At 68.3% G+C, this 57,671-nt stretch carries 47 protein-coding genes (2 of these 47 running past the window's edge); 19 read left to right on the top strand and 28 right to left on the bottom strand.

All coding sequences use genetic code 11. The annotated features are described in order from the left end of the window. From EV643_RS29735 to EV643_RS29715, 5 genes are all read right to left on the bottom strand, one after another. Positions 1 to 416, bottom strand: partial view of an efflux RND transporter periplasmic adaptor subunit gene (locus EV643_RS29735; RefSeq protein ID WP_133803468.1) — the 5' portion only. 16 nt of this gene lie to the left of the window's left edge; the window shows 416 of its 432 coding nt (coding positions 1-416); it begins with the start codon at positions 414 to 416; the stop codon falls past the left edge of the window. Next, positions 409 to 3,654 carry an efflux RND transporter permease subunit gene (locus tag EV643_RS29730; RefSeq protein ID WP_133803467.1) on the bottom strand — a complete coding sequence of 1,082 codons (3,246 nt, stop codon included), beginning with the start codon at positions 3,652 to 3,654 and terminating at the stop codon, positions 409 to 411. Before EV643_RS29730 ends, EV643_RS29735 begins: the two co-directional genes overlap by 8 nt. Before the next feature lie 182 nt (positions 3,655 to 3,836). Next, positions 3,837 to 5,288 (bottom strand): ATP-binding protein, encoded by a 1,452-nt coding sequence (locus EV643_RS29725; RefSeq protein WP_238165887.1) that lies wholly within the window; start codon positions 5,286 to 5,288, stop codon positions 3,837 to 3,839. Then, positions 5,281 to 5,970, bottom strand: a complete 690-nt coding sequence (locus tag EV643_RS29720) for a response regulator transcription factor (RefSeq protein ID WP_440589980.1) — start codon at positions 5,968 to 5,970, stop codon at positions 5,281 to 5,283. Before EV643_RS29720 ends, EV643_RS29725 begins: the two co-directional genes overlap by 8 nt. After that, positions 5,970 to 6,947, bottom strand: coding sequence for a hypothetical protein (locus EV643_RS29715; protein WP_133803466.1), 978 nt, complete (start codon positions 6,945 to 6,947; stop codon positions 5,970 to 5,972). The genes EV643_RS29720 and EV643_RS29715 overlap by 1 nt, the downstream gene beginning before the upstream one ends. A gap of 297 nt (positions 6,948 to 7,244) precedes the next feature. Here EV643_RS29715 and EV643_RS29710 point away from each other — a divergent pair, with 297 nt between their 5' ends. Genes EV643_RS29710 through EV643_RS29700 form a run of 3 tightly spaced genes read left to right on the top strand, consistent with a single transcriptional unit; the run spans position 7,245 to position 9,630 of the window. After that, a complete protein-coding gene (locus EV643_RS29710) occupies positions 7,245 to 8,201 on the top strand; it encodes an ABC transporter ATP-binding protein (protein ID WP_133803465.1) in 957 nt (318 codons plus the stop codon). After that, positions 8,198 to 9,013: an ABC transporter permease gene (locus EV643_RS29705; protein WP_133803464.1), complete on the top strand. Its 816-nt coding sequence runs from the start codon at positions 8,198 to 8,200 to the stop codon at positions 9,011 to 9,013. The genes EV643_RS29710 and EV643_RS29705 overlap by 4 nt, the downstream gene beginning before the upstream one ends. Then, a complete protein-coding gene (locus EV643_RS29700; protein WP_133803463.1) occupies positions 9,010 to 9,630 on the top strand; it encodes a hypothetical protein in 621 nt (206 codons plus the stop codon). The genes EV643_RS29705 and EV643_RS29700 overlap by 4 nt, the downstream gene beginning before the upstream one ends. A 2-nt stretch (positions 9,631 to 9,632) precedes the next feature. Here EV643_RS29700 and EV643_RS29695 read toward each other — a convergent pair whose 3' ends face one another. Next, positions 9,633 to 10,241 carry a rhomboid family intramembrane serine protease gene (locus EV643_RS29695; RefSeq protein ID WP_133803462.1) on the bottom strand — a complete coding sequence of 203 codons (609 nt, stop codon included), beginning with the start codon at positions 10,239 to 10,241 and terminating at the stop codon, positions 9,633 to 9,635. Positions 10,242 to 10,392: 151 nt separating this feature from the next. On the opposite strand from EV643_RS29695, the gene EV643_RS29690 reads away from it, so the two are divergent. Next, the gene (locus EV643_RS29690) at positions 10,393 to 11,571 is read left to right on the top strand and encodes a Cmx/CmrA family chloramphenicol efflux MFS transporter (RefSeq protein WP_133803461.1); all 1,179 of its coding nucleotides are present in this window, start codon (positions 10,393 to 10,395) and stop codon (positions 11,569 to 11,571) included. Between the two features lie 6 nt (positions 11,572 to 11,577). Here the strand turns inward: EV643_RS29690 and EV643_RS29685 are convergent, their stop codons facing one another. Next, on the bottom strand, positions 11,578 to 12,993 hold the full coding sequence (locus EV643_RS29685; protein WP_133803460.1) for an APC family permease: 1,416 nt from the start codon (positions 12,991 to 12,993) through the stop codon (positions 11,578 to 11,580). A gap of 103 nt (positions 12,994 to 13,096) precedes the next feature. Here EV643_RS29685 and EV643_RS29680 point away from each other — a divergent pair, with 103 nt between their 5' ends. Then, positions 13,097 to 14,047, top strand: coding sequence for a DUF389 domain-containing protein (locus EV643_RS29680; RefSeq protein ID WP_133803506.1), 951 nt, complete (start codon positions 13,097 to 13,099; stop codon positions 14,045 to 14,047). A 38-nt stretch (positions 14,048 to 14,085) separates the two neighbouring features. Here EV643_RS29680 and EV643_RS29675 read toward each other — a convergent pair whose 3' ends face one another. After that, positions 14,086 to 17,448: a S8 family serine peptidase gene (locus EV643_RS29675; RefSeq protein WP_133803459.1), complete on the bottom strand. Its 3,363-nt coding sequence runs from the start codon at positions 17,446 to 17,448 to the stop codon at positions 14,086 to 14,088. 87 nt (positions 17,449 to 17,535) lie between these two features. Here EV643_RS29675 and EV643_RS29670 point away from each other — a divergent pair, with 87 nt between their 5' ends. Beyond that, positions 17,536 to 18,483, top strand: a complete 948-nt coding sequence (locus EV643_RS29670; protein ID WP_133803458.1) for a helix-turn-helix domain-containing protein — start codon at positions 17,536 to 17,538, stop codon at positions 18,481 to 18,483. A gap of 36 nt (positions 18,484 to 18,519) precedes the next feature. Here the strand turns inward: EV643_RS29670 and EV643_RS29665 are convergent, their stop codons facing one another. Beyond that, complete coding sequence (locus EV643_RS29665) at positions 18,520 to 19,149, bottom strand: HNH endonuclease family protein (RefSeq protein WP_133803457.1); 630 nt, start codon at positions 19,147 to 19,149, stop codon at positions 18,520 to 18,522. A gap of 222 nt (positions 19,150 to 19,371) precedes the next feature. On the opposite strand from EV643_RS29665, the gene EV643_RS29660 reads away from it, so the two are divergent. After that, a complete protein-coding gene (locus EV643_RS29660) occupies positions 19,372 to 20,763 on the top strand; it encodes an acetamidase/formamidase family protein (protein WP_133803456.1) in 1,392 nt (463 codons plus the stop codon). 533 nt (positions 20,764 to 21,296) lie between these two features. On the opposite strand, the gene EV643_RS29655 is transcribed toward EV643_RS29660, so the two are convergent. Together EV643_RS29655 and EV643_RS29650 are read right to left on the bottom strand one after the other, a co-directional pair. Continuing rightward, positions 21,297 to 22,064 carry a YaaA family protein gene (locus tag EV643_RS29655; RefSeq protein ID WP_133803455.1) on the bottom strand — a complete coding sequence of 256 codons (768 nt, stop codon included), beginning with the start codon at positions 22,062 to 22,064 and terminating at the stop codon, positions 21,297 to 21,299. Beyond that, positions 22,061 to 23,008, bottom strand: coding sequence for an aldo/keto reductase (locus EV643_RS29650; protein ID WP_133803454.1), 948 nt, complete (start codon positions 23,006 to 23,008; stop codon positions 22,061 to 22,063). The genes EV643_RS29655 and EV643_RS29650 overlap by 4 nt, the downstream gene beginning before the upstream one ends. A 69-nt stretch (positions 23,009 to 23,077) precedes the next feature. Between EV643_RS29650 and pepN the strand changes: the two genes are divergently transcribed. Beyond that, positions 23,078 to 25,549 carry an aminopeptidase N gene (gene pepN, locus EV643_RS29645; protein ID WP_133803453.1) on the top strand — a complete coding sequence of 824 codons (2,472 nt, stop codon included), beginning with the start codon at positions 23,078 to 23,080 and terminating at the stop codon, positions 25,547 to 25,549. A gap of 187 nt (positions 25,550 to 25,736) precedes the next feature. Then, entirely contained in the window at positions 25,737 to 27,242 is a 1,506-nt protein-coding gene (gene sepH, locus EV643_RS29640) for a septation protein SepH (RefSeq protein WP_133803452.1), read from the top strand. 105 nt (positions 27,243 to 27,347) lie between these two features. On the opposite strand, the gene EV643_RS29635 is transcribed toward sepH, so the two are convergent. From EV643_RS29635 to EV643_RS29620, 4 genes are read right to left on the bottom strand one after another with little or no spacing between them, the layout of a single operon-like run. Then, a complete protein-coding gene (locus tag EV643_RS29635) occupies positions 27,348 to 28,310 on the bottom strand; it encodes an ERCC4 domain-containing protein (RefSeq protein WP_133803451.1) in 963 nt (320 codons plus the stop codon). 46 nt (positions 28,311 to 28,356) lie between these two features. Continuing rightward, on the bottom strand, positions 28,357 to 31,497 hold the full coding sequence (locus EV643_RS29630; RefSeq protein ID WP_133803450.1) for an efflux RND transporter permease subunit: 3,141 nt from the start codon (positions 31,495 to 31,497) through the stop codon (positions 28,357 to 28,359). 23 nt (positions 31,498 to 31,520) lie between these two features. Continuing rightward, positions 31,521 to 31,979, bottom strand: coding sequence for an efflux RND transporter periplasmic adaptor subunit (locus EV643_RS29625; protein ID WP_133803449.1), 459 nt, complete (start codon positions 31,977 to 31,979; stop codon positions 31,521 to 31,523). Then, positions 31,976 to 35,071, bottom strand: a complete 3,096-nt coding sequence (locus tag EV643_RS29620) for an efflux RND transporter permease subunit (RefSeq protein WP_202869809.1) — start codon at positions 35,069 to 35,071, stop codon at positions 31,976 to 31,978. The genes EV643_RS29625 and EV643_RS29620 overlap by 4 nt, the downstream gene beginning before the upstream one ends. Before the next feature lie 254 nt (positions 35,072 to 35,325). On the opposite strand from EV643_RS29620, the gene EV643_RS29615 reads away from it, so the two are divergent. From EV643_RS29615 to EV643_RS29605, 3 genes are all read left to right on the top strand, one after another. Next, positions 35,326 to 36,096 (top strand): AfsR/SARP family transcriptional regulator, encoded by a 771-nt coding sequence (locus EV643_RS29615; protein WP_133803447.1) that lies wholly within the window; start codon positions 35,326 to 35,328, stop codon positions 36,094 to 36,096. Between the two features lie 312 nt (positions 36,097 to 36,408). After that, positions 36,409 to 36,849: a hypothetical protein gene (locus tag EV643_RS29610; RefSeq protein ID WP_133803446.1), complete on the top strand. Its 441-nt coding sequence runs from the start codon at positions 36,409 to 36,411 to the stop codon at positions 36,847 to 36,849. A 100-nt stretch (positions 36,850 to 36,949) separates the two neighbouring features. Beyond that, a complete protein-coding gene (locus tag EV643_RS29605; protein ID WP_133803445.1) occupies positions 36,950 to 37,510 on the top strand; it encodes a dihydrofolate reductase family protein in 561 nt (186 codons plus the stop codon). On the opposite strand, the gene EV643_RS29600 is transcribed toward EV643_RS29605, so the two are convergent. Both EV643_RS29600 and EV643_RS29595 read right to left on the bottom strand, forming a co-directional pair. After that, the gene (locus EV643_RS29600) at positions 37,511 to 37,966 is read right to left on the bottom strand and encodes an erythromycin esterase family protein (RefSeq protein WP_238165886.1); all 456 of its coding nucleotides are present in this window, start codon (positions 37,964 to 37,966) and stop codon (positions 37,511 to 37,513) included. A 32-nt stretch (positions 37,967 to 37,998) separates the two neighbouring features. Beyond that, positions 37,999 to 38,571 carry a TetR/AcrR family transcriptional regulator gene (locus tag EV643_RS29595; protein ID WP_133803444.1) on the bottom strand — a complete coding sequence of 191 codons (573 nt, stop codon included), beginning with the start codon at positions 38,569 to 38,571 and terminating at the stop codon, positions 37,999 to 38,001. Positions 38,572 to 38,659: 88 nt separating this feature from the next. Between EV643_RS29595 and EV643_RS29590 the strand changes: the two genes are divergently transcribed. The 4 genes from EV643_RS29590 to EV643_RS29580 all read left to right on the top strand — a co-directional run bounded on the left by EV643_RS29590 (position 38,660) and on the right by EV643_RS29580 (position 44,057). Next, on the top strand, positions 38,660 to 39,025 hold the full coding sequence (locus EV643_RS29590; protein ID WP_133803443.1) for a DUF4267 domain-containing protein: 366 nt from the start codon (positions 38,660 to 38,662) through the stop codon (positions 39,023 to 39,025). A 63-nt stretch (positions 39,026 to 39,088) separates the two neighbouring features. After that, entirely contained in the window at positions 39,089 to 39,427 is a 339-nt protein-coding gene (locus EV643_RS45985; RefSeq protein WP_238165885.1) for a hypothetical protein, read from the top strand. Positions 39,428 to 39,565: 138 nt separating this feature from the next. Then, positions 39,566 to 42,955, top strand: coding sequence for a glycosyl hydrolase family 28-related protein (locus tag EV643_RS29585; RefSeq protein ID WP_238165884.1), 3,390 nt, complete (start codon positions 39,566 to 39,568; stop codon positions 42,953 to 42,955). A gap of 7 nt (positions 42,956 to 42,962) precedes the next feature. Next, the gene (locus EV643_RS29580; protein ID WP_133803442.1) at positions 42,963 to 44,057 is read left to right on the top strand and encodes a Gfo/Idh/MocA family protein; all 1,095 of its coding nucleotides are present in this window, start codon (positions 42,963 to 42,965) and stop codon (positions 44,055 to 44,057) included. 35 nt (positions 44,058 to 44,092) lie between these two features. Here the strand turns inward: EV643_RS29580 and EV643_RS29575 are convergent, their stop codons facing one another. From EV643_RS29575 to EV643_RS29540, 8 genes are all read right to left on the bottom strand, one after another. Next, positions 44,093 to 44,650, bottom strand: coding sequence for a GNAT family N-acetyltransferase (locus EV643_RS29575; RefSeq protein WP_133803441.1), 558 nt, complete (start codon positions 44,648 to 44,650; stop codon positions 44,093 to 44,095). Beyond that, entirely contained in the window at positions 44,647 to 45,921 is a 1,275-nt protein-coding gene (locus EV643_RS29570; protein ID WP_133803440.1) for an ROK family transcriptional regulator, read from the bottom strand. The genes EV643_RS29575 and EV643_RS29570 overlap by 4 nt, the downstream gene beginning before the upstream one ends. An 18-nt stretch (positions 45,922 to 45,939) precedes the next feature. Next, positions 45,940 to 47,205 carry an enolase C-terminal domain-like protein gene (locus EV643_RS29565; RefSeq protein ID WP_133803439.1) on the bottom strand — a complete coding sequence of 422 codons (1,266 nt, stop codon included), beginning with the start codon at positions 47,203 to 47,205 and terminating at the stop codon, positions 45,940 to 45,942. Further along, positions 47,206 to 48,084 (bottom strand): NAD-dependent epimerase/dehydratase family protein, encoded by an 879-nt coding sequence (locus EV643_RS29560; protein WP_133803438.1) that lies wholly within the window; start codon positions 48,082 to 48,084, stop codon positions 47,206 to 47,208. Next, on the bottom strand, positions 48,081 to 48,971 hold the full coding sequence (locus EV643_RS29555) for a carbohydrate ABC transporter permease (RefSeq protein ID WP_133803437.1): 891 nt from the start codon (positions 48,969 to 48,971) through the stop codon (positions 48,081 to 48,083). Before EV643_RS29555 ends, EV643_RS29560 begins: the two co-directional genes overlap by 4 nt. Beyond that, positions 48,968 to 49,885: a carbohydrate ABC transporter permease gene (locus EV643_RS29550; protein WP_133803436.1), complete on the bottom strand. Its 918-nt coding sequence runs from the start codon at positions 49,883 to 49,885 to the stop codon at positions 48,968 to 48,970. The genes EV643_RS29555 and EV643_RS29550 overlap by 4 nt, the downstream gene beginning before the upstream one ends. Before the next feature lie 4 nt (positions 49,886 to 49,889). Next, positions 49,890 to 51,272, bottom strand: a complete 1,383-nt coding sequence (locus EV643_RS29545; protein WP_133803435.1) for an ABC transporter substrate-binding protein — start codon at positions 51,270 to 51,272, stop codon at positions 49,890 to 49,892. A gap of 101 nt (positions 51,273 to 51,373) precedes the next feature. Next, positions 51,374 to 52,240: a dihydrodipicolinate synthase family protein gene (locus EV643_RS29540; protein WP_133803434.1), complete on the bottom strand. Its 867-nt coding sequence runs from the start codon at positions 52,238 to 52,240 to the stop codon at positions 51,374 to 51,376. A gap of 71 nt (positions 52,241 to 52,311) precedes the next feature. Here EV643_RS29540 and EV643_RS29535 point away from each other — a divergent pair, with 71 nt between their 5' ends. Together EV643_RS29535 and EV643_RS29530 are read left to right on the top strand one after the other, a co-directional pair. Then, positions 52,312 to 53,244, top strand: a complete 933-nt coding sequence (locus EV643_RS29535; protein WP_133803433.1) for a LysR family transcriptional regulator — start codon at positions 52,312 to 52,314, stop codon at positions 53,242 to 53,244. A gap of 133 nt (positions 53,245 to 53,377) precedes the next feature. Continuing rightward, entirely contained in the window at positions 53,378 to 54,199 is an 822-nt protein-coding gene (locus tag EV643_RS29530; RefSeq protein WP_202869808.1) for a phytanoyl-CoA dioxygenase family protein, read from the top strand. Here EV643_RS29530 and EV643_RS29525 read toward each other — a convergent pair. The 3 genes from EV643_RS29525 to EV643_RS29515 form a co-directional block, all read right to left on the bottom strand. Then, a complete protein-coding gene (locus EV643_RS29525; protein ID WP_133803431.1) occupies positions 54,196 to 55,350 on the bottom strand; it encodes a glycoside hydrolase family 183 protein in 1,155 nt (384 codons plus the stop codon). The two genes, EV643_RS29530 and EV643_RS29525, sit on opposite strands and share 4 nt — an antisense overlap. A gap of 365 nt (positions 55,351 to 55,715) precedes the next feature. Then, positions 55,716 to 56,564: a sulfurtransferase gene (locus tag EV643_RS29520; RefSeq protein ID WP_133803430.1), complete on the bottom strand. Its 849-nt coding sequence runs from the start codon at positions 56,562 to 56,564 to the stop codon at positions 55,716 to 55,718. Beyond that, complete coding sequence (locus EV643_RS29515; RefSeq protein ID WP_133803429.1) at positions 56,561 to 57,211, bottom strand: thymidine kinase; 651 nt, start codon at positions 57,209 to 57,211, stop codon at positions 56,561 to 56,563. Before EV643_RS29515 ends, EV643_RS29520 begins: the two co-directional genes overlap by 4 nt. 87 nt (positions 57,212 to 57,298) lie before the next feature. Here EV643_RS29515 and EV643_RS29510 point away from each other — a divergent pair, with 87 nt between their 5' ends. Continuing rightward, positions 57,299 to 57,671: the beginning of a S8 family peptidase gene (locus EV643_RS29510; RefSeq protein WP_238165883.1), read on the top strand. It continues 1,268 nt past the right edge of the window; only the first 373 of its 1,641 coding nucleotides appear in the window; the start codon lies at positions 57,299 to 57,301; the stop codon falls past the right edge of the window.

Below are 57,671 nucleotides of genomic sequence, written 5' to 3'. Positions count from 1 at the left end.
TCTTCGACGCCGTACAGCGAAGGCACGCCGACGGTGGCCACCTTGGTGCCGGCGGCCGGACCGCTCAGCAGGTAGGCGAGATCGCCGGCCTGCCGCTGGATCTTGATCTCATGCCGGATGAACACGCCCGTTTCGGGATTCGTGTAGACCCACCACTTCCCCTTCGGGTCCACGAACACCGCGGCGGACGGGACGACCAGCAGGTTCGCCGACTTCTCGACCGGCTTGGTCTCGAGGGCGATCCGCTTCAGCGCCTCCGGCTCCAGTACGATCCGCGGATGGTCGCTGCCGGCCACCTCCTCGATATGGGCGGGCTCGTGGCTGACCTTGTACTTGTCCGTGACCGTCCCGCCGCAAGCGGAGGAGACGAGCAGGACGGTGATCAGTCCCGCGGCCGCGCGACGCAACCTAGGCATCGTCCGGCCCCCGTCCCGCCCCTGCTCCTGCTTCCTTCGAGGCCGACACCGGACTCACCTCGGGGACCGGAGCCTCCTCCGGGACCGGGATCTCCTCGGGGACCGGCGGCACCGGTTCGTCGGCCCACATGTCCTGCTCGGCGATCGAGCCGAACCGCAGATACACGACCGGTACGACGTACAGGGTGACCGCCGCCGTCGTCAGCAGGCCGCCGACCAGCACGACCGCCATCGCGTGCAGGATCTCGAATCCCGGTTCACCGCCGATGACGACGATCGGCGCGAGCAGGATCATTGCCGCCAGCATCGACATCAGGCCGGGCGCCATCGCCTGCCTGGTGCCGGCGACAACGAGATCGGGACCGAACCGCATCCCGTCGTCCCGCTGCAGCCGCTGGTACCGCCGGATCAGCAGGATCACCGTCCGCGCGGCGATCCCGAGGACGCCGACCAGCCCGGCGACCGAGCCGAGGCTCAACGTCCGGCCGGTCAGGATGACCGCTGCGACGCCACCGACCAGGGCCAGCGGCAGAGCCAGGTACGCGATCAGCGCGAGCCGCCAGCTCCCGAAGGCCGCCTGCAGCAACAGGAACACCGCGATCGCCGCGGCGATCGCCAAAGCGATCAGCTGCGATCGGTCGGCCTGCTGCTCCTCATACCCGCCCAGCATCTCGGCGTGGTATTCCAGCGGGAACTGCACCTGCGCGAGCCGGGTGCTGACGTCGCCGGCGACGTCGCTGACGTCGCGCCCGGCCACGTCGGCGATCACGTCGAGGTACGGCGCGACGGCCTCGTGCCGGATCACGGTCGGGTTCGGCACGATCTCGACCTTCGCCACGTCACCGAGCCGGACATGCCCGCCGAACGGCGTGTCGATCAGTAGCTTCTCCATGTCGGCCACGTCCTGCCGGATCTCCGGCTTGCCCCAGACCACGACGTCGAACACCTTCTGCTGGTCGAACAGGTTGCCGACCGTCAGACCGCCCATCAGCGCGGTCGCGGCCCGGCGTACGTCGCCAGGTTTGACGCCGGCGGCCTGGGCCTTGGCGAGGTCGACCTGGACCTGCGCGGCGGGCTCTTCGAGGGCCCGGTCGACGTTCACCGTGGCCACTCCGTGGATCCCGGTCATCAGGTCGCGGATCTCGTTCGCCTTGCTGTTCAGCTGTTCGGGATTCTCCCCGTAGACGCGGACGACCAGATCGTCGACGGACTGGCCGAGGACGTCGGTGACGCGTTCGTCCGAGTAGGTGAGGACGTCGGTCGTCACCCCGGACAGGCCGCGGACCGTGTTCCGGATTGAGCTCAGGGTCGCGTCGTAGTCGGCGTCCGGACCGACCTTGACCCAGATCTCGCCCGAGTTGACGTTGACGACCTGGTCCGACGCGATCGCCCGGCCGACCTGGCCGCCGACGTTGACGACACCCGGTACCGAGCCGAGCTGCTGGACGGCCTGCTTGGTGATCTCTGTCATCTTCGGCAGCGACGTACCGGGCGGTGCCTCGACGTGGACCAGGACGTCGCGTTCCTTCAGCGACGGCCGTAGCGACGCGTTCAGGAAGGGCAGGGCGATCAAGCCGATCAAGGCCAGGACCCCGGCGGCGATCAGGGCTGTACGGGTGCGGGTGACCAGGCCGGGTGCCTTGCGGTCGTAGCCGCTGCCGAGCCGGCGGGTAAGCCGCGACTGCCGGGCCTTGCCACCGGACAAGAGCATCAGGGCGAGCACCGGCGTCAGCGTCACGGCGATCAGCATCGACGCACTGACGGCGAGCAGGTAGGAGAGCACCATCGGCGGCAGGAACGCGCCGCCTTCGCCGTTCAGGAAGAAGAACGGCACAGTCGCCGCGACGACGATGAGGACCGCGTAGAGGACTCCGCTGCGCATCGCCGCGGACTCACTCACGACCGCGAGAGCGGTCGACTCGCTGTCCTTCTCCCGGCGCTCACGAAGCCTGGCACCGAGGCCGTGCGCGTCGGTCATCGCGTCATGGACGATGGCGGTGAGACCGAGTACGAGCCCGGCGACGACCATGAAGTTGATCGGGGCGTCCCGCAGGTACAGCACCACGGCCGCCACGGCCAGCGGTACCGGGATCGCCACGAGGGCGACCAGCGCGCGGCGCCAGTCCCAGAAGAGCAGGATGATCAGCACCAGCAGGAGTGCTCCGCCGATCGCCAGCGCCCACTGGAGATCGTTGAAGGACGACTCGATGAAGGTCGCCGGCCGGTACAGGGACGAGTCGATCTGCAGTCCGCTGAGGCCAGGCTTCATCGCGTCCAGAGCGGCCTCGACGTCCTTGGTCACCTGGACGGTGTCGGCGCCGGGGAACTTCTCGACCACGAGCAGCTGGCATTCCGTGCCGCCCGGGCAGATGGCGTCGCCGATCAGTGGCTGGTGATTCTCGACCACCTGGGCGACCTCGCCCAAGGTCTTCGAGGTCGGCCGGCCGGCCGAACTCTCCAACGGGACCTGGGCCAGCTCTTCGGCGGTCGTGATCGTCTGCTGGTGGAAGATGTCGAGCCGTTGGTTCACCGTGTCAATGAACCCACCGGTGCCCGGGGTGGACGCCTCCAGGAAGGTCAGCGGCGACACCTCGAGCGCGTTACCGGCGGTCTCGATGACGTCGGCCAGCGTCGTTCGGTTCTGCTGCAACTGCTGGGGATCGACGAGCACCTGCAGCTGCCGGTCGCGGAATCCCCACACGGTCACGTTGGCGACACCCGGCACCGCCATCAGTCGCGGCGTGATCACCCAGCGGGCGAGCACGGACTGGTCGATCGGGGTCAGCGAGTCCGAGGAGATCTTGATCATCGACAGCCGGCTGGTGGACGACAGCGGCTGGATCATCTGCGGCAACTTCGACACCTGCGGCAACCCCGCCACGGCAGTTGCCTGGGACAATCGTTCCTGCACGACCTGGCGCGCGTCCAGCAGGTCCGTGCCCGGCTCGAACGTCATGACGACCGAGGACAGACCGGGCATCGACACCGACTCGATCTTGTCCAGGAACGGGACGCCGGCCAGCAGGTCCTGCTCCAGCGGGACGGTGACCATCTGCTCGATCTCTTCGGCCGACAGCCCCAACGCCTCGGTCTGGACCTCGACCGTCGTCGGCTTGAACTCGGGTAGCGCATCCACCCGGGACTTGCCGATCTGGACGATGCCGAGGACGATCACCCCGACCGCTACGGCGACGACCAGCCGCCGGAATCTCAGGCTCGAAGATACAATCCAACGCATGATTGTCGCGCCCCTCCCCAGCGGGAGGCAGCACCGGGGGGACGCGCACGGCAGACGATGCCGTGCACCGGATCCCCCGGACCGCACCCCCTGCCTCAATCCCACGTAGCGGTGGTACTGCCTACGTGAGCCCCTTATTCGGAGAGTAGGGCCGAGGAGAACCCACGTCAACGCGCCGGTTCTCAGGACTTTCTCAGCGACCTCCGCGCATAATCCTCACCCGCCACCGGCAGCCTGACCCGGAACCGGGCGCCGCCGAGCGGTGCGTCCCCGACCTCGACCACGCCGTCGTGCGCCTTCACGATGTCGGCGACGATGGCGAGTCCGAGTCCGGCGCCGCCGTGATCGCGATCCCGGGCGCCGTCGAGTCGGGTGAAGCGCTCGAAGATCTCCTGCCGGCGCTCGACCGGTACGCCGGGCCCGTCGTCGTCCACCGTCAGCACCGCCTCGTCACCGTCGATCGAGAGGCCGATGCGGACCTCCCGGGTGGCATGCGCGACCGCGTTGTCGACGAGGTTGCGGACGAGTTGTTCCAGCAGCAGAGCGTCGCCGGTCACCTGGACGGGCTCGACATCATGGCGGTCGACCCGCACCGGACTGCCTGTGGGTGACCGCTCCGAACCGCCGGCATCGATTCGCCCGCGAGCACCGGCGACGACGGTGTCCACGACGTCGTCGAGGTCGACCGTCGTGCGGGTCCGCCCGAGTGTGCCCGCATCGGCACGGGCCAGCAGCAACAACTGCTCCTCGAGTTGCTGCATCCGGACCGTCTCGTCGAGTAGGTCGGCGCTGATCTCGTCCCAGTCGACCGGACGATGGCTGGCCCGTGCGGTCTCGAGCTGGGTCCGCAGACTGGCGATCGGGCTGCGCAACTCGTGCGCGGTGTCGGCGACAAACCGGCGCTGGCGTTCCGCGCTGTCCTGGAGCCGGGCGAGCATCGCGTTCACCGTCCGCGCGAGCCGGCCGATCTCGTCGTACTGCGGAGGTTCGGACACCCGTCGGTCGAGGCGCCGGCCGGTGATCGCGGCGGCCTCCCGCCGGATCGTCTCCACCGGCGCGAGGGTCCGGCCGAGGACGGTCCACATCGCCACCGACAGCAGCAGGACGAAGATCGGGATCGCGGCGAGGAACACCTGGCCGACCAGGGTGACCGTCTCGTCGATCTCCTCGACCGAGACCGCGACGTACACGGTCGCCGGGCCGGACGGCGTACCGATACCGTGGGCGACTATGCGGTACGGGCCGGGGTCGCCGACCGGCAGGCTGTCGACGCTGATCTCCCGGGTGGAGCCGGGCGGCTGGCGGGGCAGCTCGAGGGCCGGTTTGCCGGCGATGTTCGCGCTGGAGACGAGGATCCTGCCGTCGGTGCCGACGACCTGCACCAGGTCCCCCTCATGGCCGATGGGGGCGAAATCCGGCAGCGCGTTCCCTGCCGCGAGTGCACCCAGGTCGCGGGCCCGGAGCCGGCTGGCGTCCATCGCCTCATCGATCATCACCGTCCGCAGCGTCACGGCGAGCGCCGCGCCGCCGACCATCAGGACCACGGCCGTCGCCGCCGCCGCGATCAGCATCATCCGCGTCCGCAACGACGGATGCCGCCGCCACCAGGATGTTCGCTCCGGTCGGTCAACCATCAGCCGTGCCCAGGAGGTAGCCGTGGCCGCGGATCGTCTCGATCGTTGCGGTGCCGAACGGCTGGTCGATCTTGCGGCGCAGATAGCCGACGTACACCTCGACGACGTTCGGCTCACGGTCGAAGTCCGCGCCCCAGACGTGATCGAGGATCTCGGCCTTGGACCGGGTCTGGCCTACGTTCCGCATCAGGTACTCCAGCAGCGAGAACTCCCGGCGGGTCAGCTCGATCTCGACCTCGCCGCGGTGGACTGTGCGCCGCGCCGGGTCGAGCTCGAGATCCCCGACCACCAGCTTCGCCGGCCGAGCCGGAGCACCACGGCGCAACAGGGCGTTCAGCCGAGCGATCAGGACGAGATACGAGAACGGCTTGCGCAGGAAGTCGTCGGCACCGAGATCGAGCCCGCGCGCTTCGGTGTCGTCGCTGTCCTTGGCGGTGAGAATCAGGATCGGAGTCCAGTTACCCTCGGCCCGCAGCCGCTTGCACACCTCGTACCCCGACAGCCCGGGCAGCATGAGGTCGAGCACGATCGCGTCGAACTGCTGCTCCTGGGCCAGCCACAACCCGGTGTCGCCGTCGTACGCCAGCTCGACGGCGAACCCGTGATCCGCCAGCCCGTGGCCGATCGCGCGCGCCAGCCGGCGCTCGTCCTCGACCACCAGGATGTGCACAGCATCTCCCATCACTTCATCGGCGCGGTCCGGCCGTAGACGTCCTTGCTGTACCCGTACGCGCGCTTCTCCAGTTTGAACGCCTCGGCCCTAGCCTGGGCGAGACCGGCCTTGCTCAGGCGCTGCACGCCGACCAGTTCCAGCGTTTCCTTGGTCGGGTCGTTGCCGTAGTACCCGACCCGCACGTTGCCGACGCCGGCCGCGTAGTACTTCAGCTGGTGCGCGCCCGGCTCTGCCGCGGACCATTCGTCGGTGATCAGCACGCCCTGGAAACAGCCTGCCTTGACGCAGGTCTTCTGGTTCGCCTTGAAGACCTTGGCCCGGTCGGACCATCCGACTGCGGGACCCCAACCCTGTGCGTAGCTGCTGCCGTCGGTCGGCGGTTGCGCCTTCATGCTGATACCGGCCTGCGCGCCCTTGACACCGTGGATCCAGGCGGGTGCCTCCACGACCTGGCCCTCCTCATACACCTCCGGGTACTCGCCGAAGCGCCAGACGTCGCCGTTGTCGGCCTGGGCGACGAACGCCAGCTCGGCCTCCTCCAGCACACCCTCTTTGAAGTCCCGCTCCCAGAGCACCACGTTGGGCACACCGTCGATGACCTTGACGAGGTCGGTGACGATGACCGTCAGCGTGTGCCCGAAGGTTTCGCCGTCCTCGATCGTCTGGCCGCTGTAGTTCAACCGGGTGCCAGGCCGCAGCGGGTACCACTTGTTGGTGACCGTCGTCGAGCGTTTGAACGCGGTCCGGTCGTACCCCGGTTGCGGGCCTGTCTCCGGTCGCTTGACCGGGGTGCTGGTCTTCTTCGTGGGCGGTGTGGTCGTCGGCGTTGTGGTCGGGCTCGCGTCCGGTCTGCTGGTCGGTGTGGCTGTTGACTGGGCCGGCGTCTGGACCCCGGTCGTGTCGCCGGACGAACAAGCGACCAAGGCCAGTGGACCGGCGAGTCCGGCTGCCAGGGCAAACGTGTATCCGATGCGTATCCTGCGCATCTGCTTTCCTCCCCCATGGCGTCCGGTCGCAGGCCGGCGGCCTGTTCCCCCGACTGGATGCCCGTGAGCAGAGTGTCGCGCGCTTGGCCCGTCTTGAGAAAGGGCCCGGAGGTTTCGCTCGGGAATCAATTTCGGCGCACCCCCTTGCCGATCGGGGATTCCCGGCGCACCCTGACCGCAAGGCGCACGGGGTATCGCGGTGCGTGATCGCGCTGCGTACGACGATCACCGCTGCGCCCGATGAGGGGGCGTGATGGGGGAATTGCGCAGTTCAGGGCCGGAGCGAGGCGATCGACTATGCCCGGCGAAGTAGCGCTTGAAGCGAGTGGCTTGCGGAAGTCGTACGGGCGGCTGGTGGCCGTGGAGTCGCTCGAGCTGCGGGTCGCGGCCGGTACGGTGCTGGGCGTTCTCGGGCCCAACGGTGCCGGCAAGACGACCGCCATCCGGATGCTGACCACGATCCTGCCGCCCGACAGTGGGTCATTCACGGTCGCCGGCGTACCGCACACCCGGCCGACCGCGATCCGCCGCCGGGTCGGGGTCCTGCCGGAGAGCGCGGGGTATCCACTCGGCCAGTCCGGCGAGGAATGGCTGCGGTACCACGCCGAGTTGTTCGGCCGGAGTCGCGCCGACGCCCGGGACACGGCCCGGAGGCTGCTCGCGGATGTCGGCCTGGCGGATCGTGGACCGGCACTCATCGCCGGTTACAGCAGGGGCATGCGGCAACGACTCGGGATCGCCCGCGCGTTGGTGAACGACCCGGACGTCGTCTTCCTCGACGAGCCGACCCTCGGCCTCGACCCGATGGGCCAGGCCCAGATGCTCGACCTGATCGGCCGGATCTCCCGCGAGCGCGGTGCGACGGTCTTCCTCAGCACCCACGTGCTGGCCGACGTCGAACAGGTCTGCGACCGTGTGGTCATTCTCAACCGCGGCAAGGTGGTTGCCGAAGGCACCGTCGCCGAGGTGGTCCGGCAGGCGGCCGCGCCACGCCACGGGCAGGTGAAGATCCCGCCCGAGCTGCTCGACCGCGCCCTGGCCGCGCTGGCCCGTACCGAGGTGCTCGCGGTGGCGAACGGCGGCGGCCGGCTGGGCGAGCTGGAACTGAGCATGCCCGCCGGGCTCGAGCTCGAAGCCGCCGCCACCCAGGCGATCAAGAGCCTGCTCGAAGCAGGCGTGCCGGTGCTCGGGTTCACCTTGGAGGGTGGGCGACTCAGCGACGCCTTCCTCGCCGTCACCGAGGAGGTCTCATGACCCTCGATGCCAAGCCAGCAGCCGCCGGGCCGGCAGCGCGAGCGGGACGCCCGTCCTGGCTGGTCGTCGCCGACCGGGAGGTCCGTGACCTCTGGCTGGGTGGACGCGCGCTGATCCTGCTGTTCGCCTACGCGGTCGTGCTCAGCGTGACCACCTATCTGACGGCCACCAACGAGGCGCTCAACTTCCTCGAACAGCGCGAGTCCGTCAGCCTCACCTTGCAGGTCGCGGTCGCGATCGGCGTCCTGCTCACCCTGCTCGCCGCCGCGGACGCGTTCAGCGGCGAGCGGGAGCGCGGCACCCTCGAATCGCTCCTGCTCGCCCCGGTCTCCCGCCGATCGCTTGCCCTCGGCAAGGGGATCGCCGCGCTGTCGATGTGGTTCGCGGCGTTCGTGATCTCGGTGCCCTACATCTGGTACCTCGCTCGCGGCGTCGGTGTGGTCCGGACCTCGTTGCTGAACGGACTCCTGGTGGGTTCTCTGCTCGCCCTGACGATGGTCGGCCTCGGCCTGCTGATCAGCATGTTCGCCGGGTCGAACCGAGTCAGCCTGTCGGTCAGCGTCTTCACCCTGCTCGCGTTGTTCGCGCCGACCCAGATGCCGACCTCGGCGCAGCGCGGCTGGTTCGGGGATCTGCTGCTGCGCGCCGACCCGTTCACCGCCGCCCTGCGCTACCTCGGCCGCGTGATCATCAACGCCCGTACCTTCGCCCAGGAAGGTCATTGGCTGATCGGGCCGGCGATCGTTGCCGGCATCGCCCTGGTGCTGGCATTCGCCGTCGCGGGACGGATCAGACTCGGAGGCCGGGAATGACCAGGTACTACGGGACTGTGGTGGCCGCGCTCGCAACCCTGGCCGCCGTCGCGCTGCCTGGCCCGACACCCTCCCCGGGCGCTCCCGGCGCACAGGGTTGGGCAATCGTCGCTGGACCGGCGCAGGTCGCGGCTGTTGACGTGGTGACGGTCGAACTGGACAAGACCCAGGCCGCGATCGGGCTCGGCCAGAATATGAAGTTCATCTCCACCGTGCGCAACCCGGGCGAGCAGGAGGTCAGCGGCGCGATCGCCCACCTCAACGTGCTAGCCGTCGACGCAGGCGTCTACGTCGACCCCGAGGACTGGTCCGGCGAGCGCACGCAGTACCTGGACCCGATCGGTGGCGGTGAGGAGGAGACGCTGGAGTGGGAGATACAGGCCGTGAACAGCGGCCGGTTCATCGTCTACGTGGCGATCACCTCGTCCGAGGCCGCCGGTGCGGTCATCGCGAGCAAGTCGCTCCGGCTCGACGTCGCCGCCGAACGCACGCTCGACGCCAGCGGCCTGGTGCCGATCGCGGCCGGCGTACCGGGTCTGCTCGTACTGCTGATGGGGCTCGTCATGGTCCGCCGCCGACGGCACCGGCCGAAGAACGGGCCGGCTGACAACGGCTGACGTCAGGTACGGCGGCTGGGGCGGTCGTCGGCCAGCACCCACGCGGCGACGACACCGCCGATCGCGCCGAACAGGTGGCCCTGCCAGGAGATCCCGTCCTGCGGCAGCAGACCGCCGAGCAGCGCGCTCCCCCAGACCAGCACGACCACCACGCCGATCAGGACCTGGCCGAGCCGCCGGTTGAAGACGCCGCGCGCGATCAGATACGCCGCATACCCGAAGACCAGACCGCTCGCGCCGATCGTGATGGTGTTCGGCGGTGAGACCAGCCAGGTGCCGAGCCCACCGAGCACCGCGGCCAGCGCGGTCACCGCGAACAACCGGGCGGCCCCGCTGACCGCGATCAGGGCGCCGAGGGTGACCAACGGCAGAGTGTTCGAGATCAGGTGGCCGAACCCGAGATGCAGGAACGGCGCCGCGACGATCCCGACCAGGCCGTCCGGCTGGCGGGCGATGATGCCGTACTGATCCAGCTCGCCGTTCAGCGCTGTGTCGACGATCTCGCTGATCCACATCAGGCCGACCAGCGCGATCAGCAGCTTGATCCCGCCGCCGATGCGGGAGGCGTCGACAGCACTACTGCTGCGCCGCGCCGGGGTCGGATAGCTCATATGTCAACGATGCCCGATCGGGCCAAATCTCCGCTTCTCGACGCGCGCCGGGTCATTATCGGGCCGACCTGTGTGACAATGTGCGATCTGTAGGTCGCTGTGCGCGATCGTTCGCTGGGCCCGTCCGCCCCGCACCCCGGAGGAACCTGTAATGCCGCTTGCCGTCTACGTGCTCGCGTCGGCGATCTTCGCCCAAGGCACGTCCGAGCTGATGCTGGCAGGCCTGCTCCCCGAACTGTCCGCCGATCTGCACGTCTCCATCCCGGCGGCCGGGCTGCTGATCTCGGCGTTCGCGGCGGGCATGCTGGTCGGCGCACCCGTGCTGGCGGTGATCACGTTGCGCTGGCCCCGTCGTACGACGCTGCTCGTGTTCATCGCCGTCTTCGCGCTCACCCACGTGATCGGCGCGCTGACGGCGGACTACGGCGTCCTGCTGGCCAGCCGGATCGTGGGAGCCTTCGTGTACGCCGGATTCTGGGCGGTGGCCGCCGTCGCCGCGATCGGGCTCGTCCCCATCGGTTCCCGCGCGAAGGCGATGAGCGTCGTCACCGGTGGGCTGACGGTCGCCACCATCATCGGCCTGCCCGCCGGCACGGTGATCGGTCAGCGCCTGGGCTGGCAGGCGGCGTTCTGGACGGTCGCTCTGTTGTCGGTGCTTTCGGCGGTCGGTATCGCGAAGACCATCCCGTCCGGGCGACCCGACCGGCCCGCCGCCGGCGACGCGCCGAGCCTGACCGATGAGTTGCGCATGATGGCGAATCGTCGGCTGTGGCTGTCCTACGCGACGACCGCGCTCGTCACGGCCGCGATCATGGTGACCTTCAGCTACCTCGCTCCCCTGCTCACCGGCGACACCGGCCTGCCCGCCGGCGCCATCCCCGCGGTGCTCGGCCTGTACGGCGTGGGGTCGCTGATCGGCATCACGCTCGGCGGACGTACTGCAGACGCGTTGCCCATCCACACCCTGGCCGTCGGGATCACCGGGATTTGTGCCCTCTCCGTGGTGCTCGCGGTGTGGGCGCAGGTCCCGATAATCGCGATCGGCACTGTGTTCCTGCTCGGCGGGTTCGGGTTCGCCACGAACCCGGCGCTCAACGCGCGGGTGTTCAGCCTGGCCGAGAACGCGCCGACGCTGGCCACCGCGATCAACTTCTCCGCCTTCAACGTCGGCATCACGATCGGGCCGTGGCTCGGTGGGCTGGCCATTGACGCCGGGACGGGCTATCCAGCGCTCGGCTGGATAGCCGCCGTCCTCGGGGTACTTGCTTTGGTCACCGTTCTGTTCGCCCTGCTCCCGGTCCGGGCGCGGCGGACGGCCAGGGTCATTTGATCGGGGTCAGTTGACCGGGCCGCTCGGGTCGATGTGGCTCGGGTCGAAGTCGGCGCGCCGGTGGAACACGTACTTGTTCAGCAGCCAGGTGATCGCCCACAGCCCGATTCCGACGACCATCAGCCAGCCGGCGATCTTGTAGTCGTCGGTGGCCCGGCCCGACAGGGGGCTGGCCAGGTAGACACACAGGATCGCGCCTAGCACCGGCAGCGCGGTCGGCGCGTGGAAGTGCTTGTGCTCCACCCGGTCGCGCCGCAGTACCAGCACCGCCACGTTGACGATCGCGAAGACGCACAGCAGCAGGAACGCCGTCGTCCCACCGAGTGCGGCGAGGTCGGCGTACCCGATCAGGAAGAACGCCAGCAGCGTGGTGAACAGGATCGCCACCCACGGCGTCCGGCGCCGGGGCAGGATGCGGCCGAGCGGGCCGGGCAGCACCTTCTCGTGCGACATGCCGTAGAGCAGCCGGCTGGCCATCAGCATGTTGATCAGCGCCGAGTTGGCCACCGCGAACATCGTGATCCAGGCGAAGAGCTTCAGCGGGAACCCAGGCGCCCCGGCCTGGACGACCTGGAGCAGCGGGGTCGAGCCCTTGTTCAGATCCTCCGGCGACACCAGCGTGACCGCTGAGATCGCGACCAGTACGTAGATGGCGCCGGTGACGCACAGGCCGATCAGCATGATCTTCGGGAAGATCCGGACCGGGTCCTTGGTCTCCTCGGCCATGTTCACCGAGTCCTCGAAGCCGACCATCGCGAAGAATGCCAGCGCGGTCGCGGCGGTGACCGCGCCGAACGCGGTGTCGCCCTCGGGTGTGTTGAACTCGGTCAGCCGGGACGTGTCACCGTCGCCGCCGGCCAGCGCCCACATACCGATCCCGATCACGATCAGCAGACCGGACAGCTCGACACAGGTCAGCACCACGTTGGCCTTGACGCTCTCGCCCACACCGCGAAGGTTGACCAGGGCAATCAACGCCATGAAGGTCAACGAGGTGATCATCAGCAGCGAGCCGCGTTCGGGATCGATCCCGGCCGCGTTGAAGAAGTTCGCCGCGAACGCCTTCGACGCGCTGGACGCCGAGGTCAGACCCGAGCACATCACCGCGAAGGTGAGCAGGAAGGTGAGGAAGTGGATCCCGAAAGCCTTGTGCGTGTAGACCGCGGCACCACCCGCCCGGGGGTACTTGGTCACCAACTCCAGGTAGGCCGTCGCGGTCAGCAGGGCCACCACGAACGCGCTCAGGAACGGCAACCAGACGGCGCCGCCCACCTCGCCCGCGACCTTGCCCGTCAGGGCATACACACCTGTGCCGAGGATGTCACCGACCACGAACAGCAACAGCAGCCCGGGCCCCATCACCCGCTTCAGTTCAGGCCGGTCATGACCCGCCGAGGTCGTCGTACTGGCGCTCTCACTCATCCTCTGCCTCCTCTGTCGCGTGGCTGCAGTCGATCACACACCCGGTGTCACCGCGCGGATCCGCAGAGTGTCGGAACCCGTGGGCTGCGAAGATAACCCGGTGATGCACCTTCGTCTCATCGTCCCATCGGATCGCACCGACCGCGTCCTGAACACGCTCGTCGCCGACCAGCGGGTGACCAGCATCGTGGCGTTACCCGGCGCCGCGCATCGCCCGAGTGGTGATGTGATCGAGTGCGATGTGACTCGCGAAGCGACCTCGGACGTCCTGTCCTGGTTGAAGAAGCAGGGACTGTACGACGAGGGGTCGGTCGCCCTGTCCCCGGTCGGCGCCACGCCGTCGCGTAACGCGAGGGAGACGGAGAAGGCGGCCCCCGGTGCTCCCGACGACGCGGTGATCTGGGACGCGGTGGTCGACCAGGCGTACAACGAGGCCAGTGGATCCTGGGCGTACTACACCTTCCTCACTCTGGCCACGATGATCGCGGCCGTTGCCGTGGTCACCGATTCCTCGATCCTGGTGGTCGGGGCGATGGTCGTCGGCCCGGAGTTCGGGGTGGTGGCCGCGCTGGCGGTCGGCCTCACGCTGCGGCGGAAGGGCCTGTGCTGGCAGTCGGTGCGACTGCTCGTGCTCGGTTTCGCCCTGGCCATCGTGCTCACCGCGATCGCCGCACTGCTCGCCCGGGCGGTCGGCTGGATCGACACCGAGAACGTCACCGCCGCCCGTCCACTGACCGGGTTCATCTGGCGGCCGGACAAGTGGTCCGCCGTGGTCGCCGTATTGGCCGGTGCCGCAGGTGTGCTGTCGCAGACGGCCGGCCGGGCGAACGCCCTCGTCGGTGTCTTCATCTCGGTCACCACCGTGCCGGCGGCCGGCGACCTCGCGTTGTCGACGGCATTGTGGGTGCCGGACCATATCGGCGGTGCGGCCGCGCAGCTCGGGATCAACCTCGCCGGGATGACCGCGGCAGGTGTCGTCACGCTGCTGCTGCAGCGTTTCATCTGGCGCCAGTACATCGTGAGGAGGAGACCGGGTGCGAGCGTTGAGGCTTGACCGGGCGTCCCCTGTCCGATCCGCCCGCACCCGGCCGTTCAGTGGATCGGAATCGCTCCGATCACGGTCTGCTCGATGCTGCCACCGGCCGCATCGGTCGCAACAGCCTTCAGCGACAACGACTTTCCGGGCAGTAGCGACCAGGGTGGGATGATGACCCGGTAGCCCGACGAAGCCGGTACGGCGATGGCCGGCTGCCAGTGGGCGCCGTCATCGGTCGAGTAGGACAGTCGGGCACCGGTCACCCGGCTCGCGGTCGATCCCCGCAGATGATCGACCAGCAGGTCGACCTGCAACGGGCGCCAAGCAGCCGCACGTCCCTCGGCGTCCACCTCCGCGTCGTAGCTCACGTCGAGCAGTGCAGGCGGTACCCCGGTCGCCTTCGTCGGGTCAGGCGGTTCCGAGGTGAAGTTCCACGTCGTCTCGGCCCGGCTCGACCTCCCGATCACCGCGGGATCAAGCGCCCAACTCTGCTCGAGCCGGAACCGTCCCGGCCCGTTGGGGATCTGGAAATAGCTCGAGCCGCCCGCAACCTCGCCGGCCAGGACGCCTTCGCGATACACGGCCAACCGGCGGCTCTGGTACGTCGACGCCGGTGGCTTGCTGTTGTGGAAGGCATCGGCGAGCCCCATGTCGACGAACAGATAGCTCTTCGTATGGGAGCCGCTGAACACCGCCGGATGCAGCACCAGCCCGAACGTCCGCTCGACCCGGGCGCCTGGTTCGAACGGCAGGTTCGCCCGATCGCACAGCCTGGTGGTCTTCGTCGTGGTCGCGGTCAGGCACTGGTTCCAGAGCGCGCCGGCGTCGGCGGTGAGCAGTTCGATCTGCTTCGCCGGGACGTTCGCCGATCGCTTGCTCACCCAGCCGACGCCGGTCTCCTTCGTCGTCCAGGCACGTTCCACGATCTGCTGGCCGGCCCCGGACACGGTGCCGAAGGTGTTCTCGACCCGCGCCATCCGGAGCACGTCCCACCGGCTCAGCCGTGGCGTCAGCGGCTGAGCGAAGCGGTCCTTCACGAGCAGCAGTTCGTACGCGGCCGGATCACCCGGGCGCACCTGGCCCACGGGTTCGAGTCGCCACCGGTTCGAGGCCTCGAAGGATCCGGAGCCGGTGAGCTTGACCGTGGGCTGGACGAATACCGTCCCAGCCGCGATCTGCTCGGCCCCGAAGAAATAGAAGTCGCTCAGTCCGCGACCGTTGCCGTGCCGCGAAATGCTCAACGCCGACTCGGCCAGCTTCGTCTGGCGACCTTCGACAGTCGGCTCCGTCAGCACTTGCGCCTTCCGCGCGTCGAGCACGTACGATGTGTCGCCGGTGAACGCGAGTTCCGCGGTACCGGTCAGGGCGAACGTCTCCGGCCGGTCGCCATCGGCGGGAGTCTCGACGGCCGAGAAGATGGTCAGCCGGCCGGGATCGAGGCGCGCCCGGGCGGCTCCGTTCGCGTCGAGCGTCAGGTTGATCGAGCCGCCGTTGGCGTAGTTGAAGACGCTCACCTGCCCACCCGCGTACGGCGTACCGGTGCGGTCGTAGGCCTTGACGGTGAGGTCGTAGCGCTCGGGTTCGTCGTACGCGCCGAAGGCCAGCCGCAATCGGTCGCCGAACGAGACACCGCCTTGCCAGAAGCCGTCGGGCAAGAGTGCGGGATCGACCGTGATGGTCGTCGACGCTGTGCCGCCGGCGGGAACGGTCACGGTTGCAGGTGTTGCGACGACTGCGTCGGCTGGTGCGTCGCCGTTGGTTGAGCTGCGTTCGGTGTCGACGACCGGCAGGGTCACTTCGGTGGTACCGGTGTTGGTCAGGGTGACGACGCGGCTGCGCGGGGCCTTGTCCGGGTAGCGGAGGTAGGCAAAGTCGAGTGACGAGACGTCGGCGGTCAGGGTATTCGTGGATGCGCGGTCCAGGTCGAGGCGTCCGCCGCCGGAAGACCAGCCTGTGTAGACGGCCGTGGTGTCGGCTGCGTTGACCAGGTCGGACTTGAGTTGCTGCCATGAGTGGGTCGGGTGCTGCTGGAGCATCAGGGCGGCGGCTCCCGTGACGATCGGGGTGGCCTGGGAGGTGCCGGTCATCGGGACGTACAGGCTCGTGTCGCGAGCACCAGCGCGGGCGCCGGCGATGCTCACGCCCGGCGCGGAAAGGTCGGGCTTGAGCCGGTACGAACCGCGCGTGGGGCCCTCGCTGGAGAAGATCGCCTGCTTGTCGGCGGCGTCCACCGCGCCGACCGTCAGCGCTGAGGCGGCGACACCGGGGCTGCCGATCGTGTACGGGTTCCAGCCGAGGTTGCCGCGGTTGCCGGCGGCCGCGACGAACAGGGTGCCGGTCTCGGCCGTCAGCCGGTCGAGCGCCTGGGCGACCAGGTCGTCGCCGTCGGAGGCGGCGGCGCTCAGGCTGAGGTTGACCAGGTCGGCACCTTGGGCGGCGGCCCATTCCATCCCGGCGATCACCCAGGACTCCTGACCGAAGCCGTTGGCCGCCAGCACCTTGCCGGAGATCAGGTCGACCGCGGGTGCGATGCCTTGCCGGGCTCCGTCGGATCCGGCGCCGCTGCCGGCGATGAGGGAGGCGACGTGGGTGCCGTGGCCGTTGTCGTCCTCGGCGCTGCCGGTGTTGGTGAAGTCGGCGGCCGTGGTGACCTTGCCGGCCAGTGCTGGGTGGCCCGTGTCCGTCCCGGTGTCGAGTACGGCGACCTTCACTCCGCGGCCGTCGAGTCCGCGCGCCCAGGCCGTTGGTGCTTTGACCTGGTTGAGGTACGGATCGGTCGGGGCGGCTGTCGAGTTTGTTGCCGAAGTGGTGACGGAAGTCGAGGCAACGCCCAGACGACGGTCGAGCCACACCTTTCCGGTTGCCGCCCGACGCGTCGTGAGCGAGTTCGTCAGGCTGCCGTCCTTGGCGGCGGTTCCAGCGCTGGCGCCGAGACTCCGCAGTGCGAGGCCGGATCGCAGCCCGACAACCCCGGCGCCTTGTGTGATCACGGGGATATCGGCCCGGTGGGCGTCGTCGTACTGCATCTCGACCAGACCGGTCACGTCGAACAACGCCGGGTCGAGCACGTCACCGACCAGCTTCGCCACCGTTGACGGGATCACGGTCACCCGGCCGGCGTCGCGGCGTACGGAGAAGGACGTGCCTTCGACGCGCGGCTCGATCCGGATCGCGGGCGCACCGGTCTCGTCCGGAGCGTCCAGCACGACGAGGTCGCCGGTGATCAGGGTGATACGCGTGCTTGATTCCTTCCCCGCCCCACCGCCCCGGTCAGGCCCTTCTCCAGCCGCCGGGACAGCGGCTGGAGAAGGGACGGCCGACGCGGCTGCCGAGGGTGTCAGGGTCAGGGGAATCAGCAGCGCGCCGGAGAGCAGGAACGACAGCAACAGGGCAACGGGGCGGGACGGGTGCGGGGACACTGTCCGTTGGTATCGAATCCAGGACGTCCCAGGCCACGAGATAGCGTGTCGTATGCCGGACTTGTCCAGAACTGGCCAGGAGGGGGCATGCTCGAATCCGTCGGAGTGGCGGCAGCGGACGAAGCGGCGTACCGGACGCTGCTGTCGATCCCCGGCTGCGGCCTGCCCGACCTCGCCAAACGCCTCGGCCGCGACGCCGACGACGTACGCGAGACCGTCAAGCGGCTGGAGGAACTCGGCCTGCTCACCAGTACGTCGGACGTGCCGCCGAGGTTGCTGCCGACCCGGCCCGACGTGGCCGTCGACGCGCTGGTCGCGGTACGCCGCGCGGAGCTCGACCGGGTTCGCGCAGAGGCCCGGGTGTTGCTGTCCGAGCTCCGCGAGCAGGAGCAGCACCGGCCGGAGAACCTGGTCGAGGTGATCGTCGGCCAAGAGGCGATCGCGGCCCGGTTCGCCCAACTGCTGAACGGGACGAAGGACACGTTGATGGTGCTCGACCGACCGCCGTATGCGGCGAAGGTCGAGCAGTCCGACAACACGGTCCGCGGCCTGTTGCGCGAAGGCGTGGCGGTTCGGGGGATCTACTCCCCCGACTCACTCGACGTACCCGGTGGGGTGGACGAGGCGTATTCCGCGGCTGATGCAGGCGAGAGTTCGCGGGTACATCCGCAGGTGCCGATGAAGCTGGCCGTGTTCGACCGGACCGCGGCGCTGCTGCCGTTGTCGGTGGATCAACTGGTCGACAGCGCGCTCGTCGTCCATCCGTGCGCGCTGCTGGACGCCTTGATCGAGATGTTCACGCTGCTGTGGGACCAGGCGGTCCCGGTGGTGCCGGCCCGGATGGATCCGCTCGACGCGCGGTTGATGACGTTGCTCGCGGCCGGGTTCAAGGACGACGCGATCGCCCGGCAGCTCACCCTCAGCAGCCGCACCGTCGGCCGCCGGGTCGCCGAGCTGATGGAGACCCTCGGCGCTCGCACGCGCTTCCAGGCCGGCATTCACGCGCAACGCCGCCGCCTGCTCGAGGACAGCTGAGGGCGTCCTCGAGCAGGCGGCAGAGCGGGGCGGAACTCAGCAGGTGCCGAGCATCTGCTGGAGTGCGGTCTTCTCGGCGGACTGCAGGGACAGGCCGTAGGTGTACTTCACCCAGATCCATTCGCGCGCGTAGATGCAGTGCACCGAGGTGTTCGGCGGCTTCCAAACGGACGGGTCGCGGTCACCCTTCGACCGGTTGCTCGACGCCGTCACCGCGATCAACTGCGCGATGGTGAGGTCGTTGGCGAACTGCTGCCGGCGCGACGTGGTCCAGCTGTTCGCACCGGACTTCCACGCCTCGGCCAGCGGCACGATGTGGTCGATGTCGATCGACGAATCGTCGGTGACCCAGACCGAGTCGTACACGCTGTACCAGCGTCCGCCGGTCGGCTCGCACTGACTGTCGACGGTCACGTTGGTGCCATCCCGCTTCAGTACTTGGTCGCGGGTGTCGCAGGTGCCGGACTGGGTGATCCAGTGCGGGAAGAGGTCGCGGCTGTACCCGGTGGTCGAGCCCTCGGTTTTGACCGTGAGCGAGTTCAGCTGCGTTTGCGCCGTACTCGCGGACGGCGGCGTCGGTGGGTAGGCCAGCGCGGGCGACGCACCCGTGATCCAGGCGGTGACCAGCGCGGCCAGGGTCAGTGAAGTGATGAGCAGTCGACGCATCTTTCAGGCCTCCGAAGGGTCGGGCGGGTCCCCCCTGAACTTGCGTATCGCTCGCACTGAAGCCTTGCCGATCCAGACGAAAGAAAACCCCACCCCGCGATGAAAGCCGCATGAACGCTGCCGTCATACCGCGTTCACAGCGCTTCACGGCGCCGAAACGCCATACCTGTATACAAACGCAAGGCCGGTATACAGGCGACACCATCCAGTGAGGAGATGCCGATGGCAAGGAACAGCTTCGGTGAGCACGCCCGTTCGATCCTCCGCTCCGGTCTTGGCCGCCGCGACTTCCTGCGCGCGACCGCGGCCGTCAGCGCCGCCGGTGCCGCGACCGCTGCTGGTGCCGTGACCGCCGCCGGTGCCGGTACCGCTGCCGGAGCGTCGGCGGCCCAGGCGGCGCGGCCGACTCTGCCGAGCGAAGTGCTCCAGCCGGGTCGTGGTCCGATCCACGGTCGCCACTACCTCGCCTCGTTGCCCGATCAGGTCCGCTGGGGATATGTGCCGTCGCTGAGCAGCAAGCCGGTTCTGACGATGCGATCCGGCGAGACGGTGACGGTCGACACCGTTTCGCACGAGGGCATCCTCGAGGACCAGGGCCGCGATCCGGCCGCGTGGTTCGGGCGGCACGGCGTCGGCCGGTCCCAGGTGCTGGACGACGCCGTACAGATCGCCAAGGAGTACGACCGGACCGCGCGCAACTTCGACGTCGACGGCCCGCATGTTGTCACCGGTCCGATCTTCGTCGCCGGCGCGGAACCGGGTGACGTGCTCAAGATCGAGATGCTGTCGATGCTCCCCCGCGTCCCGTACGGCGTGGTCTCGAGCCGGCACGGCAAGGGCGCGCTCCCCCAGTTGGCCGGCGGGACCGCGCCGGCCGGGATCACCCTCGACGAAGTGATGCCGCCGATCGAGACCGACGGCCGGGGCACCGGTGATCCGACGAAGTATGGGAATGTCTCGGTTTTCACCCCCGTACGGCGTGGTCCGCGCGGGGCGATCAATGGGGTGATGCCGCGTGGCGGGCGGGGCGAGGTGTCGTTTCCGCTCGACCCGTTCATGGGGCTGATGGGGGTCGCCTTCGCTGAGTCGTCCGACCTCACGGCACCCGCGCTGAACTCGATTCCGCCGACGCTCGGGGGCGGCAACATCGACATCAATCTGCTCGGGGTGCGGTCGACGTTCTATCTGCCGGTGTTCGCGGATGGGGCATTGTTCCATGTTGGGGATCCGCATCTGGCGATGGGGAATGGCGAGGTGGCGCTTACCGCGATGGAGGGTTCGTTGCGGGCGACGTTTCGGTTGACGGTGTGCAAGAAGGGGTCAGGGGATGCGCCGGCGGTGGCGTTCCGGTACCCGTTCGCGGAGACGCCGGACGCGTGGGTGCCGATCGGGTTGTCCGACCCGAACGGCAGCCAGGGCGGCGGTCAGGTGAACGACCTGAACATCGCGATGCGCCGGGCCGTGGTGAACGCGCTGGACTTCTTGGTGGACGAACTCGGGATGGATCGGCCGATCGCGTACGCCTACCTATCGGCCGCGGCGAACTTCGAGGTCTCCCAGGTAGTAGACCGGACAGTCGGCGTACATGGCGTGATCCCAAAGGATCATTTCTAGGTCAGCGGGGTCATTCGCTCGGCAGGCGATGCGGGTGATTCGTGGGTCGGGGGCTGGTGTGGTTGGCGTCTCCGGCTGCTTGAGGGTGCTGGTCGGGGTGGCGTGCGTCAAGTGCGCCTTCGGCGTCCCTTCGGGATCTTCGACACCTGACACACACCACCCCGACCAGGGAAAGGACGCAGCTATCGCGGAGCCGCCAGGAGGTATGGCGACCGTGTTCGGTCGGACAGTCGGTGGTGAACGGGGGGTCGGGGCCGGGTCGAGGGGAACAGTCGGCGGTAACCGGGGATCTGGCCGGGTCGGGGCCGTCGCTGGGGACCTCGGTCAAGAAGTGGGGGGCTTGAACACGTAATAGCCAGTTCACGGTCCCGGGTTGTTGTTCAAGGTCCCGGGTTCTCGCGGGCGGACGGGAATCCGGTGCCGGGGATGGTGGCCGGGGCCGGGCCGAGGCGCGCCGGTGGCGGGTTATTGGAACGGCTGCCGGGTTACTGGGTCGCTGGCAGTGGTGCGACAAGCTGCCAGCGAGTGATGTGTTAGTCGTGTTCGACGACTGTGAGGGTCCAGCCGGTGGGGGTGCGGGCTAGTTCGGCGTTCCAGCGGGCGGCGATCAGTTTGTGGAGGGATTTGGGGGTGCCGGGGTCTTTGCCGGATTCCAGGAGGTGGCGGGCGACCAGGCCGCGGGTGTGTTTGGCGTTGTGGGAGACGACGGACCGTACACCGCCGCGTTCGCGGACCACTGAGATCGCGACCCACTTGGCTGCCCGGTCGCTGGTGGGTCGCCAGGCGGCGGCGTACGTCGATGAGCGGCAGTCGACGATCACACCCTGTCCGGCGGCGTTGTCGAGGACGGTTTGGAGCGGTTCGCGCCAGACGGAGGCGAGGGGGCCGAGGCCGGGCAACGTTGTACCCATCGACAGGCGGTACGGCGGGACGCGGTCCTGCATGCGGAGTGCACCCCAGGCTGCGGAGACTACGAGTAGGCGTGCGTTCGCGCGTCGCTTGGAGCCGGCGGACAAGGTCGAGTAGCCGAGTGCGTCGTACAGGACGCCCGAGTACAACTCGGATGCGGGCACGGCCGGTTCGGTCCGCCATCGGGCGTTGCGTTCCACCTCGTCCTTCAGGGACGCGCCAACCCCCAGTACGTTGTACGCGTCGGCCGAGGCGGACACCTTCGCCAGGGTGTCGAGAACGAGTTCGCGGGTCGGGGCGAGCTCGGGGAACGACAGGTCGGTGAGCCCCACCGTGCGTCCCCGCGATCGGCCCGTCTTGCCTTCGGACGGCGGCAGCAGGATCAGTGTCACGTGAGCGTCAGCTCGTCCAGGATGGCCAGGTCCTCGGTGGTCGGCTCCCATTGGCCGGCGGCGACGTTCTGCGCGATCTGCTCTGGTGTGGTCGCGCCCGCGATCACCGAACCGACCGCGGGCTGGGCCGCGAGACCGCCGATCGCCACGTCCAGCAAGGTCACGTCCCGCTCGGCCGCGAACGTGTCCAGTGCCTCGATCTTGTCGAAGTCGGCCCGGGCCAGCCGCTCCGGCTGCGTCGCCAGCCGGGTCCCCTCGGGAGCGGCCTCGCCACGCTGGTACTTCCCGGTGAGCAGGCCGCCCGCCAGCGGGGAGTACGTCACGATCCCGATCCCGAGGTGCTCGCAGGCCGGCACCACCTCGTCCTCGATCTCCCGGTCCAGCAGGGAGTACTTGTTCTGTGCCGAGACGAAGTGCTCCAGCCCGGCGGTCCGCGCGGCCCAGTCTGCGTCGACCACCTGCCAGCCGGCGAACTGCGAGCTGCCGATGTAGCGAACCTTGCCGTCGGCAACCAGCTCGGACAGCGCGGCCAGGGTCTCCTCGATCGGCGTGATCGGGTCCGGCACGTGCAGCTGGTAGAGGTCGATCCAGTCGGTGCCGAGCCGGCGCAGGCTGGACTCGACCGCCTTCCGGATGTACCGCCGGGAGCCGCGCACGCCCCAGTCCGGGCCGTTCACCCCCTTCATGTCGCCGCCGAACTTGGTCGCGATCAACACTTCGTCGCGGCGCTTGCCGAGCGACGCGCCGAGGATCTCCTCGCTCCCGCCCCGGTCGCCGTACACGTCGGCGGTGTCGAACAGCGTGATCCCGGCGTCCACCGCGGCGTTGACGACCGCGTCCGCCTGGTCGGCGCCGATCCGGCCGCCGAAGTTGTTGCAACCCAGTCCGACCACACTCACGGTGAGGCCGGAGTCGCCCAGTTGGCGGTACTCCATCTCGGTCATGATCAAACCCTAGTGTCCGACACGGGACACTAGCGATGCCGCTGGGGTTTGCCGCATAGAGTGCGGATCATGCCGAGTCTCACCGTCGAAGGCGCCCGCACCAGGGCCGCCTCTCTGTCCGTCCACTCCTACGACGTCGACCTCGACCTGACCCAGCGCGATCGCACGTTCGGCTCCACCACCAGGATCACGTTCGCCGCCACCAGCGGGACGACCTGGCTCGATGTGAAGCCCGACGAACTGGTCTCGGTCACGCTGAACGGCGCGCCGGTAGACGTCGCCGGGCTCACCGACGGGCGATTGGAGCTCACGGGGCTGGGCGCTGAGAACGAGCTGGTCGCGGTCGCGTCGATGCTCTACTCCCACGACGGCGAGGGCCTGCACCGATCGGTCGACGCCGCCGACGGACTCGTGTACCTCTACGCGATGTCGTTCCTGGACGCGGCACCACGGATCTTCGCGTGTTTCGACCAGCCCGACCTGAAGGCGCCGTACAAGGTCACTGTCACCGCGCCGCAGGAGTGGATCGTGCTCGGCAACGGCGCCGCGACCCAGGTCTCCCCCGGTCGCTGGGAGCTGGCCGAGACCCAGCCGCTGTCGACGTACTTCGTGACGCTGGTGGCCGGGCCCTATCACCAGTTGCTGAGCGAGCATGACGGCATCCCGCTGGGGGTGGTCTCGCGGCAGTCGCTGAAGGACGCGTTGGATCGCGAGGCGGCCGACATCTTCGAGGTGAGCCGGCAGGCGTTCGACGAGTTCCACCGGCTGTTCGGGTACCGGTACCCGTTCGGCGAGTACCACCAGGCGTTCGTGCCCGAGTTCAACGCCGGCGCGATGGAGAACCCCGGATGCGTGACGTTCCGCGACTCGATGGTGTTCCGCTCGGTCGCGACCGACGGGGAACGCTCCAGCCGGGCCCGGACGATCGTGCACGAGATGGCGCACCAGTGGTTCGGCGACACGGTGACGATGAAGTGGTGGAACGACCTGTGGCTGAACGAGTCGTTCGCGGAGTACATGGCTCATCGGGTGTCGAGCGACTCGACGAAGTACACGGACAACTGGATCGACTTCGCCTTCATCCGGAAGTGGTGGGGGCTGCAGGCGGACCAGCGGTCGTCGACGCATCCGATCGCCGCGGACGCTGTAAAGGACGCGCTCGCCTCGCTGGACGACTTCGACGGCATCTCGTACGCGAAGGGTGCCGCGGTGCTCAAGCAGCTCGCGGCCTACCTCGGTGACGACGTGTTCCTGGCCGGGGTCCGGGCACACATCATCGCGAACGAGTTCGGCAACGCGACCTTCGCCGACCTGGTCGCCAAGTGGACCGAGGCCGGCGCGGTCGGGCTCGATGACTGGGCGCAGAACTGGTTGCGGACGCCGGGACTCGACACGATCAGCGTGACCCGTACTGCGACCGGGGTGCGGTTGCGTCGTACGACGCCGGCGGCGTACCCGGCGTTGCGGCCGCACAAGCTGACGGTCGGCGGGTACGACGAGTCGGGATGCGGGGTGTCGGTCCCGGTGCTGCTCGACGCCGATGAGGTCGAGGTCTCGCTGGAACCATCGGTGGCCGTGGTGATTCCGGATGCGGCCGACGACACGTGGGCGAAGATCCGGTTCGACGCGGACAGCCTTGCGCGACTGGTCGACGTACTGCCGAAGATCGAGGACGGGGTGACGCGGGCCGTCGTACTGAACAGCCTCCGGGACGCGACCGCCGACGGCGAGCTCGACCCGAAGCCGGCCTTCGAGATCCTGGTCGCCGCGTTGGCGACGGAGTCGAACGACATCGCGGTCTCGTCGATGGTCGGCTGGGCACAGCAGCGCTTGCTCGGGACGTACCTGCCGTACGAGCCGTACCGGTCGCGGCTGTCCGAGGTGCTGACTTCGCGGCTCGGGACGGTCGAGGCGGGGAGCAGTCTGCAGCTGATGGTGTTGCGCGCGGCGATCCGGCTGAGCGATGACGCGTCGCTGCTCCGCGGGTGGCTGCTGGGGAACGACGTTCCTGCGGGCGTGACGGTGGACGCGGATCTGCGGTGGCTGATCACGTTGCAGCTCTCCCGGCTCGGGGTGTTCGGCGATGCGGAGATCGACGCGGAGCTGGCCCGGGACACGTCGTCCGAGGGGGTCGTGCACGCGACCCGGTGCCGGGCCGCGCTGCCGAACGCCGAGGCCAAGGAACGTGCGTGGGCCCAGATCATGACCGAGGCGGAACTCTCGAACTACGAGCTGTACGCCGCGTGCGAGGGCTTCTTCCAGCCGACCCAGACCGAGCTGACCGCGCCGTACGTGGATCGCTTCTTCGCCGAGATCGCAGGCACCGAGAAGATCCGCTCCGGCTGGGTCGTCGCCCGGTGCGCGTCCCTCGCCTTCCCGGTCTACGACATCAACGACCGAGTAGCCCGCCTGGCCGCCGACCTGGTCGCCGACGAATCCGTGGCAGCCGGCATCCGCCGCTCAGTAGGCGACGCCGCCGACGACCTCACCCGCACCCTCAAAATCCGGGCCGCTTATCCAGTTACAGCCGGTCGTGGCTAATGTGACTGGTGTGACGACGACCGGGGCGGTGGGGTGGGGAAGGCATCAGATAACAGCCCTGCTGAGCAGGCAAGATGTGATCTTGTGACGTAACCTCCACAATGACCGCCCGGCACGGCGCGCCGGTCTTGGTCAGGCAGCACGTCCCGGGAGAGACTGTCGAGAACCGCACAGGAGAACAAAGGCAATGCGCGAGGCGAGGCTCGTTGGCCTGAGCCAGGATGGCAAGCAGCTCATCCTGGCGATGGCGGAGACGGGTGAGGAGTTCGCCATCCCGGTCGACGACCGGTTGCGTGCGGCCCTGCGCGGCGACCGTGCCCGACTCGGCCAGCTGGAGATTCAAATGGAGAGCGCGCTGCGCCCACGAGACATCCAGGCTCGTATCCGCGCCGGCGAAAGTCCCGAGGCGGTCGCTGCCGTCGCCCAGATGCCGATGGAACGCGTGATGGCGTTCGCCGGCCCGGTTCTCGCCGAGCGCGATCACGTCGCCTCTCTGGCCCAGCGCGCCTCCGTCCGCCGTCGTGGTGGCGGCGACGCCCCGACCCGCAACCTCGGCGCCTGGGTGACCGAGCGGCTCCGGATCCGTGGCGTCGACCCGGCCGCGGCCGACTGGGACGCCTGGCGGCGCGAGGACGGCCGATGGGCGGTCCGCGTCTCGTACCACGTCGCCGAGGACGACGAGAAGATCGCGATGTTCGCGTACGACGCCCCGGGGCGGTATGCGGTACCGGATGACGACGAGGCTCGCTGGCTCGTCGGCGAACAGGCCCAGGTGCTCCCGCCGCAGCAGCCCGAGCGCCGCCTCACCGCGGTCGCCGACATCGACCTGGCCCTGGCCCCCGACCACGGCGCCGACAGCTACGAAGCCGGCTTCGAAGACACCCTCAACCTCACGAGAGCCCGCCAAACCCCCCGAGAAACCTTCAACCGCGAACCCGCGACCAACCGGGAGAGCCGCGAGACCTACGGCCGCGAAAGTGCAGCCGGTCGGGACGACCGCGAGTCCTTCGGCCGCGAGCGCGCGGGCCGGGAAGAAGTTCCGAGCCGTGACGCCGACCGCGAAACCGCCCGTGGACGCGACTTCGGACGGGATGATGATCGGGGGCCGCGGCGGGTGCATTCGGTGCCGAGTCCGGACGAAGAGCCCACGCTGATCGACGTTCCGATCGAGCCCCCGTCGCCCGTGCGTCCCGCAGTACGGGCGGTCGAGCGCCCGACCCAACTGCCGGCCGAAGCAGCGTCGATCGTGCCGCCGGAAGAGCGCGCCGCCGCCCCGGACAACCCGTTCACCGAGCACCGCATCTCCCCCGCCGCCCGCACACCCGAGCAGCGGAGCCCAGCCGAACCCCGCCAAGGCACACCGCCCGTCGACCCACGTCCTGACCTCAAAACGCCGCCCCCAAAGTCGGCCGACCCCCGCCGCCCGGACCCGCAACCCCCCACTCCGCGCCCCGCCGACCCCCGCGACGCCGACCGCCGCACCGACGCGCCCGCCGAGCCTGCCGCACAGCTTCCCGTCGACGCCCCCGCACCCGTAGCAGCCGCGGTCGTCGACAACCCAGCTGCCGAAACGCCGGCCCCTGAAGCCCCGGCCACCGAGGCCGAGCCGAAGAAGAAGCCGGCCCGCCGCGGCTCCAAGCGCGCCAGCGTCCCCAGCTGGGACGAGATCATGTTCGGCAAGAAGGCCGACTGACCCAGCGGCCACGCCCGTCGTCACCAGCGCGCAGGCTCTGGTGGTCCGGGTGTTCGACTCGGCGATGATCGCCGCGGCCAGGCCTGCCGTACAAAGTTGGGGGCCTCAGCTGTCGAGGTTGGCGGCTGGGGCCGGGTGGGCCTCGTGGTAGGCGGCCACGACGTCGGCGGCGATCCGGCCCCGGTCGGCGACGGCCAGACCGCGGCCGCGGGCCCACGCGCGGATGCCGGCGAGGCTCGCGGCAGGCTCGGCGGCAGTGGTCCGGTCGGCGGTATCGGCGTGGTCGAGCTCGCGGGCGTACGCCGCGGCGAGGTACCGGTAGGTCCATTCCTCGGCGAGCTGACGGGTCTCGCAAAACACGATCGGCACGCCCGGGAAGTGAATCTGCAGCTCGGCGAGACCGTCAGCGACGACGGCCGGCCGAACCCGTTCCAGCTTGAACACCTGCGAGTAGCGGTCCTCCACCACGATCGCGGCCCGTGGCAGCGCGGCGAGCTCGCCGAGTGCGTACTTCAGCCTCCCCGATGTCAGGCTGCTGACCAGGTCAGCCAGAGACTTGCGCTCGACCGAGGCGATCAGCCGGCCGCCGTGTTCGATGCCGTAGTCACCAGCTTTCAGTGCCCGCCGTACGACGTTGGCCTGTTGGCCGGCGAACCGGTAGCCGTACCGCTCGTGGGAGTCGACGATGATCTCGAGCTCGCTGATGCCGGCGGCGCGGGCGGTCGGGGTCCGCACCCCTGGCCGAGCCTGCTTACGGGTCCGTGGCCCCTGCCAGAAGACTGCGTCGCGGCCGCGGGCAGTGGTGAACACGAGCTGCGACCGGTTCTCCCTGGCCCGGTCCAGCACCAGGTCGACAGCCGCGCCGCGACGCTCGCAGGATTTCACGGGCACGCGTTCGAGCACCTCGGCGCCCGCCGGCCACTCGGCCAGCGGATAGCAGTACACCGCCTTCGTCCGCGGCCAGGTGTCACCCGCGCGGAACACCAGCCCGTTGCCGTACGGAACCCGGATCACATACGGCAGCCGCGAGTCCGGATCCGGGTTACTCGCGATGACCAACTCGTCCACAAGCCAACATCATTCCAGTGCCGGACGCCGATCCCCCGCCCGCTCGTCAGCTCGAGGCGGTCGCAGGCGGCGCGGCAGACCTGCCTCGGCCGAACCGCAGATAGAGCGAAGGCACCACGAACAGGTTGAGCAAGGTGGACGTGACCAGTCCGCCCAGGATCACCACGGCCATCGGGTGCTCGATCTCGTGGCCGGGAATAGTGCCGGCGACCACCAACGGAACTAGCGCCAGTCCGGTGGCCAACGAAGTCATCAGAATCGGCGAGAGGCGTTCCTTCGCGCCGCGCAGGACGAGCGCGGGGCCGAATTCCTCACCCTCGTGTCTCTCCAGATGCTGGCAGTGGTTGACCATCAGGATCCCGTTGCGGGCGGCGATGCCCAGCACCGTGAAGAAGCCGATGAGCGAACCGAGATAGAGGATGCCACCGGTCGCGAGTGCCGCCAGAACTCCGCCGACCAAGGCCATCGGCAGGGTCAGCATGACGAGCATTGCCAGGCGAAGGCTCCCGAAGGCCTGCTGCAGGATCAGCAGCATCCCGATTACCGCCGCGCCGGCGAACAGCAGCAGGCGATTCTGTGCCGCCTGCGCCTCCTGGAACTCGCCGAGGATTTCTGCGTGGTAGCCGCTGGGGAACTCGACCTCTGCGAGGCGGCGCTCGATCTCGCGTGCGACTGTTCCCAGGTCACTTCCCTCGACATTCGTGGCGATGTCGATCTTCCGGGTGCCGCTCTCCCGGAGCACGAGGTTGGGCGTCGGCACGATGCGCACGTCGGCCAGCTCGCCCAGCGAGACCCGGCGGCCGTCCGGCGCGTCGAGCAGCAGGTTGCGGACGGCGTGCGGGCTGACGCGGTTCTTCGGCGTGCTCCAGACGTGCACCTCGTGGTTCTTGCCGTCCCGCCAGATGTCACCCGCCTCCTCGCTGGCGATGAACGCCGCGGCGGCCCGGCGGACGTCGCCCGGCTTGATGCCGTACCTCGAGGCGACAGCGAGGTTGACGTTCACCTCCATCTGCGGAATGTCGAGCTGCAGGTCCACCTTCTCCTCGACCGTGTGGTCGACGTCCGAGATGATCTTCAGCACCTCCTGGGCCTTCGCGCGGAGGACGCCGAAGTCGTCACCGTAGACGCGCACGACGATGGCCTCGCTCGTCCCGGTGAGCACCTCCTTGGTGCGCTCCTTCAGGTACGTCTGAACGTCGCGCTGTAGTCCGGGGTATCCGTCGACGACCCGCTGGACGGCGGCGACCGTCTTGTCGTAGTCGGCGTCGGGGTCGATGCTGATCCAGTTCTCGGCGAAGTTCATGCCGACGGGCTCGTCCGCCAGGGTGCCCTGGCCGATGTGCGCGCCGAAGTTCCGCACTCCGGGGATGGAGCGCAGTTCGTTGCTGGCCTGAGTGGTGATGCGGATCATCTCGGGATGCGACGTGCCGGGCAGGGCGACCCAGTGCATCAGGAAGTCCCGCTCCTTGAACGCCGGGAACAGGGACTGCCCCAGGAACGGCAGCGTGATGAGTCCGACCAGCAGCATGACGCCGACGGTGGCATAGGCCCGGCGCGGCCGCTTGACGATCCGCTCCAGCATCCCGACGTAGCCGCGCTGCAGCCAGCGCACCACAGGTGCCTCGCGCCGTTCGATCGCCGTCTTCGACAACAGCATCAGGGCGAGCGCGGGGGTGACCGTGAGCGCCACCAGCAGGGAGGCCAGGATCGCCAGCCCGTAGGCGAGGACGAGCGGCCGGAAGAACGCCCCCGTCAGGCCGGTGAGCAGGAACACGGGCGCGGTGGACACCAGGATGATCAGCGTCGCGTGCACGATCGGCCCGCGCACCTCGAGCGAGGCTTCGAGGACGATCGCCGCCATCGACCTGGTACTGCCCTCCTTACGGTGCTGCCGGATGCGCCGCACGATGTTCTCGATATCGATGATGGCGTCATCGACGAGCACCCCGAGGGCGATCACCATCCCGGCCAGGATCATCGTGTTGACCGTCGCCCCCATCGCGTTGAGCACCATCGCGGCAGCGATCAGGGACAGCGGGATCGTCACGATGCTGATCAGCGCGACGCGCCACTCGAACAGGAACAGCAGCAGGATCATGGCGACGAGGATGAAGCCGAGGACCATCGCCTGGCCGAGGTTCTCGATCGACTCCTCGATGAAGGTCGCCGGCCGGAAGATCTCGGTGTCGACCTTGACACCGGTCATGCCGGGCGCCATCTCGGCGAGTGCCACCTCGACCCCTCGGGTCACCTCGAGGGTGTTGCCCCACGGCAGCTTCTCGACGATGAGCATGAGGCCGAGCCCGTCATCGATGACCGCCTCGCCGTTGAGCATGGGCTGGTGGCCTCTGACGACGTCGGCGACATCCCCGATAGCCAGTGGCTCGCTGCCCTTGGGCACGTCCAGGGGCATCTTGGCCAGCTCTTCGGGAGTCAGCAGCGGCATGATGTTCTTGATCGACAGCCGCTGGTTGGGCGTGTCGATGAAGCCCCCGGTGCCGATCTCGTGACCGCTGCGGAACTTGAGCATGCCGACGTCCACAGCGTCCGCGGTCGCATTCATGACGTTGTTCAGCGACACGCCGTTGGCGTGCAGGCGATCGGGGTCGGCCTGCACCTGGAGGACAGACCATCGATCGCCCCAGATGGCCACGTTCGCCACACCGGGCACCCGCATCAGCCGTGGCCGGATCGTCCAGTAGGCGGCCAGCGACATCTCGATCAGCGACTGCTCGGACCTGTCCGCGGTGGATAACCCGATCTTCATCACTCGGCTGGTCGAGGACAGCGGCTGGATGAGGAACGGGCTGTTCGCCCAGCGCGGCAGGGTCGGACTGACGAGCTGGATCCGTTCCTGCACCGCCAGCCGGGCTCGCATGAGATCGGTCCCGGGCTTGAAGATCATCTGAATGCTGGAGAGCTGGGAGACGGATCGGGATCGCATCACGTCCAAGCCCTCGACGCCGTTGAGCGCTTGCTCCAAGGGCACGGTGATCAAAGACTCGACGTCGGTCGCGGACATACCGAGGCAGAGGGTCTGTACCTCGACCTTCGGCGGAGCGAACTCGGGGAAGACGTCGAGCGGCATCGCGCGGACCTGCAGGACGCCGAAGAACATCATCAGCGACGCCGCGACGACGACGAGGTGCCGGAACCTCAGGCTCGAACGAACCGTCCACCGCATCATCGCTCTCAGGCCCCCAACGAGTCCTACTTGGCTTTGCTGCCGACGCCGAGTTCGGTTCCGTACAACATGGCCGCGCCCACGCTGACCACGGTTGTGCCGACGGCAGGCCCGGCGGACAGCACCGCGAAATCGGGTGTGATGTCCTCGATGGTGATGCTCGCCCGGACATAGCTGTTGGTTTGACCGGTCGTGTAGACCCAGGTGGCGCCATTCGCGTCGTAGAGCACTGCCGAGGCCGGGACGACCTTCCTCGGCTTGCCGGCGACCGTCTGCTGAGTGAGCGTGGCGGTCTTGATGCCGAGCCGCTCGTTCGCCTTCTGGGACAGTGTCACGCGCTTGACCTTCGCGCCCGAGATCTCCTCGACCGTCGCAGGGATCTCCGGATCAAGAGCCGCGCCGCTCGACGTACAACCTGGCAGCACCAGGACGGCGGCGGCGATCACCGCGGTCAGAGCATTGTGTGCCTGTGTCTTGGGCATCATGACGTCTCCTCCATCGAGACCGCCCGGTCGTCGGCCGGATCGCCGCTCGAGGAACGGCCGGAAGCGAAACGCAGGTATAGGGACGGCAGCACGAACAGGACGAGGAGCGTCGTGCTCAGCAAACCGCCCATGATGATCACAGCCATCGGCTGAATCACTTCGAGGCCGGTGACGCTGCCGGCGGCCACGACCGGAACCAGGGCCAGCGCAACACCGACGGCGGTCATCACCGTCGCGCCGAACCGTTCTTCGGCCGCCCGCAGAACCACGGCCGGACCGAGCGCCTGACCTTCCTCCTCCAGGTGCTGGACGTGCCTGACCAGCAGGAGGCCGGCACGTACTGCGAAGGCGAACACGCCGAGCAGCGCCAGCAACGACAGCACTGAGATGGTGTCCTTGCGCAGTGCCGCTGCCAGCACCCCGCCCGACAGCGCGACGGGCAGCAGCAGGAAGAGCAGCAAAGCGAGGCGCCAACTGCGCAATCCAGCCTGCAGCAGGAAGAAGATCGCCATCGCGGCGGCGATGATGTGCAGCCAGGTCCGCAGGTGCGAGCTCTGTCGCTGCGCCGCATCGCCGAGCACCTCGAGGTGATGCTCCTTGGGGAAGGTGATCTGCTGGACACGGCTCTCGACATCACTCGTCACCGCGCCGAGGGAGCGTCCTCGTACTTCGGCGACGACGTCGATGTAACGGGAGACGGCGTCGTGCCTGATGTTGGTCTGGTTCGGCCGGATGCGCACCTCCGCCACATCGCCAACGCGGACCTGGTTGCCGGACGGCGTGTCGATCAGGACATTGCGAAGGCTGTCCAGGTTCTGGCGTCCCTCGGGCGTCGCCAGGACCACGACGTCGAAGACCTTCTGCTCCTCGAAGAGGTTGCCCGCGGTGATGCCGGACATCAGAGTGGCCGCGGTACGACGGACCTCGCCGGGCTTGATCCCGTGGGCGGCGGCCTTGTCGATCGAGACCTCGATCTCGACGGTCGGCTCCTTGTCCGGTGTCTGCACCCGTGGGGCGGCGATGCCGTCGATCGTCGAGATCGCCTGGACGACCTCGTCGGCCTTGGCTTCGAGGACATCGAAGTCGTTGCCGTACACCCGGACGACGACCGGTTCCGCCGTGCCCGCGCCGACCTCGTCCAGCCGCTGGTCCGGATAGGTCAGCACGTCGCGAACGAGCCCTGGATAGCCGTTCACCACGTCCCGGACGCCGGCTACGGTGGCGTCGTAGTCCGCGGCCGGATCGAGGGTGACCCAGAGCTCCCCGGACCCCACGCCCGATACCTGGTCGGAGGTGATCGCGCGGCCCATCAGGGCGCCGACGTTGCGTACTCCAGGCACGGACCGCAGCTCCGCGCTGGCCGCGGCGGTGATCCGGTTCATCTCGGGCAGGGACGCGCCCGGGATTCCCTCCCAGCGAATCAGCAGGTTCCGGTCCTTCAACGGCGGTGCCAACTGCTGGCCGCCGAGCAGCGGCAGCGGCGCGAAACCCGCCACCAGGATCAGCGCGGCGGCTACGTACGACACCGTCGGCCGGCTGACGATCCGCCTGAGCAGCGCGGCGTACCCACGCCGCAACCAGCGAGCAAGCGGCGACTCGCGCCCGACTGACGAGTCGGGCAGGAGGGCCGCCGCCAAGGCGGGTACGACGGTCAGCGCGACCAGCATGGAAGCCAGGATCGCCAGTGCGTAGCCGAGTCCGACCGGTTTGAGGAGCGCGCCGCTGGTCCCGCCGATCAACACGACCGGCACCACGGTCGCCGCGATGACCACGGTCGCCACGAGGATGGTGCCGCGCACCTCCGCGACGGCCGCAATGACCGTGGTCGCCCGAGAGACCCCCTCACGTCGCTCCGCCAGGCGGCGCCGGATGTCGTCCACGTCGGTGACCGCGTCGTGGACCACGACGGCAAGCGCGATCATCATCCCCGACAAGGCGATGAGGTTGAGCGGGCCGCCGAGCATCGAGAGGACGCCGAGAGCGACAGTGAGCGACAGGCCCAGTGCAACGATGCTGATCAGCGCGGAACGCCAGTCGAACAGGAAAGCGGCGAGCACCAGCAGGAGCAGGAGCGCCCCGATGAGGAGCGCGGTCATCAGGTTGGCCAGGGCTGCCTCGACGAAGTCCGCCGGACGGAAGATCGTGGTGTCGGTCTGCAGCCCGGCGAGGCCGGGTGCCATGTCCCGCAGGGCCTCGTCGACCGCCCGGGTCACGTCGCCGACGCTGGTGCCGGGGAACCGCTCGACGACGAGGATCGTGTTGGGCTGGTCGTCGACGACGGAGTCGCCGATCAGCGGCTGGTGGTCTTCCACCACGCTGGCGACGTCACCGAGACGCAGGCCGGTCTTCGCCGCGCCCTCCACGGCGACCTTGGCCAGATCCTGCGCGGTCTTGATGGGCTGGGTGTGCTGGATGTCGATCCGCTGGTTGGCGCTGTCCAGGAACCCTCCGGTCCCCGGTGTCGAGGCCTCGACGAAGGTCAGCGGTGACACCCACAGCGCGTTTCCGGTCGTGCTGATGACTTGGTCCAGGGTCACGCCGTGCTGCTTCAGCCGACTTGGGTCCACCTGGACCTGCAACTGGCGATCCCGGTGACCCCAGATGGCGACGTTGGCCACCCCCGGGACGCTCAGCAGCCGAGGCTGGATCGTCCAGCGAGCGAGGACGCCGATCTCGAGCGGTGAGAGGTCCTTCGATGAGAGCCCGACCAACAGCAACCGGCTCGTCGAGGAGACGGGCTGGATGACGAACGGCGGTTTCGAGGAGGCCGCGGGAAGCGCCGGGACCATGGTGAGGCGCTCCTGAACGACTTGCCTGGCGAGCATGACGTCGGTGCCGGGCTCGAACTCCATCTCGATCGACGACAAGCCCGGGATCGAGCTGGAACGCAGACGATCGAGCCACGGCAGGCCGTTGAAGAACTCCTGCTCCAGCGGGTTGGTGATCAGCTGTTCGACTTCTTCAGCGGACAGGCCGAGGGACTCGGTCTGAACCTCGACACGAGTCGTTCCGAATTCGGGCAAGGCGTCTACGCTGGTCGTGCGCAACTGGAGGATCCCACCCGCCAGCAGGAACACAGCGGCAGCGAGCACGAGGCGTTGAAATCTCAGGCTCGAGGAAACAACCCACCGCGTCATCGTCAACGACCCCCCTCCGGTGGCTGGCGATCCTGAGGATTTCCTGAGGATCGCACCCAGCGCTCATAACTAACTCACGGCGGAGTCACACCGCCGGAGGTGACGCGTAGACTGAAAATTCGGCCGGACACCGAGGAACTGGGCAGTTTCCTTGGGGGCGGTGGACGGCGGGGCGCGAGGGGTGCGCGCCTAGGGGGAGGGGACTCGCCGTGGAGATTCGGTTACTGGGCGCGGTGGAATTCTGGGTGGGGGACCGGCAGCTCGACCTCGGTCCACGCAAGCAACGCCTCGCTTTGGGCATTCTTGCGTTGAACGTCAACAAATACACCCCGGTCAGCCGCCTGGTCGATCTCACCTGGCCGGACTCGCCGCCGCGGACAGCGGAGCACGCGATTCACGTTCGCATTTCCGCTTTACGCGCCGTCCTGACTGGGGCACGAGCCGATGGCGTGGAGCTGATCACGCGCGGATCGACGTACATCTTGCGGGCGGACCCGCTGTGCGTCGACATCCATCGTTTCCGCGCTCTGGTGGCCAGCGCGCGTGCCGAGGCGCTGGACCTCGACAAGGCCGCACTGCTGCGTCGAGCACTCGACCTCTGGCGCGGAGCTCCGCTGGCCGACGTCGCGACACCGGAGATGGCGGATCAGCTGTGTCGCGGCTTGGAGGAGGCCCGGCTGGCGGCAATAGAGGAGTGCCTCGAGGTGGAGCTGCGGATCGGTCGGCACCACGAGCTCATCAGTGAGCTGACCGAGCTCGTCGCCGAGAATCCGTTCCGGCAACGCCTGACCGCCACGCTCATGCTGGCCCTGTACCGAGCAGGTCGTACACCCGATGCCCTGCGCGCGTACCAGCTGGCTCGAAGAAGGATCATCAGCGAATTCGGAATCGATACCGGAAGAGAGCTGCGTCAGCTCGAGAAGGCGATTCTCCGTACCGACCCGGCGCTCGATCCGTCCACAATGCCGACACCGCGATGAGTCGTCGGCGTGCCGTTTGTCCTGTCCCGGCTCCCGGGCTCGGTGAGCTTCGATCCGTCGAGCTCGGTGTCCTCATCCGTCGGCACCCAGGTCCCCGTAGCGAACGCAGCGGTAGCCGGATCATGGACCGCTGTCTCAGATGGCAGTCAGTATTTGGCAGTGAGCCGACTGTCTGCCATCATCTTTCGCATGCAGTTCACGCTGTGTTGTTGCTGTTGTTGTCGCTGACGCGCGCCGTCACCGGCGCACGAGGCCATGCCCATCCGGCCCGCCCGCCGACACCAGCAACCACAGGATTCTGGAACTCCAGCGATGAACCTCAACGCCTTCGCCGACCTGCTCGCGTCCCGCGGTCTGCGCCTGCTGCCCGGCTCCCACGCCGTCCCGGTCGAGCTGCTCGTTCAGTTGCCTGACGCAACCATCGCGCGCTTCACCGCCCGCGGCACCACGATCCGGCTGCGGCAGTACGCCCACACCGCCCTCACCTCGATCGTGATCAACGCCGAGTGCGGCTGCGGCGACCACCATCCGAGCACCGGCCCGGCCCGCTCCACCCTGAGCGCGTACGCCGAACCGCTGGCCGAACGCGTCCTCGACGGCGAACTCCTGTTCGGCTGGACCGCCCACGAAGCCGGCCTCCTCCGCCTGATCGACGCGGCTCCCCACTTCTTCGACCTCCTCACCACCCTCCCCGCGCCGACAGCAGCACCGGCAACCGCGCCCGCGGCCCGCACCCTCGCCGTCGTCGCCTGATCGACCATTCCGCCGGGACCTCGGCAGGCCGTAAAGATTCCGTAAGTGGTTTCGGACATGCTGTCAGCACGTTCCGAAATCACGAGAGGGAATCACGATCATGCGCAAGCTCAAGCTCCAGGTCCAGACCAGTGTCGACGGCTACATGGCCGGCCCGAACAGCGAGATGGACTGGTTGACGTTCGAGTGGACGAAAGACATGAGCGACTACATCGAGGCGCTGATGGAAGGGGTGGACACCATCGTGCTCGGCCGCAAGCTCGCCGAGGGCTTCATCCCGGCCTGGGCGTCGCGTCCCGAGCACGAGGACGAGGCGTCGATCGACTGGATGAACAACACCCCCAAGGTGGTCATCTCCAACAGCCTGACCGAGTCGCCCTGGGAGAACGCGGTCGTGGCCGGCGGCGACCTCACCGAGACGATCACCAAGCTGAAGTCCCAGCCGGGCGGCGACCTGATCGTCTACGGCGGCGGCACGCTGGTGGCGAGCCTGATCGCGGCCGGCCTGATCGACGACCTGTACCTGCTCGTCAACCCGACCGCGATCGGCGCCGGGATGCCGGTCTTCGGCCCGGGCGCCTACCAGCGGGTCCAGCTGGTCGAGGCCCGTGGCTTCGAATGCGGCGTCACCGCCCTGCACTACCAGCCGAAGCGCTCCTGACTAAGCGTCCGAGGGTACTGACGGCGTCGAGATGGCGACGTAGGCGAGGCCGTCGTACTCCTTGGTCAGGTTCGTCGGGGCGAATTGGCACTTGTACGTCCACCGCTGGACGTATGCGCCGAAGCTGCGGAACATCTGCGGTTCGTCGAGCCATCTCTGCACCGCATCCGGCGCCTCCGAGGCCGACCGGAGATCGAGCAGATGGTCACCCGGATTCGCGGCCGCCAGCTGACCTTCGAGCGAGTTGAATCCACCCCGATCCAGGCGATTGCTCACCACCGGACCGTCCATCGGACCCGGCCACGGCCCCGGCCGCAACCGCCGAGCCCGGAACTCACCCGATCCGCAGAGCAGCGCGAGCGCGTAGTACGACGTCCCGAACCGCTCCCGGAGACTGCTCAACGGCCACGCGACCCGAGCCAACCACTCCCGCACCCCAGCCGCGCCCTCGCTCACCACTCCGCCACCCTATCCAGGCGGTGACCCTGCTACTGGGACATGCGGCTGATGAACAGCGCCAGGCGGCGATCATGATCCTCGCGGCGAAGCCGGCCGTGGCGCATCAACGTGACGAGTCCGTGCAGGCCGCTCCAGAAGGTCTCGGTCAGCACCTCGAGATCATCGTCCTCGGCCAGTGGCCGGAGGGCCTCCCGCAACTCACCGAAGCCGTCCTGCAGAGCAGTCGGCGCCTCCGGAGTGGCGAACGGCAGATCGACCGCCTGAGTGAACATCACGTCGTACAGAACCGGCCGCCGCTCGGCGAACCCGGCGTACGCAGCCCCAACCTCAGCAAGCACCCGATCCGAACCGGCAGCCGCTGTCCGGGCGGCCCGTAGGTCGGCGGCGAGGTCGGCGAAACCCTCCACGGCGACCGCGGTCATGATCGCGCGTTTTCCCTTGAAGTGGCTGTAGAGCACCGGCTGGCTGTACTCGACCTCGTCGGCCAGCCGCCGGGTGGTCACCGCGTCCCACCCCTCGGCCTCGGCCAGCTTCCGAGCCGCCGTGACGATCAACCGCTCCCGCTCGGCCCGCTCGCGATCCCGCCGCGTCTGGATGGACATGCCGTGATCCTAGCACTGCTAGCGATCCGATCAGCGAAAGTGTTAGTGTCGCTCCAACATCTAGCACCGCTAGCGAATCGAGGGAATCGTGCTCACCGCCATCGCCTACGGGCTCGCCATCGTCCTCAACCTCTTCTGCGTCTTCATCGGCCTCCGGTTCCTGTTGGCCCCACAGCCCGCGGCCGCCGGCTACGGCGTCCCGGCCAAAACCGACGGCGCCTACCTGACCATCAAGGGTCTTCGTGATGCGACCTACGGCATCCTCGGCCTGGCCCTGCTGCTCATCGCCGGCGCCGATGCCGAGGCCTGGTTCATGGTGATCGTCGCGCTGCTTCCGCTGGGCGACACCCTGATCGTGCTGCGCCACGGCGGCACCAAGGCCACCGCCTTCGGCATCCACTTCGCGACGGCCGTCGTCATGTTCGTCAGCGCCGGTCTGCTGTTCGCCAGCTGAGCTCTTGAATTAGTAACACGCTTGGTTTAACTTAACGGCGCGCCGCCGACTGGAGGTTCCGCCATGCTCTTGCGTCGACTGTTCGCCGGACTGCTTCCCGTGCTGCTACTGGTTGGAGTGCTGCACTCCCCCACGGCCAGAGCGGCGACCATGTATCCGAGTGGGGTCGGCGCCGACCTCGGGCCGGCGCCGACGACCCTCGGCGTACGGCCTGCCGCTGGGGACGATCCGGCCGGCCTGCAGACCGGGACCGAGCAGGGCCGGACGTACTGGCGGACCAACCAGGCGGCCAACACCGGCTACTTCTCCTTCGACGTCGACCGGGACTACGTCGACGAGCTCACCACCGACGACGTGCTGGTCACCGTCACCTACCTCGACACCGGCAGCGGGACCCTCTAACTCCGGTACGACGCGGCCGCCGACCCCTCAGCATCCGCCGAACCCATCACCCGAACGAACACGAGCCAATGGCGGACCGGCACGTTCACCCTGACCGGCATCGAGTTCGCCGACCGCCTCGGTGGTGCGGACCTCCGCTTGTCGGGCAGCGAGGACATCACGATCGCGGACCTCCGGATCAGCACGGCAGGCGCATCCGTCCAGCTCGGCGCCACCCCGATCCAGCAAGGCCTGAGCCCGCGCGCCGGAGACCGCCCGGAGAACCTGATCACCGGCATCCAGGACGGCCGTCCGTACTGGCAGACCGACCGGACCGCCCCCGCGCCGGGCACGAACTTCTTCTACCTCAACGTCTCCGACACCTACCTCTACGACAACCGCAACCTCGTCCTGGTCAGCGTCGACTACTTCGACGAGGGCAACGGCCAGTTCGGGCTGCACTACGACTCCCCCGGCGAGACCATCCCGGAGAAGTTCAAGAACTCGGAGCTCGTCCAGTACGGCGACACGAAGACCTGGAAGACACACACGTTCGCGCTACCCGATGCCGTGATGACGAACCGGTCGAACGGCTCCGACTTCCGCATCCACAACGGCGACGGCTCTGTGGACCTCAAGGTCGCCGCTGTCCGCGTCGCGAAGGTCGCCACCACTCTCGACGTCACCGAGGGCCTGGTCGACCTGATCGACGAAGCCGCCCGGATCCACAAAGGCGCTCGCGAAGGCACCCGCGACGGCCAGTACCCCGCCGGCAGCCGGGCCACGCTCCGAGCAGCGATCGACGACGCCCAAGAAGTCGCAGCGACCCCCGACGTCACCGACACACAGGTGAAAGCCGCTCTCCAAACCCTCCAGCAGAAGCTCGACGCCTTCACAGCAACGATCGTCGACACCAACTTCGCGCCCACCGGTACTGCGACCGCCAGCAACGGAACCGGCGCCATCAACGTCAACGACAACAACCACGACACCACCTGGACCAGCGGCACCGGTGACTCCTGGCTGCAAATCACCCTGGCCGAACCCCGCGCAGTGAACGACGTCCGAGTCGAGTGGGCCCAGTCCTACTCCCCCGACTACACCGTCCAGGTCTCGAACGACGGCCAGACGTTCACCACGGTCGGCCGGACCGGCTCCCCAGGCGCGAACCAGTTCAGCAAGACCCGCTTCGCCACCACCAAGGCCCGCTACGTCCGAATCCTGATGACCGGTGCTCCGACCTTCGTCGTCAAGGAGCTCCAGCTGCGCGAGTCGCCGGTCGTCATCCCGGAGCCGAAGCTCGTCCAGACCGTCAATCCCACCGAGGAGGGCGTGGTCGCCGACTTCGATGCCACCCGGTACGGCGCCGACCGCAGCGGCCGCAACGACTCGACCAAGGCAATCCAGAACGCAATCTACGCCTGCCAGGACGCCGGCGGCGGAACCGTCTGGCTCCCGGCCGGCAAGTACCTCGTCAAGGACACCCTCGAGATCCACGCCTTCTGCACTCTCCGAGGCGATCGACGCGACCCGGACAAACCCACCGGCGACTACGGCACGGTCGTGATCGCGGACCTTGCCGCCGGCAACGACGGGCCCAGCCTGTTCCGGATCGGCGGATCGGCCGGCGTCATCGGGGTCACCACCTGGTACCCACTGCAGAACGCCACCGACCCGATCCCGTACAACTACACCTTCGAGATCCCCGGCGGCGCCTGGATCGGCAATGAAAACTACATGATGGCGACCGTCCAGGACGTCACGATGCTCAACTCCTACCGCGGGATCGGGATCAGCACGATGCCGAACGACCGCGGCGGCGCACCCAGCAACGGCCAGGTGCACGAGTCCAGCACGATCCGCAACATCCGCGGCACCGCTCTGTTCGAGGGCGCCCGGGCCTACAACGGCGCCGACGTCGGCACTTGGGAGAACGTTGCCTTCAGCAACTCTTACTGGGCCGGCGCGCCCGCCGCCTACCACCCACCGACCCGCGCCGCCCTCGACACCTGGACCCGCGCGAACGGCACCGGCCTGGTCCTCGGCGACCTCGAATGGGACCAGTTCCACCGGATCACGCTCGCCGACTACAAGGTCGGCATCCAGGTGGTCGCCGGTCAGCGGGCCCAGTTCACCGGCAGCTTCCTGCAGCCCGACATCCGCCGTACCGGGATCGGACTCAAAGTCGACGTGATGGACGATCGCTGGGGTATGACTCTGGCCGGCGGACACGTCGAGGGCGAGGACCACGCGATCCTGAACAACTCGCGCGGTTATGTGAAGACGACCGGCACAGCGATACAGGGAGCGCTCTCCGGCATCATCCACCGGATGTCCGGCACCGCGCCGACGTACATCCAACAGCCGCTCCCTGGTCCGGCCCGCAAGCGCTTGTACGTCGCGGGCGCGCCGCACGGAGTCGGTTATCTCCCAGCAGCGGACGCCACAGCCGCAGTACAGAAGGTGCTCGACAAGGCAGGACGCGAAGGCGGCGGCATCGTCTATCTCCCGGCCGGGTGGTACCGGATCAGCACCCATCTCAGCGTCCCCGCCAACGTCGAGTTGCGCGGCGCATCCGCAGTACCGAACCGGGACCAAGGAGGCGCGAGCGGCGGCACCGTGCTGCACGCCTTCGAGGGTCGCGGCACAACCACACCCGACACCGCGACCGCCCTGGTTACCCTCAACGGACAGAAGGCCGGGCTCCGCGGACTGCGCGTGTTCTACCCCGACCAGAACCCGGGCAAGCCCGAAGGCGTCGTGCCCTACCCGTACGCCGTCCGCGGCAAGGGCTCGCAGACCTACGTCATCAACACTGGCTTCCCGAATGCGTGGAACGGCCTCGACTTCACCACCTATCGCAATGACGGATTCGTGGTCCGGAAGCTGGCCGGTGCCTTCTTCGACCACGCGATCTCGGTCGGCCGCAGTACCGGTGGACGGATCGAAGGCGTGCTCTCGAACGGCAACGCGGTCACCCGGATCGGCTACCAGCAGCCGTACTGGATGAACGAGGGCAGCATCTTCGAGCTCGTCATCGACAAGTACATGCGCAAGACCGCCAAGATCGTCACCGTCGACGGCGCCAGCGGGCTGACCCTGTTCAACGTCTTCGCGTACGGGTTCCACGACGGGCTGGTGGTGAACGACGGCGAGGTCGACGCCTTCAACCTCGGCACCGACAACCTGGGCACCGACGGCTACACGGTGAAGGTCGTGAAAGGTGACCTCGAGGCGACCAACCTGGCCCGCTACAACGGCGCCACGAGCACCGGACCGGTCCGGTTGCACAACGTGATGGTCATCAACGTCGTGCAACGCAGCATCTCGGTCAGCACCGTGGGGAACGGCACCGCAGAGCTCCACGGCAACGAGTCCGAGCCCGGGAAGTACGAGGTCGGCGCGCAGGTCACAGTGACGGCCACGCCCGGATCGGATAGCGTTTTCCAGAACTGGACCGTCAACGGCCAGGTGGTCTCGACCGAACCGTCGTACACCTTCACCGTGACCGCGGACCAGGTGATGACCGCGAACTTCACTGCCGGCTAGGAGCAAGATGACTGATCCGACCGAACTCCACCATGTTGCGATCGTGGGCTGCGGCATCATCGGCCGTACCCACGCGGACACCATCGCGGCCCGGCCCGATGCCGTCGTGACCGCCCTCGTCGACGGCGACGCGGCCGCCCGGGAGGCATTGGCCGCGCGGCTGGTCGAAGCCGGCCAGCCGGAGCCCAAGGTGTTCGGCGACCTCACCGCGGCGATGGATGCGGCCGACCTCGATCTGGTCGCCATCTGTACGCCGAGCGGAACGCACGCCGCCCTCGCGGAGCAAGCGCTGAGCGAGCGCAAACACGTGGTGATCGAGAAACCGCTCGACGTCGACCTGACCCGGGCCCGTCGCCTCGGCGCCGCGGCAACCCGGGCGGCGAACCACGGCGTCGTGTCGTCGGTGATCAGCCAGCACCGGTTCGACCCCGGCAGCGCGCTGGTCTCGCAGGCGATCCGGGCCGGCCGGTTCGGGCAGCGCACCTCAGCGGTCGCGAGTGTCGCCTGGTGGCGCAGCGACGAGTACTACGCGTCCGCGGGCTGGCGTGGCACCTGGGCGCAGGATGGTGGTGGCGCGCTGATGAACCAGGGCGTCCACACCGTCGATCTGCTGCTGTGGTTCATGGGCCGGCCGGTGACCATTCAGGCGCAGGCGGTCCGCGCGGCGCACCACGCGATCGAGGTCGAGGACACGGTCGTCGCGACAATCATGTTCGAGTCCGGGGCGGTCGCCACCCTGCACGCGACCACGGCGGCGTTTCCTGGCGGGCGCACGCTGGTCTCCGTGCACGGCACCGAAGGCGGTGCCGAGGTCGAGAACGACCTGCTCCGCCGGTTCAACGCCGACGGGGTCAAGGACGATGTCGCCTTCGACCCCGAACGGCCGGGCCGCCACGTCGCGCAGTACGAGGACATCTTCACGGCGATCGCCAACGGCAGCCAGCCCGGTATCACCGTGCACGATGCCATCGAGGCACTGGCCACCGTCCGCGCGGTCTACATCGCGTCGGCGCTGCAACGCCCGGTCAAGTTCCTCGACGTACTGGAAGGCCGGTACGACGACGTCGACGTGACTCGCTGCACCCAGCTGCCACCGAGCTAGGGCTGCCTCTCAACTTGGGGCTTCGCCCGACTGCCCTAACTAGGGGCTTCGCCCGGGGCGCGGTCGTTGAGGATGCGCTGGTAGAGGTTGTGGTCGCGCCAGGCGCCGTCGATGTGCAGGTAGTTGCGGGCTGACCCGTACTGCTCGAAGCCGTTCTTCGTCAGCACCCGCTGGGACGGAGCGTTGTCCGTGCGGGTGCTGGCGGCGATGCGGTGGAGCAGCAGTTCCTGGTCGGCCAGTTCGCACACGGCTGCCACCGCGGCGGAGGCGAGGCCCCGGCCGACCTCGGCGACGTCGATCCAGTAGCCGAGATCGCCACTACGCCACGGACCCGCCACAATGTTCGACAACGTCACCGTGCCGATCACGCGATCCTGGGAAGCCACCACCCACGGGAACGTGTTCTCTCGGTCCAGCAGGCTCTGGAACCGGGTCGCCTGGTACGCCGGGTCGTACCACTCGTCGGTACGCCGCGGTTCCCACGGGGCCAACTGCTCGCGGCTGCGCAACTGGGCCTCGCAGAAGGAGGGCGCGTCGTCGGGCCGGACCAATCGGAGCACTACGTCTTCGATAAGAGGGCGGGAGAGATTCACTTGGGCAGCCTACGAGCCTGGCTGGAGCCGCCGACGCGGGGTGTGAACGCGTCGTGGAAGATCGTCGACGCCGCCCCGACCGCGGCCGCGTCGGCCTGCAGCATCGATTCCTCGACCGCGACCGTGCGGGTGCCTCTGGCGATCGGGAACGAGTTGACCGCCCGATCGATCTCGGACAGCAGCGTGTCGGCGATCTCCTTCTCGTACGCCGGTCCGCCGAGGACGATCAGGTCGATGTCGAGCAGATCGACCAGGCCGACCGCTCCCTGCCCGATCACCCGGGCGACCTGGGTGACCGCCTGCCGTGCGGCTTCGTTGCCATTCGCGGCGGCCTTGCAGACCGCCTTGTAGCGCTTGGCCTCATCGGTCGCGGTGGCGTCGGTCTCGACATAGCCGAAGTCGGCCGCGATGACCGGCAGCGAGGCGGTCGGATTGCACTCGGCCATCATCCGCGGCCCGCCGTCGGCGTCCCACTCCCCCATCCGCAGCGCCGCCAGCTGACCGAACTCGCCGGCGTTCGCCGTGCCGCCGCGGTAGATCGAGCCGTTCAGGATCAGCCCGCTGCCGACGCCGGTCCCGAGGTAGAGGTAGGCGAAGTCGCGGGCCCGGGCCGACCGCCCGATCCAGCGCTCGCCGATCGCCGCCGCGGTGCCGTCCTTCTCGACCAGCACCGGGTGGTTGAGCTTATGCTGCAGCCGCTGCCGGATCTCCAGCCCACGCCAGGCAGGCTGCAGCGGCAGGTCGAGCAGCGTCCCGTCCGCGTTGATCGGACCCGGTACGGCGACACCCACGCCGAGCACCGACCCGAGGTCCACCTGACTGATGCTGAGCGCGCCGGACACGGTCGCCGCCGCGAGATCGACCAGGCGGAGCCCATCGAGGTCGGCCGCGAGGTCGACGGTCTCACGTCGCACGATCTTGCCGTCCAGGTCGACCACCGCGACCGTGAGCAGCTCCGGATCGATGTGGATGCCGACGGCATGGGCCGCCTTCGAGCGCAACCGCACCGGCGTACGGGGTTTGCCCAGGCGTTCGGCGCGTTCCTGGGCCTCCTCGACGAGCAGCCCTTGCTGCAGGAGGATGCGGAGGATCCGCGACACCGACTGCTGGGTCAGCCCGGTCTTGCGGGAGATCTCGGTCCGGCTGATGATTCCGGCCAGCCGGATCGTCTCGATGATCACAGCCTCGTTGAAGGTGCCCAGATCGTACTGGTTGGCTCCCGACCGGGTCGGTTCGTCGAGAACCGCCGAGTCACCCTCCGGCGTGACCATCGCCCACCTCCCTGACTGTCACGGAGCCTCCAGGGCCCCATCGATCCGTCGTACCCCGGCCGCCCATTCGTCGTGCCCGGATAGTTCGGCAGGGTAGTTCGCCGCCGCCTGGAGATCGATGTCTATCCCCCAGCCGGGCGCGTCGTTCGGGGTCAGCCAGCCGTCCTCGATCCGCAGCGTGCCGGGGAACACTTCGTGCGTGGCGTCGTTGTAGATGTGCCCCTCCTGGATCCCGAACGCGGCCGAACTGACGTCCAGCGCGACGTTGGCGGCGGCGCCGATCGGCGAGGTGTCACCCGGACCGTGCCACGCCGTACGGACTCCGCACAGCTCGGCCAGGTCGGCGACCTTGCGAGCCGGGGTGAGCCCGCCGATGTCGGAGATGTGCGAGCGGATGAAGTCGACGCCGCCATCGCGGACCAGCCGTACCGCGTCGCCGAGCGAGGTGGTCAGCTCCCCGACCGCCAACGGAACCGGCGAGGCCGCGCGAACCTCGGGCAGCCGGTCCCACAGCTCCGGCGCGAGCACGTCCTCGAGGAAGAACAGCCGGTACGGCTCCAGCGACCGGGCCAGCAGCACGGCCTCCTTCGGGGTCAGCCGGGAGTGCACGTCGTGGAGCAGTTCGATGTTGTCCGGCAGCGACTCGCGGGCCGCGGCGAACAGGTCGGGCGTCGTCCGGAGGTAGTCCCGCGCCGACCACCCGTTGTGGTACGGCGCGTCGGGGTACAACGTGGCCAGCCGCGGCGCCCCGTACCCGCCTCCGCCGGGGGTCGACACCTGCAGCCGGACGTGCCGCCAACCCCGCGCGACGAACGACTTGGCCTGGTCGAGGCACTCCTCGATCGAGATGCCGCTGGCGTGGATGTAGGTGTCGGCGGCCGCGCGGACCTTGCCGCCGAGGAGCTCGTACACCGGCATGCCCGCGCGTTTGCCGGCGATGTCCCACAACGCCTGGTCGATCCCGGAGATCGCGTTGTTCGTCACCGGCCCGCCGCGCCAGTAACCGGAGTACGCCGCCAGCCGGGTCAGGTCGCCGATGTCACCCGGGTACCGGCCGATCAGCAGCCGGGACAGATGCTCGTCGACGAACGTCTGCACCGCCTTCCATCGCTGGGTGAACGTCGCGCAACCCAGGCCGTACAGTCCCGGCTGGGTGGTGTCGATCTTCACCACCACCAGCGGGATGCCCTGCGGCGCGGTGACGATCGTCTGGACCGCGCGGATCCTGATGTCGTCGCGGGCCGGCCAGGGCTGGGCGAAGGTGGCGGGGGTCTCCTGCGGCATTCAGCTCTCCAATGGAAGGGTCGGCAGGTCCAGCTCGTGCTGCGCCTGGAAGCCCAGCACGGTCCGTACCGCGGTCAGGTCGATCGCCACCTCGCGCCCCGGGATTCGGCGTAGCCGCGGCACGTTCGGCGCGAACTTGTCCAGCAATGCCTCGGTCTCGTACGACGCGTTGGTGTTGTTCGCGGCGACGAAGAACGTGTGGGCCCCGGTGAGGTCCGCGGTCAGCCCGAGCTCGATCGCGTACGCCGAGTCCCGGGTGTCCAGGTAGCTCCACCCCTCCCGGACCCCGAAGGCCGGATTCTCGGTGTGCCAGTCGGCCTGTTGCCGCAGTACGTCCGGCGAGTTGACGTGCGGGAACCGGAACGCGACCACGTCGATCCCCCAGTGCCGCCAGGCCATCCGGGCGGTGTTCTCGTCGTTCTGCTTGGACAGGGAGTACCAGTCGCCGACGTCGGTGGGGATCTTCTCGTCGAGCGGGTAGTACGCCGGCAGCACGTCGTGCGGGTTCATCGGGACGCCGAACGCGTTGATGCTGCTGGCAATGACCGCCCGTTTGATGCCGACGGCACCGGCCTGGGCGAGCACGTTGAAGGTGGAGATCACGTTGCCCGTGTACACGTCGTACGGCGTACCGGAGTCACGGTGCGGGAGCGCGGCCAGGTGGACGACGAACTCGACCTCGGCCAATGCCTCCGCGACGTCGTCCTCGGACCGGGTGTCGCCGATCACCACCCGGTCGGCCTTCAGTTCGGGTGCCTCGACGATGGTCAGCGCGGTGACGAGTGCGCCCAGCTCGGTCAGGTGACTGGTCGCGACGGATCCGATCCGCCCGGCCGCACCGGTGACCAGCACTCGCCGCCCGCTCAGTGATGAGCTCACTCTTTGATACCTCCCGACATCCCGACACCTCTGAGGAACTGCTTCTGGAACACCAAGAACAGCACCACCGGGACCAGGACCGCCAGGAATAAAGCACTCATCTGTAAAGAGATCTCGGTGGTCTCCTGGACCCGCGGCAGCGCGACCGAGATCGGCTGCAACCGGGGATCCGGCAGCACCAGCAACGGCCAGAGGTAATCCTTCCACGAGCCGATCACGGTCAGCAGCGCGACCACACCAAGTATCGGCTTGGACAGCGGGAGAACGAGCGACGTGAACAGGCGAAGGTTGCTCGCGCCGTCGATCCGGGCCGCCTCGATCAGCTCGCGTGGGATCGAGTCGAAGTACCGCTTCATCACCAGGATGTTGAACGCGCCGGCCGCCTGCGGGAGCCAGACCGCCCAGAAGGTGTTCTGCAGATTCACCCCGAGGACGGGCATCTTCAGGATGGTCAGGTAGAGCGGGACGAGTGAGATGACGCCGGGCAAGAAGAGCGTGGCCAGTACTGCGCCGGTGACGATCGGGCCCCATTTCGGCCGGAGCACGCTCAGCACGAACGCGCCCGTCGTACAGACGAACAACGTGGACACCAGCGATCCGATCGCGATGATCGCGGTGTTGCCGAGGTACGAGCCGATCTGCACCCTGGTCCACGCGTTCGGCAGGTTGGCCCACTGGATTCCGCTCGGCCAAAGCTGCATCGGGCCGCGCAGGATGTCCTGGCTGGTGGACAGGCCCGACTTGAGCAGCCAGAGCAGCGGCCCGACGCCGGCGATGAAAACGCCGATGAAGAGCAGGACCTGGATCGCGGGCAGGCCGTAGCGGATCACCGATCGCTTGCGGTCGGCGTGGGAGATGATGCCGCGCTCTTGCACCGTCTGGCTCATGTCGTGCTCCAGGGCCGGGTGAGGAGGTGATAGACGACCGACAGCACGCAGAGCACGCCGGCGAGCAACACGCTGAGCGCTGTCGCGGCGCCGAAGTCGCCGTTGATGAAGGCGTACCGGTAGATGAGCAGCAGGATCGTGGTGGTCGCGTTGTCCGGGCCGCCGCCGGTGAACAGGAACGGCTCGGTGAACACCTGGAACGTGCCGATCAGCTGCAGCAGCATCATGATCAGGATGATTCCGCGGATCTGCGGCAGCGTGACGTGCCAGACCCGCGACCAGATCCCGGCGCCGTCCAGCTCGGCCGCCTCGTACAGCTCGGTGCGGACGCCGGTCAGCGCGGCGAGGTAGATGATCGAGGTCGCGCCCGCGCCGGCCCAGGTCGCCTCCAGCACGATCGCCGGCATCGCCAGGCTCGGCGAGTTCAGCCAGGCGAACGGCCCGAGCCCGAACCAGCCGAGGATCGCGTTGAACACCCCAGTGCCGCTCGGGTCGTAGAAGAACTTCCACAACAGGATCGCGGCCACCGGCGGGACCACGGCCGGCAGGTACGAGATCACGTTGTAGAGCCAGCCCGTACTGCGCAACTCGCTGATGAACACGGCCAGGAACAGCGGGACCGGGAAGCCGAAGATCAGCGCGAGCAGTGCGAAGTACAGGGTGTTGACCGCCGCCTGCGGGAGCTGCGGATCGGTCAGCACGTAGCTGAAGTTGGCCATCCCGACCCACTCGGGCGCGGTCACCAGGTTGTTCTTCTGGAAGCTGAGCACCAGCCCGCGCACGATCGGGCCCCAGGAGAAGTACAGGAAGGTCAGCAGCAGGGGCAGGACGAAGACGATGCTGCTCAGCCCGCCGGAGTGGTACCAGGTCTTGATGCTCCGGCGGGACCGAGGCGCTCTTTGCAGCGAGGCCATGGGGTTACCGGGCCAGGCGGGCGTCGATCTTCGATGCGGCGTCGGTGAGCAGTTTGTCGATGTCCGCGTCCTTCTTGGTCAGCACCTGCTGGACGACCGGATCGAGCAGGGCGTAGACCTCCTGCCCCTTGGTCCCCGGCTCGGGCAGCAGCTTCAGGCTCTTGGTCGAGTCGAGGTAGCCCTGGAACTGCTCGATCGGGACGTTGTTGTACGGCTTGCGCCACAGGTTGTAGCGGTCGTAGGTCTCCTGGCTCAGCGGAGTGATGCCGGGTCGGCCGACGAAGCCCTTGTCCGCGATCGAGTCGTTGGCGTTCTGGACCGCGAGCTGCTCGTTCGTGTACTTGTCGAACTCCTGCGACTTGATCCACTTCAGCGCGGCGACGATCTCGTTCTTGGTCGCCTTCGGGTTGATCATCTTGATCGAGCCGCCGGTCAGGGTGCCGTGCGGGCCGCCGTCCTGCGGCAGCGCGCCGTGGCCGTAGTCGGCCGGCTTCATGCCGAAGTTCTTCACGCACATGTCGTACGCGTCCGGCGCCTGGAGGACCATCCCGATCTTGCCGGCCGCGAAGTCCTGCCGGACCTCCTCCTGGTTGTAGAGGAAGTTGCTGCCCATCGTGTTGTCGGTCCAGCGCAGGTCCTTGAGCAGCTGCAGCGCCTTCTTGGTCGGCGCGTCGTTGAAGGTGCTCTTCTTGCCGTCCTCGCTCTGGACCGAGCCGCCCATGCTGTACGTCATCGTGGTCAGCATCCAGCCGCCGGTGTTGTCCTTGGTCAGCTGGGCGTACCCGGCCTTGCCCGTCTTCTCGGTGATCTGCTTCGCGTACTGCCGGACCTCGTCCCAGGTCGTCGGCGGCTTGTCCGGGTCGAGACCGGCCTGCTTGAACAGCGCGCGGTTGTAGGCCAGCCCGACCGAGAACACGTCGATCGGTAAGCCGTAGATGCGGCCGGCGTCGTCCTGGACGATCTTCAGCACGTCGGGGTTCAGATCCTTGGTCAGGTCGACCAGCTTCAGCTCGTCGGTGATGTCGGGGAGCTGCTTGTTCGGGATCATGTTCTGCGGCTCGGTGAAGCTGATGTTCATCACCGTCGGGAGCGAGCCACCGGCCACCTGAGCCTGGAAGGTCTGCGCGTCCCACTTGGTCTCGGTCGACTTCACCGTGATGTTCGGGTGCGCGTCCATGAACTTCTTCACGTTGCGGTCGAACGCCGCGATGTCGTTCGGCTTGTCCGGCGTCGGCCGGTCCCCGATCGTGATCGTCACCGGCGCGCTCTCGTCGATCGCCCCGCCACCGCCGCCGGTCGCCGTCGTACCGCCGTCCGCGCAGGCGGCCGTCGTCACCAGTGCGACGGCCGCCGTGCAGGCCGCGGCGAACCTAGCCCTTCTCGTCATCGGAACTCCTCGGGTTTCCGGGAGCACGTCCCGCCACCGGGCGGTCGGGGAGGTGCTCCGGGCCACAGCCGGGCCCCTTGTCGGACCAGCTGCCGAGTAAGTTAAACCAAGCGTGTTAGTTTCTCAATGGCTCGGGTCGCGCTGGTTGGGTCGGCCTGAAGGAGAGGTGGGCGGACGGCTGGGGTGGGGATGGTGCCGCGGGCGTGCAGGACGGCCTTGATCACTGTCGGGTTGGGCTCGGCGAAGAGGGCTTGGGAGAGATTGCCCAGCCGGTGGCCTGGTTCGCGGGCCTGGACGACGTCGTTGGTCAGCCAGGCGTCGATGAGGGTGGCGAACTGGGTCGGGACGACGAGGGCCGAGGCGAGGATGCCGCCGTGGGCGCCGAGGGCGAGCATCGGTGAGATGTACGGGTCGTCGCCGGCGAGTACGGCGAAGTCGGGTGGGAGGTCGGCCATCAGGGTGATGGTTTCCTCGTCGATTCCACCTTGGGCGTACTTGATGCCCTTGATGTTGTCGACGGCGGCCAGGTCTTGGATTGTGGCTGCGGACAACGGCTGACCGGTCCGGTACGGGACGTGGTAGATCACGATCGGGACCGGGCTGGTGGCGGCGAGTTGGGTGAGATAGGCGGCGGCGCCGGCCTCGCCTGGGCGGATGAAGGGTGGGACCAAGGTCAGGGCCGCGGTGACTTCTGGGCGTTCTCGCAGGTCGTCGAGTGCCTGCGGGCTGTTGGCGCCGACGAGGAGCTGGGCATCGTGGGCCTGGCAGGCCTGCGTGGCGATCTTGAGGACGGACTCGCGTTCGTGCTCGGTCAGTGCGGACGGCTCGGCGGTGGTGCCGAGTGCGACCAGACCACGCGCTCCCCCGTCGAGGATTTGGTGGGCCAGGGTCTCCAGTGCGTCGAAGGCGATGCCGCCTGACTCGTCGAAGGGCGTGATCAGCGGGACGTACAGGCCGGTGAGCGTCATGAGTCCAGCCTGGGCGGACTCGTAGGGCAAGGTCTAGTTCGGTTTTATCGGGAGAATCGTAAGCTGAGCTTATGCTCGATGTCCGGCGCCTGCGGTTGCTGCGCGATCTTGACCGACTGGGGACGATCGCGGCCGTGGCAAAGGTTCATACGTACACGCCCTCGGCGGTCTCGCAGCAGTTGGCCGTGCTCGAACGTGAGGCCGGAGTGCGGCTGCTCGAGCGGACCGGGCGACGGGTCGCCCTGACTCCGGCCGGTGCGGTGCTGGTGCGGCACGCCGAGGTGGTGCTGGCCGCGTTGGAGGAGGCCGATGCGGCGTTGATCTCGGTACGGAGTGAGTTGTCGGGGCCGTTGCGGATCGGGGCGTTTCCGACGGCCGTGAGGACGGTGTTGCCGGGTGCGTTGGTGACGTTGGGGCAGGATCATCCGGGGCTCGAGCTGATGGTGACCGAGCTGGATCCGGTCGAGGTGCCGGAGGCGTTGCGGGACCGGCGGCTCGACGTGGCGCTCGTGAACGACTTCGATGTGATGCCGGTGGCGCCGGACGCGACGGTGGAGACGGTCCCGTTGCTCGACGAGACGGTGTACCTCGCCGTCCAAGCGGGCTCTCCGGTCGCGGTCCAGGCGGGCGGCTCTCCGGCTGCGGCCGTCGCTGAGGTCGCGGATTCGGCCTGGATCGCGGGGCTGCCGGGGACGGCGTGTCACGCGGTGATCCTGCAGGTGTGCCGTGCGGCCGGGTTCAGCCCGGTGATCCGGCACTATGCCGACGACTTCGATGCCGTTCTGGCGCTCGTCGCCGCCGGACAAGGGGTCTCACTCGTACCGGAGCTCGCGGCCGCGCGGCCACCCGATGGCGTGGCGTTGCTCCCCCTCGCAGTACGGCGCCGGGTGCGGATCGCGTATCGCCAAGGCGCGGGACATCACCCGGCCGTCGCCGCATTCGTGACCGCCGTTCGCGGATCCAGCGCGGAGCACGTCGCTCGCGGCACCCGCAGTACCGGCTGAGACCGGGCGGCCGCAGTACAGGTGGATACCGCGTGTCCGCAGTACTGATCGCAACAAATCCCGTCGGGGGTGCATCGAGCCGGTTATGACCGGGTCGCCGGCCCGGCTGACTGGAGGGTGCGAGATGGGTGCGGTGAACGATGTCGATGTGGCCGGGTTCTGGGAGAACGGCTGGACCATCGTGCGTGGGGTGTACACGCGGGACGACGTACAGCGGTTGCGGGAGGCGGCGCATTGGTCGCGGAAGAACTTCGGCGGCGACCTGCTCGCGAACCCCCGGCTCCGCGAGGTGCTGACCGACGGGAACTTCGTGACGATCGCGCGGCAGATCCTGGGCGACGACAAGATCGTCTACACCGGCGACAGCGCATTCACGGTGAACGGTGTCCAGCGTGGGTTCCACAAGGACAACGCCGACCGGGTCGACCCGAACGCGCCCGACTGGAACGGCCGGTACACGATCCTGCGATTCGGGATCTACCTGCAGGACCACTACCGCCACACCGGCGGGCTCAACCTGCGGCACCAGTCGCACAACACGCCGGACCTGAACGTCGGGCAGAACGTGTACGTCCGGACCCGGGTCGGCGACGTCGCGGTCTGGAGCCTGCGGACCACCCACTCCGGCAACGGAACGCTGCTCAGGTTCCCCAAGTCGAAGGCGCCGCTGCCGCACGAGCACGACAAGTACCCGAAGTGGCGGGTCGCTCGTAAGGACGGCGACCGGATCGCGCTGTTCGCGGCACTCGGGCTGGACGACGCGCACATGACCCGGTACGTCGACTACCTCAAGACCCGCAAGTACATGGTCGACATCTGGCGCAAGACCCGCTACGACCAGGCCGCCCTCACCGCCGCCGACCAGGCCGGCCTCATAGTCCGCAACGTCCCCACCGAAATCACCAACGACCCCAACGTCGGCCAACACGTCGACTACGTCGCCCTGCCGTACTAGCCGAAGTTGCGGGTTCGGAACTGCATCACTCGGTAGGGCCAGCCGGTGTCGGTTTTCCATTGGCTGACCGAGAGGTGCAGGTCCGAGAGGGTGGAGCCGGGGATGATGTAGCCGCCGTAGAGCTGGGCGACGTGGTTGTCGTTCTCCTGGCCCCAGGCGCCGCCGTAGATCAGGGTCTGCCGGTAGGCGGTGTAGAGATTGGAGGTCGGGGTGTCCATGATGATGCCGTCGATCCGGTAGTCGCCGGCGTTGAACCAGGTCAGCACCCACTTGCCGCCGAGCGGGCGGAGGCAGAGTTCGCCGAAGCTACCGGTCAGGATCGGGGTTGCCGGGTTGCCCCAGTTCCATGCACCGTCGCGCCAACCCCACGGTTCGTACGCCGCGGGGTTGGCGAGCTGGTTGCTGCGGACTCGTTTGAGGATGATCGGCTTGTTCCGCTGGAAACCGGTCGAGTAGACGTAGACATACCCGTCGTTGCCCTCGCCCCAGGTGAGGCACTGGAACAGGCCGCCGTCGAGGTCCGACGGGAACTTCGCTCCGGTGTGGTACCAGTTCGCGCCGGAGTTGTCGCTGCGCCAGATCTCGGTCCAGACGACATTCCCGAGACCCTTGTTGACCATCGCGTGCAGGTACATCGACCCGCCGATGGTGATCACGTCCGACGGCAGCACGGTCGAGAAAGTCGGGTTGTCGTGCGGGTAGTCCCAGAGTTGCTGCGCGGCCGCTCCCCCGACGGCACCGGACCACGTCACGCCTCCGTTGAGGTCCGTGGTGGTCGACCACAACGCCACCGGGGACCGCCACCAGCCGCCGCCGACGACCGGGTTCTCGAACGTGTCGCCGAACATGAAAAGCATCCGCCCGTCCGGCGTCCGCACCGGAATCCCCAGATCCGTGGCCGCCATCCGGAACCGATCCGTCAACCCAGGCCCGGTCAGATCCGCCACCTTGTTCGTCAGTACCGCGCTCGGCCCCGCCGCCCCAGCCGAGGCAGCCACCGGACCGCGAGCAGTTGACGCGCCCGATGGGCTCCAAGCGGTGCGGGTGGATGCGGCGGCGCTCGCGGCGATCCCCGGCGCAGCTAGCAACGCCCCGGCACCTACCGCGGCTTTCAGGAATGTGGATCGCTTGACTGTCGGCTCACTGGACATGGGCACTCCTCGACCGGGGCGGGAAATCGATTACCCACGAGACTCCGCTCGTCAACCGGCCGCGTCAAGCGCACACCCACCAGTTATCAGCCTGATCGAATACCTCGCCCCACCCACCCTCGCCACCGGCCCCAACCACCACTTTGAGCACCCGACAGTCGCCGAACAGCGGATACCGTGGCCGGCCGGTGCCCAAAGTCCGCGATGCACGCCTGGCCCGTGCTCAAAGTGAGGAGTTGGGGGTGGTGCTTTGCCGGGGTGAGGTGGTGCGGGCGGGGGCAGGAACCGCCGGGGGCGATGGGGTGGGTGGGGTCAGGCCGGGCCGCGCGTGTGGCCAGGCGGGGCCGGGCGATGGGGTGGTGAGGTTAGGAGCGGCCGGTGGCGATGGGGTGGGTGGGGTCGGTGATCCAGTGGGACCAGGAGCCGAGGTAGACGGGGGCGTCCAGGCCGGCGATCTCCAGGGCGAGGGCTTCGTGGGCGGCCGTGACGCCGGAGCCGCAGTAGGTGCCGATGGGTTTCGAACCGTCCGCGCCGAGGGCGGCGAATCGGCTGCGCAGGTCCTCGGTCGGGAGGAAGCGGCCGTCGGCGTCGACGTTCGCGGTGGTCGGGGCGTTCACGGCACCGGGGATGTGGCCGGCGACCTTGTCCATCGGCTCCACCTCACCCGCGAACCGCTCGGGAGCGCGCGCGTCGAGCAGCACACCCGAGGACGCGATCTCGGCGGCGTCGTCCGCGTCGAGCATCGGGAGCTGACCGGGTGACGCGACGAACGAACCACTCGCGGCCGGCGGCACCGTCGTACTGGCTTCTCCCCCGGCGGTTTGCCAGGCGGCGAAGCCTCCGTCGAGGACGCGGACGTCGCGGACGCCGAAGTACAGGAAGATCCAGCGGGCCCGTGCCGCCGCCATCGAGTTGGCCGCGTCGTAGACAACCACTGGTGTATCGGCATCGACGCCGGCCCGGCGGAGCGCCGCCTCGACGACGGTTGCGGACGGCAAGGGGTGGCGGCCGCCGTCGCCGGGTGGGCCGGCCAGTTCGGTGTCGAGGTCGACGAAGTGGGCGCCGGGGATGTGGCCGGCGTCGTACGCGTCCCGGCCGGGCGGACCGGCCAGGTTCCAGGTCACGTCGATGACGACCAGGCGATTGGCGACGTCGCCGACGACCGGGCGATCGGTCGCCGCCAGCAGCTCGGCTGCGGTGATCAGCGGGTTCATGCGGTACCTCCGAACGGGAGAACCTCGGGTGACAGGGTGGCTCGCGCGCGGGCGGCGGTCAGCTTGCGGCGGTGGTTACGACGGCAGAGTACTTCGTACGCCACTTCCAGCTCGTTCTGCACGATGTCACCCACGACGAGTTGCTCGCCTTCGGTGACCATCTCGCCGCCGATCGTCCGGGCGTTGTGGGTGGCGCGTTCACCGCACCAGCAGAGCGCCTCGACCTGGAGCAGTTCCATCCGGTCGGCGAGTTCGACCAGCCGGGCCGAACCGGGGAACAGGGTGGCGCGGAAGTCGGTCAGGATGCCGAAGCAGAACACGTCGATCTGCAACTCGTCCACCAACCGGGCCAGCTGCTCGACCTGGGCCGGCTGGTAGAACTGCGCCTCGTCGCAGACCACGTAGTCGATCCGGCCGCCCTGGGTCAGCTCGTCGACGACGTAGTGCCAGAAGTCGAAGTCCGGCCGTACCTCGACCGCGACCGCCTCGAGCCCAAGCCGGGACGACAGCACCGACTCGCCGGCCCGGTCGTGGCTGGTGAAGATCCGCCCGATCCGGCCGCGTGCCTTGTGGTTGTGATCCATCTGCAGTGCCAGCGTGGACTTGCCGCAGTCCATGGTCCCGGTGAAGTAGAGCAGGTCAGCCACGGGCGCACATCCTGCCAACTCATTGGCTCGTCAACGACGGCGGGGGGTCGGCTTGGGTTCTGAGCCGGTGGCGGGATTTACTGGAACGTGCGCAAAGCTCTGATCCTCCTCCTCTCGCTCTGCCTGGCCTCGATCGGCGTCCTGCCGTCGGCCGCGGCACCCGTCCGGTCGGAGGCAGGCCTGCGTGCGTACTTCGTCCTCACCGCGCCGAAGCAGACCGCGCAGGTCACCGCCGCGATCACCCAGAACGGCGGCACGGTCTTCGCGACGTACGACGCGGTCGGCGTGATCGTGGTCCACTCGACGGCCGCGGACTTCGCCGGCCGGATGCGCACGGTCAACGGGGTCCAGAAGGTCGGCGCGACCCGTACGTCGGACGTCCCGCCGGCCGCCGCGAACCCGGCGATCCCACCGGCCGTGACGGAACAGCCCAACGCCTCCCCCGAGATCTCCCGCTCCG

Source organism: Kribbella caucasensis, assembly GCF_004361855.1.
In the GTDB taxonomy this organism is placed as follows: Bacteria; Actinomycetota; Actinomycetes; order Propionibacteriales; family Kribbellaceae; genus Kribbella; species Kribbella caucasensis.
This window is presented reverse-complemented; position numbering and strand designations above follow the sequence as displayed.

Coding starts and splice junctions, on each gene's coding strand:
- EV643_RS29730 (WP_133803467.1), bottom strand. CDS start 3,654: ATGCGTTGGATTGTATCTTCGAGCCTGAGATTCCGGCGGCTGGTCGTC.
- EV643_RS29725 (WP_238165887.1), bottom strand. CDS start 5,288: ATGGTTGACCGACCGGAGCGAACATCCTGGTGGCGGCGGCATCCGTCG.
- EV643_RS29720 (WP_440589980.1), bottom strand. CDS start 5,970: ATGGGAGATGCTGTGCACATCCTGGTGGTCGAGGACGAGCGCCGGCTG.
- EV643_RS29715 (WP_133803466.1), bottom strand. CDS start 6,947: ATGCGCAGGATACGCATCGGATACACGTTTGCCCTGGCAGCCGGACTC.
- EV643_RS29710 (WP_133803465.1), top strand. CDS start 7,245: ATGCCCGGCGAAGTAGCGCTTGAAGCGAGTGGCTTGCGGAAGTCGTAC.
- EV643_RS29705 (WP_133803464.1), top strand. CDS start 8,198: ATGACCCTCGATGCCAAGCCAGCAGCCGCCGGGCCGGCAGCGCGAGCG.
- EV643_RS29700 (WP_133803463.1), top strand. CDS start 9,010: ATGACCAGGTACTACGGGACTGTGGTGGCCGCGCTCGCAACCCTGGCC.
- EV643_RS29695 (WP_133803462.1), bottom strand. CDS start 10,241: ATGAGCTATCCGACCCCGGCGCGGCGCAGCAGTAGTGCTGTCGACGCC.
- EV643_RS29690 (WP_133803461.1), top strand. CDS start 10,393: ATGCCGCTTGCCGTCTACGTGCTCGCGTCGGCGATCTTCGCCCAAGGC.
- EV643_RS29685 (WP_133803460.1), bottom strand. CDS start 12,993: ATGAGTGAGAGCGCCAGTACGACGACCTCGGCGGGTCATGACCGGCCT.
- EV643_RS29680 (WP_133803506.1), top strand. CDS start 13,097: ATGCACCTTCGTCTCATCGTCCCATCGGATCGCACCGACCGCGTCCTG.
- EV643_RS29670 (WP_133803458.1), top strand. CDS start 17,536: ATGCTCGAATCCGTCGGAGTGGCGGCAGCGGACGAAGCGGCGTACCGG.
- EV643_RS29665 (WP_133803457.1), bottom strand. CDS start 19,149: ATGCGTCGACTGCTCATCACTTCACTGACCCTGGCCGCGCTGGTCACC.
- EV643_RS29660 (WP_133803456.1), top strand. CDS start 19,372: ATGGCAAGGAACAGCTTCGGTGAGCACGCCCGTTCGATCCTCCGCTCC.
- EV643_RS29650 (WP_133803454.1), bottom strand. CDS start 23,008: ATGACCGAGATGGAGTACCGCCAACTGGGCGACTCCGGCCTCACCGTG.
- pepN (WP_133803453.1), top strand. CDS start 23,078: ATGCCGAGTCTCACCGTCGAAGGCGCCCGCACCAGGGCCGCCTCTCTG.
- sepH (WP_133803452.1), top strand. CDS start 25,737: ATGCGCGAGGCGAGGCTCGTTGGCCTGAGCCAGGATGGCAAGCAGCTC.
- EV643_RS29630 (WP_133803450.1), bottom strand. CDS start 31,497: ATGATGCGGTGGACGGTTCGTTCGAGCCTGAGGTTCCGGCACCTCGTC.
- EV643_RS29625 (WP_133803449.1), bottom strand. CDS start 31,979: ATGATGCCCAAGACACAGGCACACAATGCTCTGACCGCGGTGATCGCC.
- EV643_RS29610 (WP_133803446.1), top strand. CDS start 36,409: ATGAACCTCAACGCCTTCGCCGACCTGCTCGCGTCCCGCGGTCTGCGC.
- EV643_RS29605 (WP_133803445.1), top strand. CDS start 36,950: ATGCGCAAGCTCAAGCTCCAGGTCCAGACCAGTGTCGACGGCTACATG.
- EV643_RS29595 (WP_133803444.1), bottom strand. CDS start 38,571: ATGTCCATCCAGACGCGGCGGGATCGCGAGCGGGCCGAGCGGGAGCGG.
- EV643_RS45985 (WP_238165885.1), top strand. CDS start 39,089: ATGCTCTTGCGTCGACTGTTCGCCGGACTGCTTCCCGTGCTGCTACTG.
- EV643_RS29580 (WP_133803442.1), top strand. CDS start 42,963: ATGACTGATCCGACCGAACTCCACCATGTTGCGATCGTGGGCTGCGGC.
- EV643_RS29570 (WP_133803440.1), bottom strand. CDS start 45,921: ATGGTCACGCCGGAGGGTGACTCGGCGGTTCTCGACGAACCGACCCGG.
- EV643_RS29565 (WP_133803439.1), bottom strand. CDS start 47,205: ATGCCGCAGGAGACCCCCGCCACCTTCGCCCAGCCCTGGCCGGCCCGC.
- EV643_RS29555 (WP_133803437.1), bottom strand. CDS start 48,971: ATGAGCCAGACGGTGCAAGAGCGCGGCATCATCTCCCACGCCGACCGC.
- EV643_RS29550 (WP_133803436.1), bottom strand. CDS start 49,885: ATGGCCTCGCTGCAAAGAGCGCCTCGGTCCCGCCGGAGCATCAAGACC.
- EV643_RS29545 (WP_133803435.1), bottom strand. CDS start 51,272: ATGACGAGAAGGGCTAGGTTCGCCGCGGCCTGCACGGCGGCCGTCGCA.
- EV643_RS29540 (WP_133803434.1), bottom strand. CDS start 52,240: ATGACGCTCACCGGCCTGTACGTCCCGCTGATCACGCCCTTCGACGAG.
- EV643_RS29535 (WP_133803433.1), top strand. CDS start 52,312: ATGCTCGATGTCCGGCGCCTGCGGTTGCTGCGCGATCTTGACCGACTG.
- EV643_RS29525 (WP_133803431.1), bottom strand. CDS start 55,350: ATGTCCAGTGAGCCGACAGTCAAGCGATCCACATTCCTGAAAGCCGCG.
- EV643_RS29520 (WP_133803430.1), bottom strand. CDS start 56,564: ATGAACCCGCTGATCACCGCAGCCGAGCTGCTGGCGGCGACCGATCGC.